The organism is Owenweeksia hongkongensis DSM 17368 (assembly GCF_000236705.1).
In the GTDB taxonomy this organism is placed as follows: Bacteria; Bacteroidota; Bacteroidia; order Flavobacteriales; family Schleiferiaceae; genus Owenweeksia; species Owenweeksia hongkongensis.
This window is the reverse complement of the sequence record NC_016599.1, coordinates 3,921,662-3,979,332: the sequence shown is the minus strand read 5'-3', so window position 1 is coordinate 3,979,332 and position 57,671 is coordinate 3,921,662. Positions and strand designations below refer to the sequence as shown.

The window sequence follows — 57,671 nt, the reverse complement described above, 5'->3', positions numbered from 1 at the left end:
TTATCATTTAACCGCAGATCTCTTCTAAACCAAAAAATACAGATTTTTTCCTCGCTCATTAAGACGTCTTAACGCCTTCTTTGGATTTGGCGTAGGTCATTTTTTTGATTTCAGTAGCTGTATAATAAGTGTCGAGTCCGTTTACAGCTACGTTTCCTATCTCTGTGTGATCCACAAATCCATCAGGATCTAACGCATCACCGTCCACCCAGCACTCTACAACTTCACCTACCACTAAGGTCGTTCCATTGGCCAAAATATCGTGTTTCTCTACAAATTTGAGTCCCATCTTTACACGACTACTCTCCACGTAAGGAGCCAAAAAGTTTGCATGATACGACTCGCGGAGACCTATTTCATGAAACTCGCTCATAGTTTCTGGAGATTTTACAGAAGCTTGATGTGCCTTTTCTACATAGCTCTTTTGAACTGAGTTTATTGTAAAAAAGCCGGTGTCGTATATATTCTCTAAAGTATGACGTGGTACAGTGGGCGATCTAAAAATAACACCAACCAGAGGAGGTGTACTTCCAATATGTGTTACCGAAAAAAACAAACCCAAATTGGCCGCACCTTTAACAGACCTAGTGCCTATAAGGTTTAAGCTTTTGAAACCACCTACAGAATTAAAAAAATTTCTACGAAAGGATTGATCCCATTTTATGAAATCTTTAGAACTGAAATACCTCAATACCATTATACTTTGATCTTAAAATTGTTGATACTTTATTTATGAAGAGCATCTCAATGAGGTTTAAAAAAAGCGAAGCAGCTATTAGCCGTTTACGAAGTATTCCTGATTGAGCCTCTACTAAATTGCCCTTTTCCCTGTTATAATCCAAGTGAATCAACGGAAAAAAACAACTATTTAATGCTAAACAAGAACTAGTCCATTCGGTTTATTCCTCTCCAGAATATTCAACAAAATTTCTTGGAGTTTCATACAAAGTAACTTTCAGGTCATGCTGAGAGTCAATTGAAGAACGGAGTCTTTTCCAAATTACCACTGCTATATTTTCAGCTGTAGGGTTTAAGCTTTTAAACTCATCAATCTGCTCATTCAGGTTTTTGTGGTCTAAATAGTCTTCCACCTTTTCGGTAATCAAATCCGCTAACCATTTCATATCTACTACAAAACCTGTTTCGTCATCAACTTTGCCAGTGACAGAAACAATCAACTCATAATTGTGACCATGATAAAATGGATTGTTACACCGCCCAAAAACTTGTTGGTTTTTCTGGTCATCCCAATCCGCTCTATGCAAACGATGGGCGGCATTGAAATGAGCTTTTCTGTTTACCGTTACCCTCATGCCTCGGCTACTTCTTCAGTAAAACGATCAAATATTATTTTAAACCACTCAGTATACTGAGTCGGGTTTTCTTCTATATCCTTTCTAACATCAGCGATGGACATCCATTTCCAGTCAGCAACCTCATCAGGATTTATATTTGGCTCGTCATCATAATGACCAACAAAAAGATGATCGAACTCGTGCTCAGTTAACCCTTGATCCAATACCGATTTATAAACAAAATCCAGCTTTTTCTCAATTGGACAGTCAAATCCCATTTCTTCCATCAATCTGCGGTGCGCCGCGGCTTCTACTTCTTCGCCCTTGCGGGGGTGGCTACAGCAGGTGTTGGTCCACAAGCCTCCTGAATGATACTTATGCAACGCTCGTTGATGGATCATTAATTCGCCTTTTGAGTTTAACACAAAAACTGAAAAAGCACGATGCAAAAGTCCTTTGCGATGTGCTTCCATTTTTTCCATCAGGCCAATTTCATTATCATTTTCATCTACTAGGATGACATTTTCTACCATCTGTAATGGGCTATTTTATAAAAGATTAAAACTATGCTTGAAATATGAACTCAGCAAAAGTCCGTATTTATTTCTGTTTGCAATCCGAACCCTTTGTTCTAAAATCGCATCAGCTGGCAAAGCTCTTATTTTTTGAAACAAACTGTAGTAATAAACGTAAGCAATGTACACACCAAACCTTGCTTTTTTTGGAAGCTTCAAAATTCCTTCATACCCAAGTTTGAAATCCTTCTCGATATCCGCTTCTATCTCTGCCTTCACAGAGTCATCAAAGGTCTTCATATCAATATTCGGAAAATAAACACGCCCTAAATCGTAATAGTCGGCATTCAAATCACGAAGGAAATTTATCTTTTGAAAGGCTGATCCAAGTTTCATGGCTTCATGACTCAAGGCTTCATACTGCTCTTGATCACCATAGCAAAATACTTTTAGGCACATCAGCCCAACAACCTCTGCACTTCCTAATATATATTCCTCATATTCCTCTCGTGAATAAGCCTCTATAGGATTTAGATCCATCTCCATACTCTTCAAAAAGGTATCAATCAAATCTCTATCTATTTGAAACTCGTTTACCGTTTTTTGAAAAGAATTAAGAATAGGATTTAAACTAATGCCACGAGAAATGGCATCATGGGTTTGATTTTTAAAATCATTTAGCAAATGTGCTTTGTCATGCTCATGAAAAGTGTCGACTATTTCATCAGCAAAACGAACAAAACCATATATCGCATATACATGCTGGCGCAGGGTTTTATCCAACAGCATAATGCCTAGGGAAAAGGAAGTACTATAGCTTTTGGTTACTATAACGCTCGATCGGTATGATACTTTGTCAAAAAGTGCTCTCATACCAATTCTTTAATATTTAAATCTTTAGCAATTTCACCAGCAACCACATGCCCCGAAATAATAGACGGAGGAACTCCTGGCCCTGGAACCGTTAATTGACCGGCATAGTATAAGTTTTCTACTTTATTACTTTTCATTGAAGGCTTCAATATAGCAGTTTGTTTTAGTGTATTTGCCAAACCATAGGCATTTCCCCTAAAGGCGTTATAATCATCTACGAAATTCGATTGCGCATAGGATTTCTTTACCACAATATTTTCTTTAATTCTTTCTCCTATGTGCTGCTCCAGACGATTTATCATGATTCCAAAATAACGTTCTCGAATTTCTTCATTATCCTCTAAACCAGGGGCAACAGGCATAAGTAAAAACATGTTTTCACAACCCTTGGGAGCTACTGAGTCATCCGTTTTGGATGGTGTACAAACGTAGAAAAGTGGCTTACTTGGCCATTGCGGATTCTCATAAATTTCAGCAGCATGTTCATCAAAGTTCTCATCAAAAAAGAGAGTATGATGTTTAATGTTTTCAACCCGCTTATTTACCCCTAAGTAAAACAACAAACTTGAAGGAGCCATTTTTCTACTTTTCCAATATTTTTCAGAATATTGACGATGCTCTTTGGGTAAAAGGTTTTGCTCTACATGATGATAATCTGCCGCTCCAACTATTACATCGGCTTCAAAATCGCCCTTATCTGTGCTTACTGAAACCGCTTTACCATTCGATACCTTTATGGATTTTACATTATGACCAAGCTTTATCTCAACGCCATTTTCTTCGGCTAAAGAAACCATTGCCTTTACAATCTGATGCATCCCTCCTATCGGGTACCAAGTGCCTAAAGCCATATCGGCATAGTTCATCAAACTGTATAATGCTGGAGTATTACTTGGAGTACCTCCCAAAAAAAGGATGGGAAACTCCATCAACTTTATAAGCTTTGAGTTGGTAAAAGACTTGGAAACATGCTTCCGCATCGACCTCAGGATGTTAAGTTGTAATAAACCTTTCAAAACCCGCGTATCTACATATTCAGTTATACTCCTACCCGGTTTATATACAAGGTCATTAATTCCCACTTGATACTTATAAGCAGCATCTTCAAGGAATTCCAGTAACTTCTTCCCACTTCCTTTCTCTATATTTTCAAATTGGCTGGCGAGCTTTGATAAATCAGCTTCCAGATCTAAAGCATCGTCTTTATCAAAATAAACTCTGTATGAAGGATCGAGCCTTACTAGGTCGTAATAGTCAGAAACCTTTTTTCCGAATTGCTCAAAATATTTTTCAAAAACATCCGGCATCCAATACCAACTGGGCCCCATATCAAAGGTATACCCATCAACAAAAAACGATCGAGCCCTACCACCGGGCTGATCGTTTTTTTCTAAAATTATTACATCAAATCCTTTTTTGGTAAGATTTGTTGCTGCAGAAAGACCAGCAAATCCTGATCCAATTACAATGGCCTTTCTCTTCATTCACATTTAATGTATTAGCGATAATCTTTTAATTTATCCTGCATCTTCTTTCTCGCCAGAAAGATTCTACTCTTTACAGTTCCCAATGGGATTGAAAGAATTTCCGAGATTTCCTCATACTTGTAACCATTGTAGTACATCATAAAGGTTTCAACGTATGTTTTTTCAATAGAGTTTATTTGCTCCATCATGTATTCTCTATCAACAATTGCATCTGTTTGAGCCACTTTCTCAGTTTGCCCTATGTTGATAAAATACTTGTTTTCCGTCTCGTCAACAAAGGTATTCTGATTTTTACTCTTTCTGTACGCATTGATGAAAGTGTTTTTCATAATGGTGTAAAGCCAACCTTTAATGTTTGTACCCTGTTGAAATTTATCACTATTACGAATGGCTTTGTAATAAGTTTCCTGAGTTAAATCGTTAGAGGCTTCAGCATCCTTAGTAAGCTTTAGAGCCAGTTGCTTCAAAAAACTTTGGTGACTTAAAATTAATGTTCCGAACTCTGACTTTGTCATTGTAGTATTGTTTAAGTGTTTTGTTTAATGAATCCTCGACAAAGTTAAACAAAAAATTCAAAAATCAAATTTTGAAAACATCTTTTTATAAGATTATTCTGATACTTTGATCGATATACAATCTTAACCAAACATCAATCCAACCAAGCAATATTCAATTTAGCAAAGCCTCCCGCAATTCCTCAACCCCTTTAAAAATAGATACCATGGGAGTTTCCACATCCGCCACCAAGTCCTGAACTTGCTTACCAGTAAGCAAAAAGCGGCTCCCCGTATTGTGGAAGTTCTCCCCGATTATCCCCATGTACTTAGATATCTCATCTATATGCGGATTAGTGGTAAATACCGAAATAAAATTCCGAATGCCAGTTTTTTCCGATACTTGCTTTAAATATTCGAATGGCACCGCTTGCCCTAAATAGATTACCCTATTTCCATTTATAATAAGATGATAATACAAATACAAAAGGCTAAGCTCATGTAGTTCATCAGCGGGTAAATACAAAATATAAGCACTGGAATTTGAATCCAATGAATGAGGAAAACTTTGATCTATTAATGCAAAAAGCTTCATTTTAAGCATATTGGATGCAAAATGCTCATGACTAACCTTCATAACCCCTATTTGCCATAATAGTCCTATCTCTTTTATGAAGGGACCTACCACTTCCATTAAAGTTTTTTCAGCGCCATAACTCACAATACACTTGGAAACCACTGCATCAAATGTATTTTCCTCATACATTAAAGTAGCCACTTTTAATGAGTTGATATAAGTTGTGAAATTGGACTCATACCTGCCACTGTTCATAACCGCCTCATTAATTTCCTCCTCGGTCATTTGCGCTATTTTACTAATCTTAACACCAGCCTTTATCAAAGCCGATGTGTTTAGTATTTTTTTAAGGTGCTCATCTACATAGTATCGGATATTGGTAGCAGTCCTGTGCGGCTCAATAAGTTTATATCTGCTTTCCCAAGCGCGTATAGTATGAGCTTTTATACCAGATAGATGCTCCAACTCTTTTATAGAATACTTACTCTGCATACCTCAAGTTAAAAATAAAATTTCATCTCGTTTAATTATTGTGCTAATATCTTAAACAAACTCAAAGAGACAAAACTATTAGTACTTTTGCCACCCAGAAATGAGTGATAGAAAGAAAGAAATAAACCGCAGGCGCACATTCGGGATTATATCTCACCCGGATGCCGGAAAAACAACCCTAACAGAAAAACTTCTGTTGTATGGTGGCGCTATTCAAGAAGCAGGAGCCGTAAAGTCAAATAAGATAAAGAAAGGTGCTACATCTGACTTTATGGAGATTGAGCGTCAGAGAGGAATCTCTGTAGCTACATCTGTTATGGGCTTTGAGTATAAAAACAAGAAAATAAACATTCTTGATACACCAGGTCACCAAGACTTTGCTGAAGACACCTATCGTACACTCACCGCTGTAGATAGTGTGATTGTGGTAATTGATGTTGCAAAGGGTGTAGAGGCCCAAACTGAGAAGCTTGTGGAAGTGTGTCGTATGAGAGACACTCCTATAATTGTGTTCATCAACAAGCTGGATCGCGAAGGTAAAGATGCTTACGACCTTCTCGATGAAGTTGAGGAAAAGCTTGGTCTAAACGTTTGCCCTCTAAGCTGGCCTATTGGTATGGGGCAAGATTTTAAGGGAGTATATAATATGTGGGAAAAAAACCTGCAGTTATATACTGAACAGAAAAAGCAAAAAATTGCAGACAGCGTAAGCATTGAAGATATAAGTACTCCAGAAATTGAAAAGTATATCGACAAAGAAGCTGCAGACACTTTGAGAGATGAAATTGAACTTATATCTGGAGTTTATCCCGATTTTGATAAACAGACCTACCTAGATGGCCAACTTTCTCCAGTTTTCTTTGGCTCTGCTCTTAACAATTTTGGAGTGCAAGAACTTCTTAATTGCTTTGTAGATATAGCTCCGGCTCCGCTTCCAAAAAAGGCCGAAGACCGCGTGGTGGACCCTATGGAAGATAAGTTTACTGGATTTGTCTTTAAGATTCATGCTAACATGGATCCGAAGCACAGAGATAGGCTGGCATTTCTAAAAATAGTTTCAGGAACGTTTGAAAGAAACACAAATTACCAGCACGTCCGTCAAGGTAAAAACCTAAAGTTCAGCAATCCTACGGCCTTTATGGCTAGTAAAAAGAGCGTGGTTGACCTAGCTTATCCAGGAGATATTGTCGGACTTCACGATAGTGGAAACTTTAGAATTGGAGATACACTTACAGAAGGAGAGAAATTAGAATTCAAAGGGATTCCAAGTTTTTCACCAGAGCATTTTCGATTTATCAACAATGCTGATCCGCTTAAAGCCAAACAACTCAACAAAGGCGTTGATCAATTGATGGACGAAGGAGTAGCTCAACTTTTTACTTTAGAGAGTAATGGGCGAAAGGTAATCGGAACCGTTGGTGCGCTGCAATATGAGGTAATTCAATACCGCCTTGAGCATGAATATAATGCTAAGTGTACTTATGAAAACTATCCTGCCCACAAAGCTTGCTGGATAGAATCATCTGATGACAAGCAGTTAGAAGAGTTTAGTAAACTAAAATATCGTTATTTGGCTAAAGATAAATTTGGCCGTTTGGTATTTCTTTCTGACTCGGCCTTTAGCCTAAATATGGCCCGCGAAAAATTTGACAAGATTAAATTTCACCTAAAATCAGAGTTCTGATAGGGCTTTGATAAGAGTTTCTGGAGAAAAGGGTTTTCTGAGCAGCTTCTGAACCATTTTAATGCTTCGAGCCCTTTTCAGGTCACTTTCATCATCGGTTGAACTTAACATATATATTACAGGCGGTTTTACCAACTTGGGATATACGCTCTTTATGCTAGTAAGAAAATCAAAGCCATTCATTTCTGGCATCAAAACATCTAGCAATATAACGTCTGGCAATTTATTGCCTTCATTTTTTGCATCATTAAGATAATCAATAGCCTCTCGAGCTCCTGAAAACTCAATCACCTCTTTCCCTATTGAGTAAATTTCGAGCAGCTTTTTATGAATAAACCGATCGGTATGGCTATCGTCAATTAGCATGACAAGGTTCACCTCTTCCAGATTCATATCTTATTCGGAATTTTGATAGAAAACAATGTTCCATCCCCTGGCTTAGAGTCTACGGCAATACTTCCTCCCATCTTATCCAAAGCCTCTTTTACAATGTATAATCCTATACCACTACCAGATCTGGTATCACTACTCTTAAAAAAGATTTGAAACACTTTATGCATGTGATCTTTTAATATTCCCACACCAAAATCTTCCACCTCTATTCTTACTTCGTCCAAGTCTGAAGTTATACCAACTCTAATTCGGGCACTTTCCTGATCTTCTTTCTTAAACTTTATTGCGTTGCTAATTAGCTGACTAAGAATAATTCTAATTCTATAAGGATCGCCTTTGAAAACATTTTGTTGGTCAATCTCGGTGTCAATTCTTGTGTCCACTGATCCAAGGTGACTTTTCACAATTTCCAAGACATCTTCCATCAAATCCTCAAAAGATAACTCCTCCATTATCTCCTTTTGCTTGGAGTTTTTGTAGTAATCTATGATATTAGAAACGAAAGTATCAAGCTCCTTTGTTGTTTGCTCTAACTTGTCAAAATAACCTATAGATAGCGGGTCAGTAACTTCATGACGCGCCACTCTAATCAATCCAAGCGCTGAGGCAACTGGAGCTCGCAAATCATGGGACGCGCTATATATAAAGCGACTAAGTTCATGATTAGATTTCTCTAGTTCTTCCACTTTTTTATCTAACGCCATGCGGGTGCTGTACAAATCATAGGCGTTGTCAATTGCTACCTTAATTTCAGGCTCACTCCAAGGTTTTGTAATATACCTGTGGATATGGCCTTTATTGATTGCATCAATGATATCGTTAACATCCGTATATCCTGTAACCAATATTCTTACAGGGTCTGGAAAAATTTGACGGATCGCATTAAAAAATTCCACACCAGTTGTAACTGGCATTCGCTGATCCGAAAAAATAACATGAGGTTTTACTGACTTTACTATTTCGAAAGCTTTCTCTGAAGTTATAGCTGTATGAACATCATACTCTCTTCTAAAGGCTGCTTTAAATGACTTGAGGTTGTTCTCCTCATCATCCAAGTAAAGAACTCGTATTTTTTGATTTGCTTCTCGTGATATCATTGAAATTCGTTTGGCTGGCGCAAGGGTAAAGTTATTATAAATTCCGTACCCTTTCCGAGCTCAGAGTTTACAGTCATTGTTCCTCCGTGTTTTTCAACAATTTTATAGACTATACTCATCCCTAAACCAGTACCTTCCCCCACATCTTTGGTGGTAAAAAATGGGTCAAATATTTTCTTTTTTGTGGCCTCATCCATCCCTATTCCATTATCAATTAGATGGACACTCACCATACTTTTGTTCATTTGAGTCTTCAAAGTAAGTGTTGGAGCCTCATCTTCCTCATAGTTTTTATGAGATACCGCATAGATTCCATTATTCAGGATATTCATAAATACTTGGTTCAACTTTCCTGGATAACAATCTATCTTGGGAAGGTTTTCATCAAAATCCTTTACCACCTTTATACCCTCTTTAATTTTACTTTGCAAGAGTACAATTGTACTGGATAAACCTTCATGTAAATCGGCTGGCTTTACCACATCTTCATCTAGTCGACTAAAGTTTTTCAAACCTCTTACAATTTCTGAAGTTCGATTGGCGCCATCAGAAATACCTTGAACTAAAGATTCGATTTCTTCTTTGATGTAATCGTAATCAATCTCTTCTTTTAGCTCATGGGCTTTTTTCAAAGCATCGGCCATTCCCTCCTCTTCTATAGCTGTGTACGCATCTACTAGCTCGTATACGTCAACCAAATCACGCTTGAGCGGCTTTATATTTGAAGTAACAAAATTTATAGGGTTATTGATCTCATGTGCAATACCAGCTGTAAGCTGACCAAGAGAAGCCATTTTCTCCGCATCTACGAGCTGAGTTTGCGTATCCTTAAGGTTTGACAAAGTAACTGTAAGCTCTTCATTAGCCTCTTGCAACTCTAGAGTTCGTTCATTTACCCGCTGCTCCAAAAGCACGTTTTGCTCTCTAATAATTTTTTCGTTCTCCCTTAATGCTCTCAAAGCTTCTGCCTGTGAAGCTTCTTTTTCTTCGCGCAACACATTTATCCTATTAGCCAAAGCTAATGACAGCAATACTATTTCAAATGATGAACCATAAATTACAGATGATTTGGTAAACTCATTGTAAGGCAGAATTCCATAATCTTTCAACACCAGAATAATAATGCTTCCCAAAAAGAAGGAGTATGCAAATAGAAAAAATTTAGCAGGCATATACCCTTTTCTACTTACCGCAATAGCTGCAATCAATGCTACAATAGCACCCACGCCAGCTATTAAATTAATGGCTTGATAAGCTTCCAGTTCATAACCCGTAAGCACCATTATGGTGATAACCCCATATAGCACAATAAAAGACACGAAAAATTTATGCAGAATCGGCACATACTCTTTCGTTTTAATAAAACTAATCACAAAAATCGCTGTGAATAATCCAGACAATATTCCAAACAAATACACGGCATTCTCCACCAGCCAATCATTATTTGGCCATAGGTAAATTGTTGTAAACCCCATCAAAGTTCCCTGCGCTAAGCCCACAGAGGCGATATACAATATGTAGTATAGAAAATTTATATCACGAACTGAGATAAACAAAAACAGGTTATAGAGAATCATGACTAGAATAATTCCAAAGTACAGACCCGTTTTAATGTGAGACTCCAGTCTTCTGCTATAAAAAGAATCCATTGAGCGTACGGTGATAGGAACTATGATTTGCTTTTTACTTTTTACCTTAAAGTAAAAATCCAGTTGAGCATTTTCTAAAGATTGAAATGGGAAACCCAAAACAGGGTTTTTTACCTCCCACTCTCTTACTGGAACCTGCTGCCCAGCCACACTGTGCGCTACTAAATCATCTCCTTGAAACAAGAAAAACTCAACCGTATCCAAAGACTGATTTTCAATTTCAAACAAAGCTTCACATTCTGTTAAACTCCTCAGTTTGCCTTTCAGCCAAATGGTAGACTCCGTTACACCAAAGTTGGGTACATCTTGAGAAATCTTTTTAAATTCAACCCGCTCTAAATCTTTAACAGCAAGGCTTTTATCCGTTTTATAATACTCAAGTTGGTTTCCAAAATATTCGTTATTTTCAGAATTACAATCGTATGTAATTTCTTGACCGAAGCCTTTTAAAGAAGTAATAATTAAAAGTAGGGCCAGTATATATTTTCTCATTCACATTATTTTATGTGGAAAGTATCTTTTGGAAGATCTGTGATTTTAAGGTCATAAGATATTTCTACCTCCGCCACCTTTGTGGTTTCTTTCACTATTGCAAAAGGATTTTTTCTCAACTCTATTACTCTATCCTTCTCAGCACTTAAAGCATCTGGCATACCAATGGCATCTTTCATCACCATAAATGTTGCAAGCAGATCTAATTTGGGGTAATAAAAAGTGCCGTTATTTCCGATTTCCTCAACCACACTGTAGCCAAATATTTTGGCTGGCCGAACTGTGTAGGGCGCACACAAGGCTAATAAATTATTCAAACCTATTTGCTCCACAAGTGCCACAGAAGCTCTTGATAAAAACACACTTCCGAATCCCATACCTGCTACCTTCATGCTGTTCCACAATCCACAGATTTCTCCAGTTCCTGTTTTGCCACATTCAGCAATGTATGGAACCACCTTTTCATCCATATATCCGGTAGCATCTTCCACAGGTAGAGGGTTTATGCCATCATGTGCATGAATGCGAGCGCCTCCCAAAACTTCACCTGTTTCAGTATCTTCTACTACCATCACAAACACACTAGCCCAGTACATCCAGTCTGCTTTGTTTGAAGTAACTTTTTTTACTCCCACACTGTGTAATACTCGGGTATGTCCGTCAATAAATTTTTCGCACGTCTCAGGATCCTCTATAGCCCTAAAAGCTCGTATTCTTATCATCTTATATCATAGAAATTCTAAATTTCAAGAATTCACATCTCATTACTAATCTGCATATGATCACTCACATCAAAATAGTATCTTTTTGAAGGAACATCCTCCCCCAAAACAATCATTCTGGCAATTTTTGCCGCATTCCCTCCTCCGGCTATTACATCAGAGGCTAACTGGGGCCAAGTTGATAAACTTTTTCCTAATTCTCCAAAAGAATATTTCATTCTTGGCGATAAATTATCAAAGTCAACCATCCCCATCATTACCTCCATTTGCTCCTTCGGGTCAAGCGCCATTAACTCTTTAATACCTGAAACTTTACATAAGCCATGTAGCAATGGTAAGTTTTCCATTTTATCAAAGCGCTCTACGTCTATCATCCCTCTATCACTTGTATCCATAATAACAGGAATCTTCATTTCGCGAGCCTTTTCGCGAGCCAATATTTTTATCGGAAGTGAATCACACTCTTCTATAAGTAATTCCAGCGGCTTGTCTTTCCCGAAAAAGTCTTCAATATTAGAATCCGTAACACCTTCATTAAAAATCTCAACGTTCAAAAAAGGATCTATCTCAGCAATCTCACGTGCTACTACAATTGTTTTGGGCAAACCCATAGAACTTACCCCTGCTCTTATTCTATTTAGATTTGTGAGTTCTAAAGTGTCAAAATCAGCAATACGAAGCGTTCCAAAACTTCTTTCCATTGCCATGGTAAGTGCCACTGATTGCCCAACAGATAGACCGATCACACCAACAGTAGCCTCTCCAAGCTTGGCTTGTTCATCTTCTGTGATTTTATGCTTATTGCGTGAAGTACGTAGCTCAATGAATTCTTCTTTTGTAACTGTATGTACTAATTTATTACTCCATGGGTAATAAACGTATAAACCATAAGAAACTGAATCAACCTCAGACATCCATTTTCTGTAGTACAATTCCTGCTCTTCAGCGGTGATTTTTTTTTGAGGATTTCTTATTTTATTCAGCTCCATAACCTGCCCTTTTAGCTGATCATGGAATTCAGGTCGTTTTTCGCTTAATAATTTTTGAAGTGCTGATTTATCCTTAAATCCAAAAACCAAAGGTTTATAGCTCGATAAATCAGGTTTATCCAGTAGCAATAAATCTTCTTCAAAGCCTTGTGACACTGAATATTTTGTCATTTTTTAGTTGTTTGAAGGCCGAAAATAAACAATGTTTAAAAATATGATTTAATTTGTCCAAGCTTTTTTAACTCACTTATCAATGGCAGACAAAATCAAAGTACTTTACGTAGATGACGAAGTACACAACCTTCAATCTTTCAAAGCAACCTTTAGAAGAACCTTCGATGTTTTTATTGCAGAGTCTGGTGCTGAAGGACTTAAGGTGTTTCAGGAAAATGAAATTGACATTATCCTAACTGACCAACGCATGCCAGGGATGACAGGTATTGAGCTTTTGGTGGAAATTAGAAAGATAAATCCTGAGCCCATGCGAATTCTGCTTACGGGCTATTCTGATATAAATGCTGTGATTGATGCCATCAACAAAGGGCAGGTATACCGTTATCTAAATAAGCCTTGGCAAGAAGAAGAACTTAAACTTACTATTGAAAGTGCTTTTGAAGTTTATCATCTAAGAAGGGAAAATAAAGAACTTATCGTAAAACTGGAAAGAGCCAACGATCAATTAGAGTTCTTACTAAGACAAAGACTATTATCATGAAACATTTGCTGTGCATCATTGCCCTTAGTTGGGTGGCTTTCATCCCCAATGTATATTCTCAAAACATTGAGGTTTCAAACATGAAGGCGCATGTACAGCCCGACATAGACTTGGCTACCCTTAAGGAAAAACTTAATGAGAATACCCAAGAGCATTTTATGGAATGCCATGCATTGAACCGTACAGTAAACGCTGATATCTCCTCAGGTTATTTTCAAAATGACTCTTATTATTGGAAGGTAGCCGGCTCTGATTTCGCATTCCGAGTTTCCCTAAAAATTGAAGATATCCCCCGATATGACACTCTATTTGTATTAAATAAAGATGGTGAAAGATTACAGTTCTTGACCGCTTCAGATCTACTTCAAGAAAAATGGACGTCAACCATTGTTAATGATGAGCTGACTTTGCAATACAAGCCATTCAATTCAGCCACAACTCCAAAAGTTAAAGTTAGAAGCTATAGTATGGAAGTGGCAAAAAGGACAGCTAACACTGATGACTTTGGGGATTCCCAACCTTGTGAGGTAAATGTAAATTGTCCTGAGGGAAACAATCACCAAGATGTAAAAAACAGCATTGTACGAATTGATGTAAAAATTGGCAGTGCCTATTTTTGGTGTACGGGGAGCTTGGTAAACACAACAGACTATAGCTATAAACCTTATATCCTAACCGCAGAACATTGTGCGTTAAATGGTGCTACTTTTGCTTCTACTCAGGATTTTTCGGACTGGGTGTTCTACTTTCAATACGAAGCTCCAACTTGCACCAACCCTTCATCCGAGGGATCATTAGCCAACAAACAGATTACAGGCGCTACGCTATTGGCACGAAGCAATGACAATGGAGGTGATAATGGTAGCGACTTTCTATTACTAGAGCTAAGCACCGGTATCCCATCTACTTTTAACCCATTCTTTGCAGGATGGTCTCGCCTCAATAACGCGCCTACGAGTGGAGTGGCAATTCATCACCCTAATGGAGATATTAAGAAAATTTCGACTAGTACCACAACAGCCGTTAGCGGTAATTACCCTGGCGCAACAGTGATAAACTCGCATTGGGAAATAAGATGGGCTGCAACTGTAACCAACCATGGAGTTACAGAAGGTGGTTCTTCGGGCGGTCCATTTTTCAATGAAAATAACTTAATAAGTGGTACACTTACTGGGGGCTACCCTAATTGCAGTCAAAATACAACTCAGGATTTTTACGGCAAATTTAGCTATCACTGGGATCAAAATGGAAATACTGCCAATCGTAGGTTAAAAGATTGGCTTGACCCTGGAAACACGGGGGTGTCAGTACTTTCAGGAGCAACTCTTGGAGACTCAGCGCCTCCTTATGCAACGAGCAAAATTATTTTAAAACCAAACCCTGTAACTGAAGGCAAGCTCTTTCTTCAAGGCCTGCCTGTAGTTGGTGATCGTTTAATTCAAATCTATAATCTTCGAGGAGATATTGTTTACCCTGGTGATGAAACTGTACCCTACACCAACATAGAGCAAGATGGATACATTCCGGTAAGTCACTTGCCAAATGGACCATATGTGCTGCGTATTCTAAACAATGGCCAAGCGCAATCGTTTAAGTTCATCATAAACAATTAAATCTATGCGCTACCTACTTTTTCTCGCCCTAAGTTTTTCTCTGTTTGCATGTGACAGTGGTAAACCCACTACTGCAAACGATGCACCATCCACAAAAAAAACAGAGCAGTTGGCCGAGTCCCCCGTTTGCTTGGACATCACCAAACTTCGAAATATAGAAGATACCAACGCTCTGGCACAGACCAATATTCTTGATTTTAAACTAAATGAGGGATGCATCTGCATAACTTATGAATATAGTGGCTGCAATGCTGGCGAACCAATAATCGTGTGGGATGGCACAGCTACTAAAAGTATGCGCCCACAAGTAAATATGCATGTATATGTAAAGGAAGCTGGGATGTGCGACCAAATGCAAAGCGCCATCACTTGTTTCAATATGGTGGAGATGCGAAGCTTGGGAACCCAGGTTTTGGTTTACTTAAATGGCACCAAGAAAAACTTCTTGGTAAACTATCAAGACGAGCAGCTTAAAACTGATTAGACCTCAACATCACTAACGTGCATGCATTTTCAGTTTCGATTCCATTTTTATTGAGTAAAGCGACCAGCTCAGGGTTTTCCGCTCCGGGATTAAAGATTATCCTTCTTGGGTTTAGCTTTAAAAAATAGTCGTAATATTCTTTTTGATTATCAGCATTAAGATAAACAGTAATAGTGTCTAAGTTTGGAATATCAGGAGTACCATCTATTATCTCCCAATCTTCCACACCTCTTGCTCTGCGGCCTAAAGCCACCACTTCGTGTTTATATTGTTTTAGCATTTTTACGGCCATGTACGAATATCTGGCAGGATTGTGGCTAGCTCCAATTACTAAGGTTTTCATAAATATGTTTCTATCGTTTGTAAAAAATTAGTTTTGCACTAATCTATAAATGTATGTCTGTACAAGTATCTGATCTTTCTTTTCAATACAACCCAAAAACCACCTTTAGGTTTCCTGACATGGATTTGGCCAAAGGTAGCCATCAGCTTATTCTTGGTAATTCCGGAAAAGGAAAAACTACCTTCCTTCACCTTTTGGCAGGTATTCTTTCTCCCTCTTCGGGGAAAATAATTATCGGTGAGCAAGATATTACTACCCTAAAAAGTAGAAAGCTCGACCACTTTCGTGGAAAAAATATCGGACTGATTTTTCAGCGCTCCTATTTTGTAAAATCCCTTACGGTAAAAGATAATTTGCTGCTTGCGCAAAAATTGGCAGGAAAACCTGAAGATTTAAATAGAATTACTGAGGTTTTGACTCACATGAACATGCAGGACAAATTGCACAAAATGCCGAGCAACCTCAGCATTGGTGAGCAACAGCGTATTTCTATAGCCCGTGCGGTAATCAACAGTCCCGAACTTATTTTGGCCGATGAGCCAACCAGCGCTCTGGATGATGAAAATGCAAAACGCGTTGCTCAACTTCTGGAAGAAACGGCCAGCGACTGCAACGCAAATCTTATTGTGGTAACACACGACCAGCGTTTGAAAGATCACTACAAAAACGTGATAGAGCTATGAGAATTGGTAAAATAAGTCTCAATAACATAAAGCACAAACCGCTTTCCAGTATTCTCAGCATTATACTTTTAGCCTTTGGGGTGGGAATTATTATAATGCTGATGGGCACTTCTGAGCAACTGGAAAAGCAGTTTACCAAAAACATTAGAGGAATAGACATGGTAGTTGGCGCCAAGGGCAGTCCACTCCAATTAATCCTCAGTAGCGTTTACCAGATTGATGCCCCTACTGGAAATATTTCTTTGGATGAGTTCAACAAACTGTCCAATAATCCAATGGTGGAAACTTCAATACCTCTTGCTTATGGCGATAATTATCAAGGCTACAGAATTGTTGGAACTAGTTTGGATTACCCAAAACACTATGATGCAGAGCTGAAAAACGGAGACTGGTGGAAAAAATCGGGAGAGGTTGTAGTGGGCTCCAGGGCTGCCGAACTTTTAGAGTTATCCATTGGCGATAAATTTTCAGGAAGTCACGGACTTTCCAATTCCATTGATGAGCACGACCATTTTGCTTATACCGTGGTAGGAATAATGGCACCTACCGGCACTGTGGTTGACAAACTTCTACTTACTGAAATATCCAGTGTGTGGGCCGTTCATGATGATCATAGCCACGAAGGTGAAGATCACGTGCATGAAGAAAAACCTAAAGAAATTACGGCAGGGCTGATAAGCTTCAAAAGCCCAATGGGTAATCTTACCATACCACGAATGGTAAACCAAAGGACTAATATGCAAGCAGCCTTGCCCGCTATTGAAGTAAACCGCCTTTTTAGTTTGATGGGTTCTGGAGTAAAAACTTTACGGGTATTAGCCATCCTAATTATTGTTCTCTCAGCTTTTAGCGTCTTTGTTTCACTTTGGCAATCACTCAAAGAAAGACGTTATGAGTTGGCACTTATGCGCAGTATAGGCGGATCTGGCCGCCAACTTTTGTGGATAGTTTTGGCCGAAGGTCTATTGATTTCCTTTTTAGGGTACATCCTAGGAGTTATACTAGGCAAGCTTTCGCTAATGGCCATTTCACAGCTTACTGAGCAAACCTATCAGTACGAAATGAGCATGCAATGGATAACTCTTGTGGAATTAATCTTGCTACCCGCCACATTACTTATTGGCACTATTGCTGCCTTGATTCCCGCTATTCAGGCTTACAAAACCAATATTTCTAAAGTACTTTCTGATGCGTAAAATACTTTTCTCACTACTTGTAATTTGCTTTGCTCAGGGCGCTTTCGCGCAAAAGCAGCTCGTGTGGCAACTTTTGGGAATGACCACCTATCAAACTGACCCGGGTGATTCTGGCGAATTGAATTATTCACCACAGTTTCCAGCCGTTTTAGAAACCCAGTTTGAAGGTGAGGAAGTAGTAATTTCAGGCTACCTAATCCCAATTGATTTAGAAGCGGGAAAATATGCCCTATCAAAAAATCCGTTTACGTCTTGTTTCTTTTGCGGAAATGCAGGGCCCGAAACGGTAATGGAACTACACTTCAGTGAAAACCCTGGCCGCTTTGCCACCGATGAATATCTTATGATAAAAGGAACATTGCAGCTCAACCGCAATGGAAGCGGTCTGTTTTTTGTTTTAAGAAATGCTGAAATCCACGGATAATAAAACTTTGAAAGAATTACTCTTTATGAGAAAACTAGCTCTCATTTTATTTTTACTTAGTGCCTCAATCACATCAATGAGCGCACAAAACTCTCCAAAAGAAATTGATTGGAAATTTCTCTCCAAAGTAGATTTTGTAGATAAATATTTTGAGGAGTATGAGGCTTGGTATCTGTTCCCCGAGTTCTCAGAACCCATCAAAAAATTGGATGGTAAAAAAGTAAAAATCAAGGGTTATGTAATTCCATTGGATGTGGAAGACAATCTTTACGCCCTTTCCGCATATCCATTCAGTTCATGCTTCTTTTGTGGTGGCGCTGGCCCCGAAAGTGTAATGAGTTTAAAATTCAAAGCTAAACCTCGCCATTTTGACACCGATGATGTGGCTACTTTTGAGGGAACTTTGCACCTAAATACCACAGATTTGGATACCTTTAACTATGTGCTTCAAAATGCACAAGAAGTTGAATGATAAAAAAACTACTACTCCCCGCTATCCTACTCATATTAGTTGTTGGATATTTTTTAGGCCCAAAACCCGAAACACCAAATTACAAAGGCTCGCTACCTGAGTTGAACGTTTCTATTTCAGAAATAACCCAATATGTGGATAGCACCGAAAACAGCCAAGAGTTAAGAGTGGACAACAATGCCAAAATCGTTTGGGAACTTGGCATCGGAAAACCTACTGAATATGTAATCTTATACCTTCCGGGATTTTCAGCTACTCGCATGGAGGGAAACCCTGTTCATATTGACATGGCCGATAAATATGCCTGCAACCTTTATCTAGCCCGATTAGATTATCATGGTTATAAAGAAAGTCAGCTGGCTGATTTTACCGCTGAAGGCATTTGGGAGTCAGCTCTGGAGCAATTTGCTATAGCTGAAAAATTAGGGCAAAAGGTGATTATTATGGGTACTTCCACGGGCGCCACTTTGGGAATTATGCTGGCGGCTAAATTTCCCGATAAGGTGCATGGCTTAATCAACATGTCCCCCAATATTAGAGTAAATAACTCTGCGGCATTTTTGTTAAATGACCCATGGGGTCTTCAAATTTGCAACATTGCATTTGGTGGTGAGGCCGAAAGAATATATCACGACCAAGAGGCAGCCAATCTCTACTGGGATACACTCTACCCCGCGACAGCTGTGGTACAACTTCAGGAGCTATTGGAAACCTCTATGGTGGATTCTACTTTTCAGAAAGTAAAATGCCCAACCATCACCTTGTATTATTATAAAAATGAAGCCAATCAGGATGAAGTGGTAGACGTTTCTTACATCCCAAAAATGCAGGATAAGCTGGGCACTCCAGCAAATTTGAAAAGAATAAAAGCTATACCCACAGCAGGCAACCATGTGATAGGCTCATTCATCAAATCAAAAGACTACCAAGCTGTAGAAGCTGAAATATCAAGTTTTATTGAAGATATATACGGTTTAAAACCGTGGCCAACACATGAGTGATTTACTCTTTTAATAAATGTTTGCCACAAACCCATAGCCATGCCATGCCTTTGTATATCTTTGCTTTTTAATGAAATTTCTATACCCACAATTTCTTTGGGCACTTGGTGTGCTGGCCATCCCGCTCCTCATCCACCTTTTCAATTTCAGGAGATATACCACTGTTTATTTCAGTAATACCCGCTTTTTGCAAAATGTAATCAAGCAATCTAAGGCCATCAATCGCCTTAAGCAACTGCTGATTATGACGGCTCGCATGCTTGCCTTTGCCATGCTGGTACTCGCTTTTACCAATCCTTATCTCCCGGCTACCAATGATGCCGAAACACAATCCGGTTGGGCTAGTGTCTATGTAGATAATTCGCCAAGTATGCTGAGTGGAAATGGACAAAACTCAGCACTAAATATTGCTCGCACAAAAGCTGTAGATATCATCAAAGCACTTCCCGAAAACTATAAGGTTCAGGTTTTGACCAATGATTTTAGCGGCAAGCAACAGCGCTTTTACAGCAAAGGAGAAGCTATCGCGCTGATTGATGAAATCGAAGTTTCCTATGCAGGACGAAAAGCCACAGATATTGTAGACCGTATTTCGGAAGCTCAAAAAAATGTAAGTGCAGAAGGACTGGATTTATTTTGGATTTCAGATTTTCAGAAATCCGGTTTTGAAAACATCCCCAATTGGCCACAAGGTTGGACTCGCTCTGTGTTGCCCCTCACTCCTACCGTAGGTTTTGGCAATGTTTCTATTGATAGCGCCTGGTTTGAGCAACCTGTTTTACAACCCAATTTTGATCAGGAACTTTTTGTGCTTTTGCAAAATAGCGGCAGTCAAAACGCTCAAAAATTGCCCATCAGCATAAGCCTGGATGGCCAATTGCAAGGAACCAAAGAAGTGGAAGTTCCGGCCAATGGAAAGGCACAAACCTCTTTTGTTCTGCGCCCTGCGCAAGCCAAAGCTTATAGTGGCGAAGTAAAAATTGAGAATCAGGATCCAAAATTTGACAACAGTTTTTTCTTTGCCTACAACGTTGATCAACCTTTCAAAATCCTATTGACAGGCGACAAATCGAGAATTGAAAAATTCAAACGTCTTTTTCAGGACAGCATTTACAATCTGACCTATATGCCGACCGATGCGATTGATTATGCACAAGTTTCGGCATTTGATGTATTCATAATTGACGCCCCTTCTTCCCTGCCCAGCGGACTTATTCAAGCTATTGAAGCGCAATTGAAGAGTGGTAAAAACTTAGTGATTTTCCCTTCCGGGGAAGATGCCACGGCTACCAACAATATGCTTTCCAACCTGCGCCTACCGGCTTTGGGAAATAAGCAAGGTGCTTCCACTGTGCTCGACATCAACTGGAATGACCCACATTATAAAGGTGTTTTTTCCTCTCAGCCCAATAATCCTTCTTTGCCAAAAAGCACCGAAAATTACAGCTACCCTTCCACTGTGGGATATCCACTTCTTAAGCTTGCAAACGGTTCGCCACTTATCACCCGAATTCCTGTAGGGCAAGGGAGTGTACTTTTGGCTACAGCCAATTTGGAAAATACCAACTTGATATCACAGGCTATTTTTGTACCCACCATGCTCAATGCCGCGCTGTACAGTCGCAGCCTTAGCGAGCTTTATACCTTATCGGGAAAACCAAACGGACCTTCTTATGAATCAGAAACCAAGGAGGATATCCCGCTAAGCATTAAAACAGAAGACAACGCCATCATTCCGCGACAGCGTGTGCGCAATGGAAAAGTGGAGATTTATGACATTCCTGTTTCGTTAAAACCCGCCTTGTACAATTTGGAACAAGAAGAAAAAAAGGTTGGCTACTTAGCTCTAAATACTAATCCTGAAGAAAGCCAATGGAGCTTTCTTGAAGAAAATACTATTCGCGATATTTTTGGCCTGCAAAGCTCCGATGTGCTGGAAGCAAGTGCCGGAAGTATTGACTACTCCATAAAGCAGCGCTATCAGGGCACGCCTTTGTGGAAGTGGTTTTTGGCAGCAGCCCTATTCTTTTTATTTGTTGAAATTATCTTAATCAAACTTTGGAAATAACCTTATGGACTCCGGGAAGATACTTATAAAGCAAGCTAAAATTGTTGATCCAAACTCCTCGCATCACCTGCAGGTAAAGGACATTTTGATAGAAAATGATGTGGTAATTGAAATCGCTGATAGCATCGATGCTAAAGATGCTCAGGTGGTGGAACATGACAATTTGCACATTAGTCCGGGTTGGTTTGACTTACGCGCCAACTTTTGCGACCCTGGCCACGAGGAACGTGAAGATATTGAAAGCGGAATCCATGCTGCCATTTTTGGCGGATTTACAGGAGTTGCCGTGAGTCCCGAAACTTCTCCGGCTATTGATAGTAAAGCAGCGATAGAATATGTGTATCAGCGTGCCGAAGAATTTCCGGTAAACGTATTACCCTACGGAAGCTTGAGCAAAGGCCTGCAAGGCAAAGAGCTTAGCGAAATGTATGATATGTATCAATCGGGTGCTGTAGGTTTTAGCCATGGTAAAAAACCTGTGGCTAATGCTGCTTTAATAAAATTAGCCCTCCTGTACGGGAAGGAGTTTGCGCCCCCCATCCACGTGTTTTCAACGGATGAATCATTGGCTTACAAAGGGCAAATGCACGAAGGCGAAGTGAGCACCTATTTAGGCTTGAAGGGCATCCCCGCTTTGGCGGAAGAAGTTACCCTGCTTCGTGATTTACACCTTTCGGAATATGCTGAGAATGCTATTCACTTTATGGCTATCTCTTCAGAAAGCGGAGTGTCACTTTTGAGAAATGCGCACAGTCTGGGCAAGCCCTTTACCGCTGATGTAGCTTTGGCCAATTTGATTTTCACTGATGAAGCTTTGGATACGTATGATTCCAATCTAAAAGTGAGCCCACCTATTAGAGCTAAAAAGGATAGGGAAGCTTTAATTAAAGCTTTGAATGAAGAAATAATTCAGGTGATAACCAGCGATCACACACCAGTAGATGTGGAGTATAAAAAATGTGAGTTTGACCAAGCCGATTTTGGAATGATCACCTTGGAAAGCTTCTTTGGAGCCTTGGGAAATCTTAGAGAAGATGGACTAAACTTAGAGCAAATAATAAAATGTATTGCCATAAACCCACGTAAGGTTTTGGGTATGGAAACGCCATCAGTTGAAGTAAACAGTTGGGGTGAGTTCACACTTTTTGACCCAGACCACAAATGGACTTTTGGTAAAGAACATATTCAGAGTAAATCGAGAAATACGCCTTTTATTGGTAAAGAACTTACCGGAAAACCTTTGGGCATCATAAACAATAACATCCTGGTGTGGATGGCTGAAAAATAAACGTGATGAAAATTGGCTTTGAGGCAAAACGAATATTTCACAATGCCAGTGGATTGGGCAATTTTGGGCGGAATCTGCTCAGAGCACTTTCCACCCATTTGCCAAATAATGAATACCATCTTTACAACCCAAAAGAAGCCAGCATTCCCTTCGCTGAATTTTTACCTAACGTAAAAGAAACCCGTCCTTCTATTGGCGGTGCGCTGTATAGAAACTTGTGGAGGCAGCGTTTTATAAGCGACAGAGCCAAAAAAGATGGAGTAGAAATTTTTCATGGCCTATCACAGGAATTGCCCATGGGGCTTGCCAAACGTGGTATTAAAAGCGTGGTGAGCGTGCATGATGCTATCTTCATTCGCTATCCACATTTGTACAAATCAATCGACCGAAAGATTTACACTCGCAAGCTACGTGCAGCCTGTATAAGAGCTGATAAAATTGTAGCGATAAGCGAGCAAACCAAAAGCGACTTGGTAGAGTTTTTTCACATTCCTGCCAAAGAAATACAAGTGATTTATCAAGGGGTAAACCCTATTTACTGGAAAGAATTTTTGGACGAAGAGCCACAAGATGTTCGCGAGCGCTACGGTTTCCCTGAAAAGTTTGCCCTTTTTGTTGGAACGCTGGAAGTCCGAAAAGGCGTTGACAAAATTTTGGAAGCTCAGCTTCAAACGGGCATTCCTGTTGTGTATGTAGGACGCCCAACTACATTTTGGGAAAACCTGAAAAATTCTGAGAAATACAAAGGTATTCAACACCTCATTTACACGCCAGAAATAAGACTGGATGAGGATTTGGCTAAAGTTTACCGCATAGCCGAATTATTTATTTACCCATCCATATTTGAAGGATTTGGTATTCCTGTGCTGGAAGCCTTGATTTCTAAAACACCTGTTATCACTTCAAACATAAGCAGCTTACCAGAAGCAGCAGGACCAGGGAGCAAATTAGTAAACCCTGAAAATCAAGAAGAAATTACCGCTGCATTACGGGAAGTGTGGGACAATGATGCTCTCAAAAATGAAATGATCAAAACGGGCTATACCTTTGCTCAGGATTTTAAAGATGAGGCCATCGCCAAAAAGTGGAAACTTGTTTACCAATCCTTAATCAGCTGACATATGGCAAAACTTACGGCAATAATCCCCACCGGAAACGAAGAGCATAACATTGAAGCTGTATTACAGTCGGTTTCGTTTGCTGATGAAGTTATGGTGGTCGATTCCTTTTCCACCGACAAAACCGTAGAGCTTGCCAGAAAGCACACGGACTTCATCATTCAGCGTGAATATGGAAATTCGGCATCTCAAAAAAACTGGGCTATTCCCCAAGCAAATAATGAGTGGATTTTGCTGGTTGATGCCGATGAGCGTATTAGCGATGCCCTAAGGGATGAGATACAAGGCATTTTAAAAAATGGTACCGATAAAGATGCTTTTTGGATAAAACGCCAAAACTACTTTATGGATCAAAAAGTGAACTACAGCGGCTGGCAAGGCGATAAAGTAATTCGACTTTTTAAAAAAAGTAAATGTCGCTACGAGGATAAGCAGGTACATGCCGAAGTTCTGGTAGATGGAAAAACGGGTGTTTTAAAAAATAAGCTTGACCACTTTACCTATAAAAATCTGGAGCACTTTTTAGCAAAATCATACCGCTACTCCACTTGGAGCGCTTATGATAGGCTCCCAAAAACAAAACCTGTTGGCCTTTGGCATTTAGTGGTAAAGCCAGCATTTGGCTTTTTCAAAAACTACATATTGCGTTTGGGTATCCTGGATGGTAAAGCCGGCCTCATAGTCTCTCTGGAAAATGCAAACTATCTCTTTATACGGGCATTAAAAATCCTAAGTCTTCAGCGGAACGAGAAAGTTAAGAAGGAATAATATTCTTTGGCTAACACTGCTATTAAGTTATTTTTGCAGCCTCAAATCACGATATGCTTTTTCAGATAATCTTTGTTTTTCTGGTTCTCGCCCTTCTCCTATTGATTTTACTGCTATTTACTATCAAGGCTGGATTTCAGCTTCAGTACTTACGTTTAAAATCTAAAAAGAAGGAAGGCAAAGTGTGGGATATTTTAAAGTTTAGTGGAGCAACAGCGCCCGACAAAAAGCTACGTTACGAAGCTTTTATGCTTTTCCCTATGCTCTACCCCATAGTTTTGGATGAAAAAAGAGAAGAGCTAAACAACATCAAACGTAGAATAAAACGAATCCACATAGGCATTTATGTCATTTTGATAGCTTTGATTATCCTGGCTATTTATTCTGAGAAACTATTTCCTACCACCGCCTAAATCAATATGGATTGAAAGAAATCATTGACCATACAATATTTAAGGTAATAGCCGAAGCAGCTGATGAGTTGCAAATGGATACCTATGTGGTAGGCGGCTATGTTCGCGACAAAATTCTTGGTCGTAAAAACTCCAAGGATATTGACTTTGTATCGGTAGGAAGCGGAATTACACTGGCCAAGCTCGTTGCCAAAAAGTTGGGGCGAAGCAAAATTGCTGTCTTTAAAAACTTTGGAACCGCACAGGTAAAATACAAAGACCTTGAACTAGAATTTGTTGGCGCCCGAAAGGAGTCTTACAACCGCGATAGCCGCAAACCTATTGTGGAAGATGGCACTCTAGATGATGATCAAAAGCGCAGAGACTTTACCATAAATGCCATGGCTGTAAGCCTGAATGCCAAAAACTATGGTGAGCTATTAGATCCTTTTGGTGGTGTTTCTGATCTTGAAAATAAAATCATCCGCACACCTTTAGATCCGCACATTACCTACTCTGACGATCCACTAAGGATGATGCGAGCCATCCGCTTTGCTTCACAATTAAATTTTAAAATTGAGGAAAAAAGCTTTCAAGCTATCCTTGAAACCAAGGAGCGCATTGATATTATAAGCAAAGAGCGTGTGAGTGATGAACTCAACAAAATCATGCTTTCGCCAAAACCTTCCGTTGGTCTTCGGTTGTTTTATGAGTCAGGCCTAATGGAATATTTCCTTCCGGAAATTATAGCCTTAAAAGGTGTAGAAGAAGTGGACGGCCAATTGCACAAAGACAACTTTTACCACACGCTTCAGGTGGTAGATAATATTTCAGAAACTACCGATAATCTTTGGTTGCGATATGCTGCTTTATTTCATGACATCGGTAAACCTGTTACCAAAAAATTCATCAAAGGCACTGGCTGGACTTTTCACAATCATGAATTTGTGGGAAGTAAAATGGTTTTTAAGATTTTCAAAAGACTGAAACTTCCTTTGAGCGACAAGCTAAAATACGTGCAAAAGATAGTGCGCATGAGCAGCCGCCCTATTGCGGTAACTGACGACCAGGCGACTGACAGTGCAGCACGCAGGTTGCTTTTTGATGCTGGTGATGATGTGAATGACTTGATGCTTTTGTGCGAAGCTGACATTACAACACAAAACAAAAAGAAGAAAGCTGGTTTCTTAGAAAACTTCAAAACTGTTCGTGCCAGATTGAAGGAAGTTGAAGAATCCGATCAGATTCGTAATTTTCAACCACCAGTAGATGGTGCTGAAATAATGGAGATTTTTAACATTCCTCCTGGGCGTGAAATCGGTATTATAAAAGAATTCATAAAAGAAGCTATCTTAGAAGGTAGTATTAAGAATAACCACGAAGAAGCGCTGGCTCTCGCTGTAGAAAAAGGCAAGGAACTAGGGCTTGACACCAAACAATAAGAGATGACTGAAGTATTTACAATCCGTGCTATACTTGACGCTGACGAAGATGTGATTCGCGACATCGCGATTCATGGTAATGCTAATTTGTACGATCTACACAAAATTTTGGTTCAAGCTTTTGATTTGGAACCTGGTGAAATGTCTTCCTTCTTTAAAAGCAATGATGACTGGGAGCAAGGTGAGGAAATCAGCATGATGGCCTTTGATGCTGAAAGCGGAAAAAATCAGCTGGAAGCACATAGCATTGAAGAAAGCTTTGTGAAGGAAGAAGAGAAAATGCTCTTTGTATATGATTATATGAACTTGTGGACATTTTATCTGGAAGCCACCGCTATCAAAATCATCGATGAAACCAGCTTCGAATCTCAAGTTTTAGGTAAAATTGGAGAACGCCCTAACACTCCTCCTGAAAAAGAAATGAAGGCCGACACCGGAGATGACGACCTTTTTTCTGAATGGGATCATGACAATGAAGATTCTGATGATTATCAGGGAGATGATTGGTATTAAATAATTACCACTCCGTGAATTCGGTTTATCGGAATTGACTTTCCATTTTTTAGTAAGATTCGCTTATCTGTAATCGCCCAAATGGTGGTGTTCACCCTCTTTACACCATCTGCATCCTCAAAGTAAATATTCACTTTGTGATGATCTAAATTGCCTAAACTAGTTGCATGATGCAGAGCGGCAGTCCGTTCGGAAATTGCCAATTTATCTAAAAGTACTTCTGCTTGTGGAAATTTAAGTTCCCCTATAATTTCCTTTTCCACCAAAGGAGTGGCGTCAAATGTGTTATCCATAATGTAAAATATATTTCGGTTGGAAAATGAGGTATGGTCCCCATTATTTTTATAAAATTTACCCTTAGCTTGTCAAACTAAATATAAGCATTTTGGATAAAATTCTAAACATTCGAAATTTAAGTAAACGCTATGGCCCCGTGCAAGCCGTTGATAGCCTAAGTCTGGAGGTTCCGAAGGGAAGTGTATTTGGAATACTTGGCCCGAATGGAAGTGGAAAAACAACCACCTTGGGAATGCTACTTGGAGTTACAAAACCAGACAGTGGCGATTTCTCCTGGTTTGGAAAACCTCTGAATTTTGAAACAAAACAAAAGCTGGGCGCTATACTCGAGACTCCTAATTTCTACCCCTATATGTCTGCGGTAGATAATCTAAAAGTAGTGGCTCAAATAAAGGAAATTGGTAATGCCAATATTGATGGAGTACTCAAAACTGTAAACCTGAATACACGTGCTGATAGCAAATTCAAAACGTACAGCCTTGGGATGAAACAACGCTTGGCCATTGCCTCTGCCCTGCTCAGCAATCCTGAAGTTTTGGTTTTGGATGAACCAACAAACGGATTGGATCCGCAAGGAATTGCTGAAATACGGGCTTTAATAAAAGACATCGCCTCACAAGGAATTACAGTAATTATTGCCAGTCATCTTTTGGATGAAATAGAAAAAGTGTGTACCCATGCGGCCGTTATCCGTTTTGGGAAATTACTGTTTTGTGGCACCGTTGAAGAATTGACCGGCCACGAAGGTGTGGTAGAAATAGGTAGCGAAGATTTAAATCTCACCCGAATGCTACTGGAGAAACTGGATGGTGTGGACAGTGTAAAAATTGAAGGCGATATGCTCCTTGTGGTTTTGGACAAAAAAATATCCCCGTCTGAAATCAACAAACATTTGGTGGCTCAAGGCATATTTGCCCACCACCTGGTATTCCGCAAAAACAGCCTTGAAAAGCAATTCCTAAACCTAATCTCAAACTCATGAAACTATTTAAACTAGAGTGGCTAAAGCTGCGCTTACATATTTTCTTTTGGATAGGAATGGGGCTTTACATCCTTTGCATGATTCTTCTTATTTCAGGCTTTGGGAGCTTTAAGTTGTTTAATAATGATGGAGCAGAAAACCAAGGCATGATTGCCATGAAAACCTTTGGCGAGGCAGGGTTTTACATACTCCCTCACCTTTGGCATAACATTACTTACCTAGCTGGATTTTTTAAGTTCATCCCTGCCTTCCTTCTCATATTCTTTATTTCCAACGAATATCAATACAAGACTTTTCGTCAAAATGTGATTGACGGACTTAGCATTCAAGGCTTTTATATTTCTAAGCTTTTTAGCGCCTTAATCTTTAGCATCATAAGTCTTGGCGTTATATTCTTTACAGGGCTTGTAATTGCTATTATGTATAATCCCGATGCAAGTTTTACAGAATACGTTGACGGAGCCGATTACCTGTTTGCATTCTTTACTGAAGTAATGTTCATGATGGTTTTCGCACTATTCCTCACTTTCCTTTTCAGAAGAAGTACCGTGAGCATCATTGTAATTTTGGCCTACTATTTTATTGTAGAACCCATTCTTGGCTTTGCCATTGGTGAGCCTATAAAGTACTATTTGCCGGCAGCCCCTTCGCGGGAATTGATTTTACAACCTTTCACCCGATTGATGGAGGCCGACATGATTTTGGGCACAACCTCTACGGATAGTGTGCCCACCAAATTTTTGTTGACCACTTGGCTTTATACCCTCATCTTTGCGGCTGGAGGTTTAGTAATTCTTAAAAAACGAGATCTGTGACCAACCGTCCGGAAAATATGACTGGGTGGCGAGCCCGCTGGTATGAAATTATTTTTGAAGCGGATACGCCCAAAGGAAAACTCTTTGATGTAGTTCTGCTTATTGCCATTTTGGGTAGCTTACTTGCCATTGTACTTGAATCTGTAGAGAGTATTTATAATAAGTATGGAACCATTTTTCAAATGGTCGAATGGATTTTCACAGTAATTTTTACTCTTGAATATATCCTTCGAGTAGCCGTAGTCCGCAATCCTCGATACTACATTTTTAGTTTTTACGGTATTATTGACTTACTCTCCATACTACCTACCTACCTCGCCATAGTACTTTCGGGAGCCCATTATTTTATGGCCATCCGCAGTATTCGTCTTATCCGTGTTTTCCGGATTTTAAAGATGGTACGCTTTCTCGGTGAAGCCAATATGCTCAGCAATGCACTAAAAGCTAGCCGTATAAAAATCACCGTGTTTATAGTGGTGGTAATGTGTGCCGTGTTTATAATGGGTACCGTGATGTACTTGGTAGAAGGCCGCGAAAATGGTTTCACGAGTATTCCTGTGAGTATCTATTGGTGCATTGTAACGCTTACCACGGTTGGTTATGGCGACATTGCTCCGCAAACTACCTTGGGCCAAATGATTGCCTCGGTAATTATGATTTTGGGATATGGAATTATTGCTGTGCCTACTGGTATTGTAACTTCTGAAATTGCCCGTGCTAATCAGACAAAGGCTGACGAAAATAAAAAGCTACACCATCACAGATGCCCGGCTTGCAACAAAGGTATAATCGACCCAGAAGCTAATTTTTGTCCAAATTGTGGTAACCAGCTGTGAACAAAACTGCCATATTTATAGCCGGCCCCACTGCCGTGGGAAAAACAGACGTAGCCATCAAAATTGCAGAATGGCTGCAAACTGAGATTATCTCTTTTGATTCAAGACAGTTTTACAAAGAATTGAAAATCGGAGCAGCACCACCTTCTCCTGAAGAACTTGCTCGTGTGCCACATCACTTGGTGGGTCACCTTTCGGTAAATGATGATTATAGCGCGGGAGATTTTGAAAAAGAAGCTTTGGCCAAGCTAGAAGAAATTTTCAAAACACATGAAACAGCCGTGCTCGTTGGTGGAAGCGGGCTTTATATGCGTATCCTCACGGATGGTTTTGATGAGATGCCCGGCATTCCACAAGAAATACGAAAGCAGCTAAATGCTGAATTGGAAGAAAATGGACTAGACAGTTTAGCTAAAGAATTAAGCGAAAAAGACCCCGCCTACTTTGCGCAAGTAGACCAGCAGAACCCGCAGCGAATAATCAGAGCTTTGGAAGTAATCCGCACCACAGGAAAAACGTACACTTCATTTCGCCAAGGTGAAAAAACCAAGCGTCCATTTAATATTATAAAAATAGGATTGGACCTGCCCCGCCCTGAATTATACGAACGTATAAACCTCCGTGTGGACCAAATGCTGGAAGCAGGATTAGAAGAAGAAGTGAAACAACTCCTTCCCTTTCGGGAGAAAAACTCCATGCAAACCGTGGGCTACAAAGAGCTAATTCGATATTTCGATGGAGAAATAGATTTAGATTTCGCCATAGAAGAAATAAAGAAAAACAGCCGCAGGTACGCCAAGCGCCAGCTTACCTGGTTTAGAAGAGAGAAGGATATTGAGTGGTTTTCGCCTTTTGAGGTGGTAGAGATTAAAAGTACTCTAAGTCCTAAATTGAAAAATCAACAATGAAACCTATTCTATCAGCCATCATTTTTATAATTGCCTTTTATCTTTCCACCGCTCAAGATAAAAGCATTCCTTTCAATGTTTCCAGTCCAAGCTTTGACTCAACCTATATGTTTGTGTCTAAGCATTCCTACTCAAGTCAACAAATTGACATTTTAGAATTTGATAACGGGTATAAAACATATCGTACGATAGAAGTAAAACGTTATAGACCTGACACTACGGTAAAAACAGACATATCAGTTTACAATTTACAAGCTGACACTTTTCGTTCCACCTTAACATATCCAGTGTATCCTGAAAAGCTAAAAAAAATAAGAAACACAATCATTGATACCACATGGAGTGCTGAAGATCCTTCTATATTCTGGACAGAAAAGACCGATTCAATTGAAATAGATTATGCTCTATCCTACCCTTTGAACCCTGAGACTTTTTTCAAAACTATAAGAAGGATTGAGGAAATGGCAGATTTTCAAGGATTAACTATTGCTACAATCTATATAAGATTTTATCCAATTAAAGGGCATGGCCATCCTTTAGAAACTATAAAGCCCGATGATTTCAATGATGTAGATTTTATATCTACCATCTTCCTTTTTGAAAAAAATGGCTTATCAATGGATTACCCAATTATTTTTGAATAGTTGAATTTATTTGCAAACTGATTCTTGAGATGAACCTCCGCAAACTCCTATACCCATTTTCCTTCCCTTACGGAGCCATAACTGCGCTACGCAATTGGGCTTTTAATAAAGACATTTTGCCTTCGCAGGAGTTTAAGGTACCGGTGATTTCTGTGGGAAACCTGAGTGCTGGAGGTACTGGAAAAACGCCCATGGTGGAGTTTCTAATCCGCAGGTTTTCAGATTATAAAGTTGGTTTGGTAAGTCGCGGCTATGGCCGAAAAACCAAGGGACTTATTTTGGCAAAACCTCAACACACGTTTAGCGAAATTGGGGATGAACCCTTTCAGATTTTCAACAAGTTTCCAGAGATATGTTTGGCCTTAGCCGAAAAGCGACCTGAAGGCGTGCAAGCCCTAATTGAAAATTGTTCGCCCGATTTAATTTTATTAGATGATGCCTACCAGCATCGCTATGTAAAGCCGGGGTTTCAAATTTTGCTTACTACTTTCCAGGAGCCCTTTTATCACGATTTGCTTTTGCCCGCAGGAAACCTTCGGGAATACACAAGTGGAAAGAAAAGAGCAAATGTAATTGTGGTCACCAAATGCCCTGCAAACCTCACTCCTGCCAAGGCCAAGGAAATGATGCAAAAGATAAAGCCAGGCGACAAGTCTGTGTACTTCACCACCATTAGCTACAGTGAACCTCAAAATGTGAAAGGTGAAAAACTAGGAACAAAAAAAGTAATAGCCCTTACCGGCATTGCGAAACCTCAACCATTTTTAAACCAAATTGGAAAAAGCCTTTCGATACAGAAACATCTGAAATTTGCCGACCATCACAGTTTTTCCGCCAAGGAAATAGCAGATATAGAAAAAATGGTGACCGCCAGTGGAACCCCAATTATCACCACCGAAAAGGATTGGGTACGCTTAAAAAGTTTGCTTAATGCAGAAACGCTGGAGCATGTTTTTTATCTCCCCATGCAAGTCCAATTTCTATTTGACCAAGAACAGGATTTCACCAAAAAGATAAGCGGCTATTTACAAGGAGTTTAGCTCCCTTAAAATAACCCTTCCAAGCTTTATATCTCCCCTTTGAGACACTATCATAATTTCGTTTCTTTGCGCCACTTATTATGAAAGATATTTTAGAAAAATACGAACCGATTATCGGTTTGGAGATACACGTTCAGCTGAACACCCACAGCAAGGCCTATAGTTCGGACTCTACCACTTACGGTGGAATGCCCAACACACAGACCAATGCTATTTCACTGGGACACCCCGGTACTTTACCGATGGTAAACAGCAGCGTGATTGAATTTGCCGTAAGGCTGGGTATTGCTACCAATTGTGATATTCGTGAGCGAAATGAGTATGCCCGCAAAAACTATTTTTATGCGGATTTGCCAAAAGGCTATCAGGTAACTCAGGACACTACGCCAATTTGCACCAATGGATATGTGGAGATAAAAGATGCGGATGATAATCCAAAGCGTATTGGCCTTACCCGTATTCACATGGAGGAAGATAGTGGTAAGAGTATTCACGACATAGACCCTTTTAACACACTGATTGACCTCAACCGTGCCGGAGTTGCACTTTTGGAAATTGTGAGTGAGCCAGATTTCAGAAACGGACAAGAGGCTTATAATTACCTTCAGGAGATGCGCCAGTTAGTACGTTACCTCGATATTTCTGACGGTAATATGGAAGAAGGAAGTTTGCGTTGTGACGTAAACGTTTCTATCCGCCCAAGAGGAAGAGAGAAGTTTGGAACCAAGGTAGAGGTGAAAAACATGAACTCCTTCCGTAATGTGCAAAAGGCTATTGATTTTGAAATAAAGCGTCAGTACGAAGTGTATGAAAGTGGTGGCGAAGTGCTACAGCAAACCATGACTTTTGATGCCGGAAGCGGAGAAACGCGCTTGCTAAGAGCTAAGGAAGATGCACACGATTATCGCTATTTTCCTGAGCCGGATTTGCAGCCAATTCTTGTAAAAGAAGATTATGTAAGCCAGGTAAAAAGTGAACTCCCACCCTTGCCGAAAGAGCTTTTGGCAAAATATCAGGAAATGGGATTGAGCGCTTATGATGCCGCTCTGCTTACTGAAACCAAGGAGATCGCCCTATATTTTGAAGAAGTGATAAAGCACACCAAAAACCACAAGGCTGCGGCCAACTGGATGATGGGAAGTGTGAAATCATACATGAATGATAGAGCCATCACAATTGAAGAATTTCCAGTAAAGCCTAATACCATTGCTGAGCTTATTGGTATGGTAGAAAATGGTGTGGTGAGCAACTCTGCTGCCAACGGTGATTTGTTTAAAGGTTTGATTGAAAGTCCTGAAAAAGCACCTGAAGCATTGGCTAAGGAACTAAACCTTATACAGGAGAGTGACAGCGATGCTTTGCTTGAATTAGTAAAAGAAGCTTTGGCTAAATATCCCGCCAAGGTGGAAGAATATAAAGCCGGTAAAAAAGGCTTGATGGGCTTATTTATGGGAGAAGTGATGAAGCTATCTCACGGTAAGGCCGACCCCAAAGTGACCAGTAAATTAGTACAACAAGAATTAGAAAAGTAAAACCCCAAAAACCCAATATGAGAATATTAAAAATGATGGCTCTTGCAGCCACCGCCACTTTTGCCTTTAGCGCTTGCGAAAGCAACTCAGGAACATCAATAGAAGGAAATCTAAAAGGTGATGAGTTTACACAAGTAATACTTTACAACATTACGCCACAGAGCATAAATCCTTTTGACACCGTTGCCGTAGTTGACAACAAGTTTAAAGTAGATGTAACAGTAGACACTGCTGACTTTATGTTGGTACAGCTTTCTGAAAGATTCAGAATTCCACTTTTTGTGCAGCCAGGAGAGCATGTAACCATTGAAATTGATGATATGGAGGATATGAGTTACAACATTTCGGGTAGCCCGGAATCTGAGCGTATAGAAAAAATCAACGAAATCCTTTTGGAGGCCAACAAAGCTGTTCAAGCTTTGAATGATGAAGGACAGGCTGCGATGCAGGACTCGGCTCAGTTTGAAATGATAAAGCCAAGACTGGACAGCACTTTTAAGCAAATTGTGGCTGACACCAGAAAGCAATACACAGATATGATTGATGAAAACCCAGGTAGCCTGGCTAACATTTTCATCTTTTCACAGTCTATTGGCCAAATGCCTTTGGTAACTCCACAAGAAAACTTTGAATACTTTGAAAAAGTAGGAGAAGGTATTAGCGAAAGCTATCCAAACTCAATACACACCAAGAGCTATAATGAGCGTATGGTAGAAATGCGTAAAAATCTTGCTATGCAGCAGGAGATGGATGCTGTAAAACAAAACTTAGCTCCTGGTGCTGAAGTTCCGGAGATTGCTCTTGAAAACCTTCAAGGACAAGTAATGAAGCTTTCTGACCTTCGTGGTAAGGTTGTCTTGGTAGATTTTTGGGCAGCATGGTGTCGTCCATGTCGTGCCGAAAACCCTAACCTGGTACGTATGTACAATCTGTATAAAGACAAAGGTTTTGAGGTGTATAGCGTATCACTTGATGGTTTGCCAAGCCAGCAAGACCCAAAAGAAGCTTGGGCAAAAGCAATTACTGTAGATCAATTGGCATGGAATAACCACGTAAGCGATCTTAAAGGATGGCAAACTTCCGTAATCAAAGATTTTGGTTTCCAAGGAATACCTTACACCGTATTGGTAGACCGTGAAGGAAAAATCATTGCAACAGAACTTAGAGGCCCAGCTCTAGAAGCTAAGCTGAAAGAAGTATTGTAGAGATTTCTTTTTCGATATGAAATGAAGAAGGCCTTCCAGAAATGGAGGGCCTTTTGTTTTCTTCTCGACTCCGCTCGAAGTGACTCCACTTAGGTCATATTGAGCATTCCAACTGGACTCAATACGAGCTCGTACGAAATGCTTTCTTTATCCAAAAAGGAACTACCCCATCTTCATTATCAAATCAGCCAGCCTGTGGCTATATCCCATTTCATTATCATACCAGCCTACTACTTTTACCATGTTGCCAAGTACGGATGTTAAGCCTTCATCAAACCACACAGAGTATGGGCTGCCAATTACATCACGCGACACGATAGGATCGGCAGTATAACCGAGGTATCCTTTGAACGGGCCTTCTTCCGAAGCTTTTTTGAAAGCTGTATTGATTTCTTCTACGGTGGTGTTTTTCTTTACAGTAATGGTGATATCCGTAAGGCTACCATCCGGTACTGGCACTCGTATTCCGGCACCACCAATGCGGCCTTCCAGTTCTGGAAAAATACGGGTGATTGCCTTTGCTGCCCCAGTGCTGGTAGGTACTATGCTTTCGGCAGCTGCACGCCCTCTACGAAAATCTTTATGCGGGCCATCCTGCAATTGTTGGTCTGTGGTGTAGCTATGCACGGTGGTAATATATGCATGGTCTACCCCGCATACTTCGTCCACTATTTTTAATAATGGCGCTACCGAGTTTGTAGTACAAGAAGCATTTGAAACTATGATGTCATCTGAACTGAGTTCATCACCATTTGCGCCAAGTACAATGGTCTTGGTATCATCAGTAGCCGGAGCAGAAATTATTACTTTTTTGGCACCAGCCTTAATGTGACCAATGGCTAAGTCAGTTGTTTTAAATCTACCAGTGGCTTCGATAACAAGATCTACCCCTACTGATGCCCAAGGAATATTGGCTGGTTCTTTTTCACTAAAAACGGAAATCTCTCTACCGTTAATTACAAGCTTGCCTGCCTGCTCCTTTACCTCATCAGGAAAGTGCCCATGCACGGTGTCATACTTTAGCAAGTGGGCCAAATTCTTCACATCAGCCAAATCATTAATCGCTACCAATTCTATGTTTGGATACTTGCGAATAACCCTTGTGAGGGAGCGTCCTATTCGGCCAAAGCCGTTGATTCCTATTCTTAGCGTTTTCATATGGCTAAATTATAAAGCTTGATAGATTTTAATCATTAGTTCAACCTATAATCACATTGACATTTCCCCTTTGGCGTAAGCCTAACATTTCAACTGAACCTGTATTGAGCCCTGTCGAAATGCTCAATGTGGCTAAAACAAATCGACTCCGCTCAATGCGACTAACCACTTAGGGCTGTCGCTTCGAGCGGAGTCGATATTTATATGCAAAATGTTATGCAGGTTTTAGCCTACTATCTGTGCGGCTTCCACTTCTTCTTCAAATTCCTGAAGATAGCGTTCAGCTTCCAAAGCTCCCATACAACCCGAACCAGCAGCTGTCACTGCCTGACGGTAAATTCTATCTTGAGCATCGCCAGTGGCAAATACTCCCGGCAAATTGGTGGTAGCGGTTCCTGGCTTGGTAATCAAGTACCCGGTGCTATCCATATCCAACTGTCCTTTGAAGATATCAGTGTTTGGTTTGTGACCAATGGCCACGAAGAAACCTTCGGCAGGAATAGTTTGCTCCTCTCCCGTTTGATTGTTTTTCACCTTCACACCTGTAACGGTTTTTTCACCCACTACCTCAACGGTATCGGTATTGAAAAGAACTTCGATGTTTGGTGTTTTCATCACGCGCTCTTCCATAATTTTGGAAGCTTTCCAGTGATCTTTACGGATAAGCACAGTTACTTTTGGGCAAAGCTTGGCAAGGTAAGTAGCCTCTTCAGCAGCAGAATCTCCACCCCCTACAACTACTACATTTAGTCCTTTAAAGAAGAAGCCATCGCAAATAGCACAAGCGGAAACGCCATGTCCCATAAAGGCTTTCTCAGACTCTAAACCAAGGTATTGAGCAGAAGCACCGGTAGCAATAATTACAGTTCTTGCTAAAATGGTAGTTGTCTCATCAATAGTAAGTTTGTGATATTCACCAGGAATTTCACTTAGCTCAGTTTTGGTAACCATTCCAAAGCGAACATCTGTTCCAAAACGCTCTGCTTGCTTCTTTAGGTCTTCCATCATTTCAGGCCCCATAATTCCTTCAGGGTATCCCGGGAAATTTTCTACATCAGTAGTGGTGGTAAGTTGTCCACCAGGCTCAAGACCAGTATATACAACTGGTTTCAGGTTTGCTCTTGCAGCATAAATTGCAGCGGTATATCCCGCAGGTCCAGTACCGATAATTACGCACTTATGTTTTTCCATCGTTTCTTCAATTTTGAACAAAAGTAAGGTAATCTATAAATTTATTGGTCTTCTATAAGACAAGAAAATGAGCTTATAAATGATCGGCATCGTTTCAAGAATATTTTTACATTTGCCGCCCTTTATGGGGTGTAGATCTATATTATGACGCACTTCGGAAGACCATGCACCTTACATGGAGGTTCTGGTCCAAAGCCTAAAGTGAATTATCGGGATGTAGCTCAGTTGGTAGAGTGCACGTCTGGGGGGCGTGAGGCCGCAGGTTCAAGTCCTGTCATCCCGACTCAGTGACAGAAAGGCTTAGAAGATCTTCTAAGCCTTTTTTGTTTTCACGCGGTTGCAGTCCTCCTTGCCCATAACCTCTTTCTTCTTACGTCTACCTTATAATTTACCTGTCTAAAGAAATCTAGCTCAGCTACTTCATGAAATTTAGAGTATTTACCTTAGTTCCTATCTTAAATAGTTAATCTACATTTGTACTTCTATTGAATAACCAAAGCGGTGAAACAACAAAATCCATATAACAGCGAATGCTCTCCAAATTTTTGGAGAAATAGCTCTATGGATTCCACTCTCCGCCTTCGCAGGTCACGAAGACGCCTTAGGGCGTAATATCATCCTTTGCGGGCTTACGTAGCCTCGCCACAGTACAATCGTACTTATTTCATTTCATTTTTTTTCTAAAGTTTAATCCTCTTTTCAATGTCATATATTGTTAAGGTGGCTGATGAGAGTCATTCTCAATACGCGGAATCTATTTGCCAAATGATGGCGGATGCCGCTAAAATTCGCGGGACAGGAATTGCCAAACGTGAGCCCGCATACATACAAGCCAAAATGGCCGAAGGCAAGGCTGTGATCGCATTTGATGTGAACACAGTTGTTGGTTTTTGTTACATAGAAACCTGGGAAGGCAAAAAATATGTGGCCAACTCCGGGCTTATTGTTCATCCTGAATATCGCAATACAGGACTGGCAAGAGCCATTAAGCAAGCCACGTTCGACCTTTCAAAACAAAAGTTTCCTACGTCACTATTATTCGGAATTACCACCAGCCAGGCGGTAATGCGAATAAACTCTGACCTGGGCTACAAGCCCGTTCCATTTTCGGAGCTTACTCAGGATAATGCCTTTTGGAAAGGCTGCGAAAGCTGCCCTAATCACGACATTCTGCTACGCACTAATCGCGGCATGTGCTTATGCACAGGTATGATGTACGATTTGAGTAAAACTCTGCCTAAGCCTCTGGATAAGAAAAAATCATGGGAAAATTTCAGAAGCTTTATGACAGAGCGCAAAGAGCGCATTCAAAAGAAACTTCAAAAATTCCCTTTCCTAAAACCAGCATTAAAAAATCTAAAATCCAATGATGAATAATAAAGTTGTTCTCGCCTTTAGTGGCGGTTTAGATACTTCCTACTGCGTAAAGTATTTAAAGCATGACAAAAACCTGGAAGTACATTCAGCAATTGTAAATACAGGAGGTTTTTCGCCAGAGGAGCTTCAGGAAATTGAAACCAAAGCATTTAACCTTGGAGTCAGTTCGCATATCGCTCTGGAGGAAACGGATAATTATTACCAAAAAATTATCAAATATTTGATTTTTGGCAACGTATTAAAAAACAACACCTACCCTCTTTCGGTAAGTGCTGAGCGAATTTATCAGGCCATTGCCTTAGCGGAATATGCCCAAGAAGTTGGCGCATCTTACATTGCTCATGGCAGCACTGGTGCGGGAAATGATCAGGTGCGTTTTGATTTGGTTTTCCAACTTATCGCTCCCGAAATTAAAATCATAACGCCTATACGTGATCAACAACTTTCGCGTCAAGCGGAAATTGAATACCTGGCAAAACATGGAGTAAACATCGATTGGAAAAAAGCTCAATATTCTATCAATAAAGGCCTTTGGGGAACCAGCATTGGCGGTGCAGAAACACTTACATCTCACGCTCCACTCCCAGAAGAAGCCTACCCCAGCCCTCTGGTTGAAACTACGCCCAAGCAAATTGCTTTGACTTTTGAAAATGGCGAACTAGTTGGCTTGGATGATGATAATCTAGCTCCGGTTGAAGCCATTCAAAAACTTGAATCTATTGCCAGCAAATATGCTATTGGTAGAGATATGCATATTGGTGATACAATTATTGGAATAAAAGGACGTGTAGGTTTTGAAGCAGCAGCGGCAAGTATCATCATCAAAGCACATCACACTTTAGAAAAACATACACTCTCTAAATGGCAGCAACATTGGAAACAACAGCTGGGCGATTGGTACGGCATGTTCATCCATGAATCGCAATATTTTGAACCTGTAATGCGCAATATTGAAGGCTTTCTTCAAGATTCACAAAAAACCGTGTCGGGTAAAGTTTTCGTAGAACTTCTACCCTATCGTTTTATCGTCCAAGGAATTGACTCTCCTTATGATTTGATGAAATCAGGTTTTGCAGATTATGGAGAAATCAACAAACAATGGACGGGCGATGATGTGAAAGGCTTCACTAAAATATTGGCCAATCCCATGAAAATTTTCAAACATGTGAATGACAAGGTAAATAGTGAACTTCAAAACTCGGATACCTATGATTAAAGCAGGAATAATTGGCGGCACAGGTTACGTGGCGGGAGAATTGATTCGTCTATTGGTAAATCACCCTAACGTAAAGATTGACTTTATATACAGTCACTCTCAGCCGGGACAGAGTGTTGCATCCGTTCATGAAGATTTATTTGGCTTTGAAAGTTTACAATTTACCGATCAGGTAAACCTCAATGTGGATGTGCTTTTCCTTTGTTTAGGTCATGGAAATTCTAAGAAGTTTCTGGAAAACCACACCTTCTCGCCAAGTACCAAAGTAATTGACCTTAGCAATGATTTTAGGCTTGAAGCTGATGCTAATTTTTTGGGTAAAGAGTACGTTTATGGGCTCCCTGAACTGAACAAGGAAAAGATTGCAAATGCTGGATATATTGCCAACCCAGGCTGTTTTGCCACAGCGATTCAATTGGCTTTGTTGCCACTGGCAAAAGGTGGTTTTCTTAAAAATGAAGTTCACATAAACGCCATAACAGGGTCTACTGGTGCAGGTCAATCACCATCAGCTACCACACATTTTAGTTGGCGAAATAACAACCTGTCCATCTACAAAGCTTTTAGCCATCAGCATTTAGGTGAAATTGGCGAAAGCTTGGTTTCCCTTCAACCCGATTTTGATAAAGCTTTAAACTTCCTTCCCTTACGGGGAGATTTTACAAGAGGAATTTTTGCCTGCGTCTACACCAATTGTGAACTCTCAGAAGAAGAATTAAGCGCGCTTTACAAATCTTATTATGAGGATGCTCCATTCACCAAAATCAGTGCAAATGGTATCAACCTTAAGCAAGTAGTTAACACCAACTTCTGCTTGCTTCAGGTGCAAAAAATAGATGGCAAAGTGCTAATCATCTCCGTGATTGACAACCTTTTAAAAGGAGCCTCCGGGCAAGCTATCCAAAATATGAACCTAATGTTTGGTCTTAATGAAAGTACCGGACTAAACCTTAAAGCCAGTTACTTCTGATGAAATTATTTGACGTTTATCCCCTATATAACATTACTCCTGTAAATGCTAAGGGCATTCATGTGTATGATGAAAAAGGCACGGAATACCTTGATCTGTATGGAGGCCATGCGGTTATTTCAATCGGGCATTCTCATCCCTACTATGTGAAATCTATTCAGGATCAGGTAGCAAAACTTGGCTTTTATTCCAATGCCATTCAAAACCCGCTGCAGGAAGAACTTGCTCAAAAGCTGGGCGAACTTTCAGGATGTGTCGATTACAACCTTTTCTTGTGTAATTCTGGCGCTGAAGCCAATGAGAATGCTTTGAAAGTTGCCTCTTTTGTTACTAATAAATCGAGAGTCATTGCTTTCAAAAACTCCTTTCATGGAAGGACTTCTGCCGCGGTTGCTGCTACAGACAACCCCAAAATAAATGCCCCGCTAAACCAACAGCAAGAAGTTACCTTCATTGAGCTTGGCGATTTGGAAACCGTAAAATCGGAGCTTCAAAAAGGAGGTGTGTGTACGGTTATTATTGAGTTTATTCAGGGCGTTGGTGGCCTTGATGAAAGCACTCAAGAATTCTATGAGCAGCTAAGTAATCTGTGCAAAAAACATGATGCATTTCTGATAGCCGATGAAGTACAATCTGGCTATGGGCGTACGGGAGACTTCTTCGCCTTTCAAAAATATAATGTTACCCCAGACATCATTTCTATAGCCAAAGGCATGGGAAATGGATTTCCGATTGGGGGCATTTTACTTCACCCAAATATTGAAGCAAAGCACGGAATGCTAGGAACAACATTTGGCGGAAATCATCTTGCTTGCTCTGCAGGTATTGCCGTGCTCAATGTTTTGAAAGATGAGTCACTTATACAAAATGCAAAGAAAACCGGGGCCTTACTTTCGGAGGAGTTGAAAGCAATTCCTCAGGTAAAAAAACTTAAAGGCAGAGGCCTAATGTTAGGATTGGAATTCGATTTTCCGATAAAGGAGTTACGTTCCAAACTGCTTTTTGAAGATCAAATTTTTACTGGATCAACATCCAACCCAAATCTCTTGCGAATCCTGCCTCCACTTTGTATCACTATCGATGATTTCAAACCATTTGTGGAAGCACTAAAAAAACATTTGTCATGATGAATTTCACCTCTGTAAAAGATTTAACCAATATAAATGCTTGGTTGAAAAAAGCGCTGGAAATAAAAGCAAACCCTTTTGGTTTCCAGGAATTTGGTAAAAACAAAACCCTTGGGCTTATTTTTTTAAACCCAAGTTTACGGACAAGGTTGAGCACGCAAAAAGCGGCTTTGAATCTCGGCATGAACGTAATGGTGATGAATTTGGGAACCGAAGGTTGGTCTATAGAAATGACAGACGGAACAGTGATGGATCAAGGAAGTCAGGAACACATCAAGGAAGCCGCTGGTGTTATTTCCCAATACTGTGACATCATCGGCATTAGAACTTTTGCTGAGTTAAAAAACCGTGACGAAGATTATTCGGAAAAGGTGCTCACCAAGTTTATCCAAAGTGCTAAAGTTCCGGTGGTTTCATTAGAAAGTGCTACCCTTCACCCATTGCAGTCCTTCGCGGATTTGATCACCATAGAAGAGCAAAAAAAAATAACTCGTCCCAAAGTGGTACTGAGCTGGGCGCCACACCCTCGTGCTCTACCTCAGGCTGTGGCCAATTCATTTGTAGAGTGGATGAAGCAAGCTGATGTAGAATTGGTAATTACAAATCCTGTAGGGTTTGATTTGTCTCCAGAATTTACCGATGGTGTTACAGTTCTTCACAATCAGAATGAAGCTTTGGCTGGAGCCAACTTTGTATACGCCAAAAATTGGTCATCATACGAGAACTATGGACAAACTGCTCCAAATCTTACCGACTGGACTATCTCCAAACCAAAAATGGATTTGACCAATAATGGAAAGTTTATGCATTGCCTGCCTGTCCGCAGAAACGTGGTGGTAACAGATGAAGTGATAGACTCCGGAAATTCATTGGTTTTGGAACAGGCCAACAACAGGACCTATGCCGCGCAAACGGTTTTACTAAAAATGCTTCAGAATGTCGGATAAACTAAGAATCATAAAAGTTGGAGGAAACGTTATTGACGACCCTGCGGCACTTTCTGAAGTTTTGCACTCCTTTTCCAAAATGGAAGGTCATAAAATTCTGGTGCATGGTGGTGGAAAAAAGGCATCTATATTTAGCAGAAAACTTGGTATCGAACCTCAAATGATCAATGGTCGAAGAATTACATCTGCCGAAGACATAGACATTGTAACCATGATCTACGCAGGGCTGATCAATAAAAACATAGTGGCCCAATTGCAGGCTTTTACTTGTAATGCTGCTGGCTTTACCGGTGCAGATGGAAATAGCATTCTTTCTATCAAACGTCCGGTTGAGCCAATTGATTTCGGTTTTGTGGGTGATGTAAAAACTGTAAATCACCCTGTGATTTCTCAATGGCTACAGGATGGAATTTGTCCTGTATTTTGTGCTATCACCCATGACGGAAATGGGCAATTGCTAAACACTAATGCCGACACCATTGCTTCGGAATTGGCAATAGCACTGGTAAAAGAATATGAAACAGAATTAATTTACTGCTTCGAAAAACAAGGCGTGTTGGCAGATTTGGCTGATGATAATTCAGTGATTGAAAATATCGACAGCATTAAATATGAAGCGCTAAAAAACGCCAATAGCATTCATGATGGGATGCTGCCTAAAATGGAGAATTGCTTTCATGCCTTGAAAAATAAAGTATCAAAAGTGTGTATAGGCAACATCAATTTTCTAAAGGATGAAACCTCCGTTCATAGCACTTTAATCCTCTAAATTTTTCAAGAATGGAACTACAGCAAAAAGCCATTGAACTACTAAAAAAGTTAATTGTGACACCTTCCTTTTCGGGTGAAGAAGATGAAACCGCAAAGCATATTTGCAACTGGTTTGATGATCATAAAATTCCCTTTAATCGAAATGACAATAACATTTGGGCAACCAACAAACACTTTGACAAAAATAAACCAACCATACTTCTCAACTCACATCACGACACGGTAAAGCCAAACTCAGGTTATACCAATGATCCATTTGAAGCCAAGGTGGAAGATGGAAAGTTATATGGCCTTGGCAGCAATGATGCTGGTGGTTGTCTGGTTTCGCTCATCGCTCTCTTTACCCATTTTTACGCAAGTGAAAACCTTAGGTACAACCTGCTAATGGCCGCTACTGCGGAAGAAGAAAGTTCTGGACCGAATGGCCTGAATAGTTTGTTGAAAATAACACCACCGATAGAATTTGCAGTGGTGGGCGAGCCTACACAAATGAACCTGGCCATAGCCGAAAAAGGCCTGTTGGTAATTGACGCTTACGCACCTGGTGTTTCAGGCCACGCAGCACACACCAATACCGACAATGCCATTTATAATGCTATGGATGATATTCAGTGGATACGCAACTATAGCTTCTCAACAGCTTCGGAGGTGCTGGGTCCGGTAAAAATGAGCGTCACACAAATAAATGCCGGCAGCCAGCACAATGTTGTTCCCGCCAGTTGCCACTTTGTGATAGACGTTCGCGTGAATGAGCATTACAGCAATCAGGAGGTTTTTGAAATTATTAACGAACACACTAAGAGTGAGTTAAAGGCCCGCTCCTTCCGATTGAATTCGTCTTCTATACCAGAAAATCATCCCATCGTTCAGGCGGGTATTGCTTTGGGAAGAACTACCTATGGCTCGCCTACTCTTTCCGATCAGGCTTCGCTATCATGTCCTTCTTTAAAATTAGGACCCGGAGATTCCACGCGATCGCATCAGGCCAATGAATTTATTTATTTAAATGAGATTGAAGAAGGCATCGACATTTACATTAAACTTTTTGAAACCATATTATAAAAAACATACCCTATGAAACTCTGGGATAAAGGATACACCACCGAAAATATTGTAGACCGATATACTGTAGGCAATGATCGTCAGCTCGACTTGAAGCTTGCCAAGCATGATGTGCGTGGAAATATTGCTCATGCTGTTATGCTCCACAAAATCGGCATTCTTGATACACAAGAACTTGATGATATTTTAAAAGCACTGCAAACCATTGATACCCAAATTGAAAATGGAGATTTTATTATTGAGGAGCAATTTGAGGATGTGCATAGTAAAATTGAATTTGAGCTGGTTCAGCAAATTGGCGAAGCCGGAAAAAAAATTCACACCGCACGTTCGCGCAACGATCAGGTTTTAGTGGATCTGCACTTGTATGTCAAAGAGGAGATACATAATATAAAATCATTGATCCAAAATCTATTTGACACTTTACTGAAGCTAGCCGAACAGCACAAAAATGTACTCATGCCCGGCTACACGCACATGCAGGTGGCCATGCCTTCTTCCTTTGGCCTTTGGTTTAGCGCTTACGCAGAAAGCTTAATCGATGATATGATCATGCTAAATGCTGCACTAAAAGTTGCCGATCAAAATCCACTTGGGTCAGCTGCAGGCTATGGTACTTCTTTCCCTATCAACCGCTCTATGACCACCGAACTGCTTGGTTTTGAAACCATGAAGTACAATGTAGTGGCTGCCCAAATGAGCCGTGGAAAACTAGAGAAAACCATAGGCTACGCTTTGGCTTCTGTAGCAGGAACTTTGTCCAAGCTTTCCGCTGACATTTGTCTTTTTATGAGTCAGAATTTCAACTTTGTAGGTTTCCCTAAAGAGCTTACAACCGGATCGAGTATAATGCCGCACAAACAAAACCCAGATGTGTTTGAATTGATGCGCGCCCATAGCAACAAGATTCAAAACTTACCAGTAGAACTGAGTTTTATAACCAATAACCTCACAACCGGTTATCATCGCGATTTTCAGCTTTTAAAGGAAAGCCTGATGAACGGAATTGATCAAACCAAGGACAATTTGGAGGTTTGTGACTTTATGCTGCAGCATATTTCCATCAATGATAAATTACTGGAAAATCCAATATATGACTACCTCTACAGCGTAGAAGAAGTAAATAAACTTGTGATGAACGGAATGACATTTAGAGATGCCTATCAAAAGTTGGGGAAAGAAATTATGGATGGAAAGTTCAGCCCTTCAAAAGAAGTGAATCATGTACATGAAGGAAGTATTGGAAATCTTTGTTTGGAGGAAATCAAACTTAAAATGAAGTCAGAAAACTAAACCTATGCAATCAAATAGCCTTCACACATATTTTTGCCTGTTGCAACTAGAGTATGGACAGTAAAAATGATTTAAAACTAAGCTTCCTTTTTTGACTTAAAAAAGACTATCCATAACAGGTTTTAGAGTCCGCAGCCCTCTTCTAATATCTATTAATTCAGAATATCCTAAACCCGAAAATTGCATAGCTGACATTTTTGTCTACATTTGGCCCCATGATAACGAATCAACAACTACATCATCATTTTCATTCTGGTCATCAGGCGAGGAGGAAATGATATGTGTATACTATAAATTTTCAAAAACCCGTCTGAGCATCTCAGGCGGGTTTTTTCGTTTTTAACCACTCCCCTTTTTTGCTCAGACATTAACCAAAAAATGTAATGAGTAAATTAAAACTGGCGATTCAAAAAAGTGGACGCCTAAGTGAAAAGTCACTAAAGCTGCTGGAAGAAAGCGGAATCAAGGTGAGCAATGGCAATCGAAAATTAAAATCCGAAGCCAGCAATTTTCCAATTGAAGTTCTCTTTTTAAGGGACGATGACATTCCCCAATATGTAGCAGAAGGTGTTGCTCATATTGGAATTGTTGGCCAAAATGAGGTTTTTGAGCAAAACCTAAATCTAACCGAAGCTATGCCGCTTGGCTTTGCAAAATGCCGCCTTTCATTAGCAGTACCTCGAGAAGATAAGTATACTGACCTGAGCTACTTTCAAGGCAAGCGCGTGGCTACCAGCTATCCCAATATTCTTTCCAATTACTTTAAAGAAAATGACATTACAGCCGAAATTGAAAAAATTAGCGGTAGCGTAGAAATTGCTCCAAGCATAGGTTTGGCTGATGGTATTTGCGACCTGGTAAGTACCGGAAGTACATTGGTAATGAATGGTCTTAAAGAAGTAGAAGTAGTACTAAAAAGTGAAGCTTCCCTTATTGTAAACGACAATTTAAGTCCTGAAAACCAAAGGCTATTAAATCAACTTCTTTTCAGGTTTAAGGCCGTAAACGAAGCCAAAAACAACAAATACATTTTACTAAATGCTCCGCAGCAATCGGTTGAAAAAATCACGAAAATCTTACCTGGAATGAAAAGTCCTACAGTGCTCCCTCTTGCAGAAAGTGGTTGGGTGAGTATCCACTCCGTAGTAAGAGAAGATGATTTTTGGAACATCATTGATCAGTTGCAAAACCTTGGTGCTGAAGGAATTCTTGTTTCACCGATTGAAAAAATGATTGTGTGATGGAGCTAATTAATTATCCCGAAAAGCAAGATTGGTACAATTTGGTGTCTCGACCATCGCTGGGTACTGCTGACCTTGATGAAGTAGTAAATTCAATTCTCGCCAAAGTAAAAACCTTTGGCGATCAGGCTCTTTTCGAGCTTTTAGAAAAATATGATCAGGTTTCCCTTGATTCCCTTTCGGTTAGTTCAAGTGAATTTTCTGATGCCGAGGGTGAAGTAGATGAGGAACTCAAAAATGCCATTCAGATAGCAAAAAGCAACATTGAGAAATTTCATGCCGCGCAGCGATTGTCATTGCAAAAAATTGAAACCAGTCCTGGAGTAGTTTGCTGGCAAAAACAAGTTCCCATTCAAAAAGTAGGCTTGTATATCCCTGGTGGCTCTGCCCCTTTATTCTCCACCTTATTGATGCTTGGCATACCAGCAAAATTAGCCGGATGCCCGGAAATTGTGGTGTGCACACCTCCTAACAAAAATGGCAAAATTCACCCAGCAACCTTATACACCGCTTCCTTATTAGGAATCAAAAATGTGTTTAAAATCGGTGGTGCGCAGGCTATTGCGGCTATGGCTTACGGAACATCTTCTATTCCCAAAGTGAATAAAATATTTGGCCCTGGAAATCAATTTGTAACTAAAGCTAAAGAGCTGGTTCAAACAAAAGGTGTGGCCATAGACATGCCTGCAGGACCAAGCGAGGTATTGGTAATTGCTGATGAAAGTGCACGTCCTGATTTTGTGGCGGCAGATTTACTTTCTCAAGCAGAGCATGGCCCTGATAGTCAGGTGATATTATTATCCACCTGCAAAGATGTGGTGGCTAATGTTTTGAACGAAATTGAGAAACAACTACGTGCGCTTCCGCGAATGGAAGTAACTCAAAAAGCATTGCAAAACAGCAAAGCCATTCTACTGAAAAACCTGAGTGACTGCATAGCCTTCAGTAATTTATATGCACCTGAGCACCTGATATTGGCTTGTGAGAATCCCTCGGATTTGGCGGGAGCTGTAACCAATGCAGGATCTGTATTTATAGGAAACTATAGTTGCGAGAGTGCGGGCGATTATGCCAGTGGCACCAACCACACCTTGCCCACTAATGGGTTTGCCGAAAGTTACAGCGGAGTGTCACTTTCCAGCTTTACCAAGTACATCAGCTTTCAGGAAATATCTAAGGAAGGGTTGGATGGAATTGGCAATGCCATAGAAATAATGGCGGAAGCCGAAGGCCTTCAGGCGCATAAAAATGCGGTAACTATTAGAACCTCAAAATCATAAGCTATGGAACTTGAAAAATTGGCGAGACCCAACATTTTAAAAATGATGCCTTACAGTTCTTCGCGCGATGAGTTTAAGGGAGAAGCTCAAGTATTTTTGGATGCGAACGAAAGCCCTTTTGGAAAGCTCAACCGTTATCCTGACCCACATCAGATCACTTTAAAATCTAAAATTGCTAACCAATGGAATGTAAAGGCGAATGAGATTTTTATCGGAAATGGTAGCGATGAAATAATCGACTTACTATTCCGCATCTTCTGTACACCCGGTGTAGACAAAGCTTTGTCCTTTGTTCCAACCTATGGAATGTATAAAGTATCGGCACAGCTCAACGATGTAGAAATGGTCGAAATTCCGTTAAACAAAGATTTCGATCTTGATGAAAGCATTATTAAAAAAGCCCTGCAAGAAAGGGATGTGAAAATTATTTTTCTGTGCTCGCCCAACAATCCTACAGGCAATATTTTGAGTGAGGAATGCATAACTCGATTGCTAAAATATTTTGACGGCCTTGTGATAATGGACGAAGCCTACGCACAGTTTAGCAATCAAAAATCATGGTCAGAAAAGCTATCAGATTTTCCAAATCTATTGGTGAGCCAAACCTTTAGCAAAGCCTGGAGTTTGGCAGCAGCACGGGTGGGAATTGCTTTCGGAAATCCTGAAATCATAGAGCTTCTTACTAAAGTAAAGCCGCCTTACAATGTGAGCGAATTAAACCAGAAAGCTGCTTTAGACATTCTATTAAAGAGTGCCCGCATCTATCAAAATACTTTGGTTCTAAAGTCGGAGCGTAAGAAAATGATAGTTGCATTAAATGCCTACTCCTTTGTAAAACGTGTATTTCCAACACAGGCTAATTTCATTCTGATTAGTGTAGCCAAGCCGCAAAAATTGTATCAATTTCTTTTACAAAACGGCATTATCGTTCGGAATAGAAGCTCTCAAATAGAAGGCTGCCTGAGGATTTCTATAGGAACCAAAAAGGAAAACCAAACTTTAATAAAAGCGCTGGATCGCTTTAAAAAACTAGAAAAATGAAGAAAGTTCTATTCATAGATCGAGACGGCACCTTAATCATTGAGCCGGAAGATCAACAAATTGACAGCCTCGAAAAACTGGAGTTTTACCCTGAAGTATTTCAATGGCTGGGTAAAATATCGCGCGAGCTGGATTATGAATTGGTGATGGTGACCAATCAGGATGGGCTGGGTACAAGCTCTTTCCCCGAAGAGGATTTTTGGCCCGCCCAAAACAAAATGCTGAATACTCTAAAAAACGAGGGAATTACCTTCAGTGAAATTTTGATTGACAAGAGTTTTCCGGAAGAAAAAAAGGATACCCGAAAACCAGGAACCGGCCTGCTTCAGAAATACATTTATGGTTCTTATGACTTGGCCAATTCAGTGGTAATTGGTGACCGACTGACGGATGTGGAGTTAGCTAAAAACTTGGGTGCAAAATCTATTCTTCTCGCTTCCGCGAAAGAAGAAAACGCAAATCTATCAACTACTCGTTGGGAAGATATTTATCACTTTTTGCGAAATACCGACCGTAAAGCTTCGGTAAAAAGAACTACCAAAGAAACCGCGATTGAGGTAATCCTCAATTTGGATGGTTCAGGGAAATCGCAAATCTCTACGGGTTTGCCATTTTTTGATCACATGCTCGATCAGCTGGCGCGCCATGGCAATGTGGATTTGACTATTTCAGCAAATGGTGATTTGGAGATAGACGAACACCACACTATTGAAGATGTGGCGCTCACCCTTGGAGAAGCTTTTCGCAAGGCTTTGGGAAGCAAAAAAGGTGTTCAGCGCTATGGCTTTCTTCTGCCCATGGATGATTGCGTTTCACAAGTAGCTATTGATTTTGGTGGCCGTCCTTGGCTGGTTTGGGATGCCATGTTTACCCGCGAAAAGGTTGGAGATATGCCCACGGAAATGTTTTTGCACTTCTTTAAATCCTTTAGTGATGCGGCCCAATGTAACCTCAATATAAAAGCAGAAGGTCAAAACGAACATCACAAGATTGAATCAATTTTTAAGGCTTTTGCGCAAGCCATAAAAATGGCCATAACGCAAAGCGATAGCGGCAAAATCCCCAGTACAAAAGGAGTATTATGAAACAACGGATAGCGATATTAAAATACAATGCGGGCAATAGCACCTCGCTTAATTACGCCTTGGCGCGATTGGGTATTGAAGCCATTTTGACGGATGACCCGCAAGAATTACTAAAAGCCGACAAAGTAATTTTCCCGGGTGTTGGTGAGGCTAGCTCAGCCATGAAATATTTGAAAATACAAAACCTGGACTCATTGATTCCACAGCTCACCCAACCTGTTTTAGGTATTTGCTTAGGCATGCAACTTATGTGTAATTTTTCGGAAGAAGGAAACACTACAGGACTGAAAATATTTGATACGGAAGTAAAAAGATTCCCTGCGAAAGGTATTATTCCACACACCGGCTGGAATAATTTATCAAAAGCCAAAAGTCCTCTAATGGATAGCGTAGAAACTGGCGATGATTTCTATTTTGTACATAGTTTTTACGCGGCTACTTGTACGCAAACTATTGCTGAATGCGACTACCTCCTACCCTTTAGTGCCGCACTTCAAAAAGATAATTTCTTCGGAGCTCAGTTCCACCCTGAAAAATCAGGTAAAACCGGTGAGCGAATCCTTCAAAACTTTATTGACTTATGAGAATAATACCAGCTATAGATATAATTGACGGGCAATGTGTGCGCCTTTCACAAGGTAGCTTCACTTCCAAAACAACTTACCCTGACAAGCCATTGGAGGTTGCCAAATCTTTTGAAGATGCGGGTTTAAAATACTTACACCTCGTGGATTTGGATGGGGCCCGAAGTGGAAAAGTAGTGAATGAAAAAACGCTTTTAGAAATTACCTCAAACACCAACTTGGTGGTGGATTTTGGAGGTGGATTAAAAACCATGGAGGATGTGAAAAAAGCATTTGATTGCGGAGCACAACAGCTCAACTTTGGTAGCATTGCTGTAAAAAATCCTGAGTTTTTCTTGTCCTGCCTATCCAAATATGGGGCAAAAAAAATTATCCTCAGCGCAGACTCCTTAAATGGAATGGTGGCCATAAGCGGATGGGAAGAACAAAGCTCACAATCTATTTTGCCATTTGTCCAAAACTACTGTGAGCAAGGCGTTCAGAACATCACAGCAACCGACATCAGCAAAGATGGAATGCTTGCCGGCCCAGCCTTTGAATTATACTCATCCCTCATTCAGAATTCATCTGCAAAAATTGTGGCCAGTGGCGGCATTAGCAAGCTTGACGATTTGAAAAAACTACGCGAAATAGGTTGCGAAGGTACTATTGTTGGAAAGGCCATTTATGAAGGTAAAATTCCCTTGGATGAGCTGGTGACTTTTGAACGAAATGATAACTCTAACAACGACTGATCATGCTCAAAAAAAGAATAATTCCGTGCTTGGATATAGATCAGGGACGCACGGTAAAAGGTGTGAGTTTTAAAAACCTTCGAGATGCAGGAGACCCTCTGGAACTTGCCCAGCGCTACGTAGATGAAGGTGCGGATGAATTGGTGTTTCTGGATATTTCAGCTACTCATGAAAAGCGCAAAACCCTTTTACCATTGGTAGAGAAAATTGCTCAAATCATAAACATCCCTTTCACGGTGGGTGGAGGTATTGATTCTGTGGGACTAGGTAAAGAAGTAATTGCAGCCGGAGCTGATAAGTTGAGCATTAATTCATCTGCCGTAAGGCGCCCCGAACTAATACAAGAACTGGCTAGTGAAGTTGGGAGCCAGGCAGTGGTAGTGGCTATTGATACTCATAAGGAGAAAGGCCAATGGCACGTATATACTCAGGGAGGAAGAAAAAAAACAGAATGGCTTACCGAAAAATGGGCTTACACGGCCGAACAATTTGGTGCTGGTGAATTGCTACTTACGAGTATGAACCATGACGGCCAGAAAAAAGGCTTTGCCATTGAGTTACTTCAGCTTATTGGCAACGTGGTTAATTTGCCCATCATAGCTTCCGGAGGCGCAGGTGAGATTAATCATTTTGTAGATGTATTCAGTAAAACCAATGCCACGGGCGCTTTGGCAGCCAGCATTTTTCACTTTGGGGAAATTCCTATTCCTGATCTAAAAAACTATTTAAAAACTCAAAACATTGCCATCCGATGAAAGTAGATTTTAACAAATTTTCAGACGGTCTTGCTCCTGCAATTATTCAGGATGCTGTGGACCAGCAAGTGTTGATGCTTGGCTATATGAACGAAGAAGCTTTGAAAAAAACCTTAACAGAAAGTCGAGTGACCTTTTATAGTAGAAGTAAAAAACGACCCTGGACCAAGGGCGAAACCTCGGGTAATTACTTAGGGCTTGACTCTATAAAAGTGGATTGTGATGAAGACGCCATTTTGATAAAAGTAAAACCCACCGGGCTTGTTTGCCACAAGGGCACACAAACTTGCTTTGGAAATAAAACCAGTCTAGGGTTTTTATATCAATTGGAAGAAACTATTGCTAAGCGAATAGATGGTGATGACCCGAATTCATACACCAATACACTCTACAAAAGAGGTATTAATAAAGTAGCCCAAAAGGTAGGCGAAGAGGCCGTGGAACTTGTGATTGAGGCTAAAGATGATAATGCAGAACTCTTTAAAAATGAAGCTGCAGATTTGCTCTATCACTTTTTAATTTTGCTAAAAGCTAAAGGTTTTAAACTTCAAGAAATTGAGGCAATACTGAAAGAGCGAGATTCAAAAAAGTAATAAGTTTCGAACTGCACTAAATGAAAAAGGCCGCTCAAATGAGCGGCCTTCATAATTGGAAATAACCCTATTCCCTATTTACAAAATTGTAACTCTTACGGTAGTTGATTTTCCGTTGGCAATTACACGCAGGTAATAAACTCCAGGTGCAAGGTTTTCAATGTCCATATCGGTTTCTACATGGCCACCTACATTACCCAAGTCCTTTGTGTATATTATTTGACCAACAGTATTTACCAGTGCAAGCTGCACATCCTGTCCACCAATCAAATCAAGGTTTATGTTAAACTTACCGTTGTTTGGGTTTGGATATACTTCTACACTTCCTGCAAACTCAAGTTCATTTAAGCTCACATCGGTAAATATGGTTTGAGTAATAGTATCAGTAGTACCACAAACAGTATCGGTTACTGTAAGAGTAACAGTGTAAGTTCCGCCCGCTGTGTATGTATTTGAAGGCATTTCTCCAGTTCCAGTGGTTCCATTGCCAAAGTCCCAATCGTATACATGTCCTGAAGAAGCTGAAGCGTCAAAGTCAACAACTCCACTAGCATTTACTACAGAACTAAAGCTAGCCACGGCTGTGTCATTATTTACCCCCATGGTAAGTGCAATACGGTTGTTGCCACACACATCCAGGCTTTCCCAGTGAAGGGTTTTAGCGATAGAACTTGCGCTTGTGGCTCCCACCATGTTAGATCCAAAATATGCACCTCCAACACCAGCTATATACTCAAAGTCATTGGTGGTTTTAAATACTGAATCAACGGTTGCTCCAGCCAATCCCTCTGCTTCATACTTACCGGTTTTACTGGCCAGGTATATTGAAATAGTATCTCCTGCTGTAAAGATTACCGGATTTCTAAAATTAAATCTGTAAGCAGCTAAACTTGATGAACTTGTTTGCTCCAAGGAGTCAATCAATGTCCAGCTGGAACGGGTAGTTTCATGTCCTTTATAATCTCCCATTTTATAGAACGCCTTCAATGATTTAGCACCAGTTTGATGAGATACCCACGTATATCCAGAGAAAATAAAGTCCCTTTTCACATAAACTTTAAACATAGTACCGAAAAGAGATCCTGCAGTTCCGGTTTGAACAACCAATGAACTTGACTGTCCTCTGTCCAGATACAAAGTTTGACCAGGTTGCACGCTTACGGTATCGCCTGTGGCAACCGGGGTTACATCATTAGCATTAGCATACCAGTTATGACTGATACCCGTTTGAGGAAGAGCTACAAATATTCCGCTTGTATCATTAGCACAAATGGAATCAACCGGCATGTGCAATGGCACTGCTGAAATCAACTCAAGACCAGCTTCTGATAAAGTATCATTAGTCATATTCTGATCTCCTGACAATCCGGTGTAGGCATCAATGTTAATCACACCACCTGTATAAGCGTTAATTGTGCCCACTGTAATAGTAGCCGATGCACCCGGAGCTATGTTTCCAGTATATGTAATGGTAACACTTGAAGTGATAGCACCTGAAATATTTGCCCCTACAGGCAAGGTCGTAATGGCATTGATTCCATTGTTTTTCACTTTAACCTCTATCACAAGGCTTGAATCCCCGCATACTAAATCAAAAGGAGAAACAATACTTTCCAGCTCTGCATCATTTTGAATGATAGTGGTAAAAGTGATTGGGCCTACCCAGTCAGTAGAATCACACATATCCGAAAGGTAAATATCATACGTCATACCAGGCGTAAGACCTGATACTCTTGTAGGACTTGAACCAGCATACACATTAGTACCTGTAGCTGTAGCCTGACGGAAGCCTGTTGGGCCATACTCCATTACGAATGAAGTACCGTTACTTATTGACGTCCAGCTGAAGTCAGCGAAATTGGTGTAAACACTATCAAGTGAAAACGCTGTTGGAATAAGGCAGGTAGGTAGTTCATCAATACCTACATTATCAAGTGCTATATCACCATAGGTTCCTCCTCTTTTAGCTACAAAGCTGATAGTAGCCGGCTGAGTCATATAAGCACTAATATCTACATAAGCAGTAATCCAGTCAGAAGTATCAGCTACTTGCTGTTGTCCGCTGATGCTCCAGATAGTATCGGTTTGTGTACCATCGTCTATCAATACATACAACTCACCAATTTGTGATCCATGCATATGATAAGAGAAACTTAGCGTAGGCGTAGTTAAGGTTGAAAAATCAACCTTTGGCATTTGCAAATATGCCAGTGAATTATTTACACCTCTAGAGGCTTCTGTGAAAACATATTTTCCAGAACCACCCCCACCTGTGGAAGGACCAGTACTAGAGCTTGTTGTACTTCCAAAGTTAGTTTCCCACCTAAATGAAGTGAAACTTTCTGGTGTTCGTATCCAACAACCATCCACGGCATTAGTAGCTGCTGTTCCCCTAACCCAACCCGAACTTTCAAAATCCTCTACAAACGGAGCTACTTTCGTAACACACTTCGTACATAATGAAATAGGTCCATACCATGGGCTATTACTGGAAGTGCAATTTCCACGGATATAAACATCATAGCATGTAAAAGGTGTTAGGCCTGTAAGGGTATCTGTAGTGCTGGTTAAGCCAGAAATAGTTGTTCCCAATCCTTGAGTAAATCCAGCCGCACCATATTCGATATCAAAGGTACTTCCATCTCCAGCAGTCCAGTTAAGAACTACACTTGTGTCTCGAACATCGCTAAATACACCAAAACTTGGTGCAACACATGCAGGCTGTACTTCAATATACAGGTCATCAATGGCCATATATACGTTGTTGGCATTATGAGCATGTCTTATCACCACGTATTTGTGATTAGCTGGTACACCTGTTAATGGTACAGCAAATTCAGTCCATACATCTGTAATAGTGGTTACTGTGTCAAGTGGTGTGAAGGATGCAGTATCATTAGCTGAAAGCATAGTTCCTATATAAAACTCAGGAGTACCTGAAGTGCCCGTATAGCTATCACTTGCCTGAAATCTTACTTGCAAGGTATTTGTAGCCAAGTCGGTTATTTCTGGACTTACTAAAAAGGTTGCCGTAGCTGTAGAGTTATAATACCTGTAATAAATATTACCTGAAAAAGGTTGCAGTGCAAGACCTGCACTAGGATCATAAGCCCTTGCGTAAGATATGTTAGAACCAAAGGTTAAAAATGACCAGCAAATATCAGACTCTGAATTAGACAGGTAATCCCAATCAGTAAAATAACTGTTGGTAAAAGAACATTCGGTACGAACGGTAAATGGTCCTACCCACGCTGAAAAGCCATTAGAAGAATCTGTGCAATTATTATTTAAATAAAAATCATAAGAAGTATTTGGAGTAAGCCCTGTTATAGTATCCCCCGATCCATTGATGGTGGTAGTGGTGCCCGTTCCCTGAGTAAAACCAGTAGGACCAAATTCAACCTCAAACGCATGGCCTGGAGAGCTGAAAACTAGATTTACAGAAGTGGCGGTAACATTATCAAAAGCAACCACGCCAGGCTTAGGACAAGGCGGAGCTTCTTCTATCACTATAGAATCAATAGCTATATCTGAGTAAAGGCTAATACCGTGTATTGCATGAAAAACTAAATGTGTAGTGTCATTCTTGTAAGGAGATAAATCAATGATGGCTTCTCTCCAGGTATTACCCTGATCACCTGATATGGATGTAAGTGTATCATAAGCCGTTCCATTCCAGGCCCAAACTTCTAACGTTCCCATATGGAT

General features: G+C 40.3%; 58 protein-coding genes and 1 tRNA gene (2 of these 59 running past the window's edge). 41 read left to right on the top strand and 18 right to left on the bottom strand.

The annotated features are described in order from the left end of the window. The 8 genes from OWEHO_RS17515 to OWEHO_RS17480 form a co-directional block, all read right to left on the bottom strand. On the bottom strand, positions 1-59 hold the beginning of the coding sequence (locus OWEHO_RS17515; RefSeq protein ID WP_014203841.1) for a cryptochrome/photolyase family protein. The gene continues 1,249 nt to the left of window position 1, outside the view; 59 of the gene's 1,308 nt are visible here — the first part of the coding sequence; the start codon lies at positions 57-59; its stop codon lies off the left edge, out of view. Further along, positions 59-697, bottom strand: coding sequence for a flavin reductase family protein (locus OWEHO_RS17510; RefSeq protein WP_014203840.1), 639 nt, complete (start codon positions 695-697; stop codon positions 59-61). The genes OWEHO_RS17515 and OWEHO_RS17510 overlap by 1 nt, the downstream gene beginning before the upstream one ends. Before the next feature lie 202 nt (positions 698-899). Beyond that, the gene (locus tag OWEHO_RS17505) at positions 900-1,313 is read right to left on the bottom strand and encodes a 6-pyruvoyl trahydropterin synthase family protein (RefSeq protein WP_014203839.1); all 414 of its coding nucleotides are present in this window, start codon (positions 1,311-1,313) and stop codon (positions 900-902) included. After that, complete coding sequence (gene idi, locus OWEHO_RS17500; RefSeq protein WP_014203838.1) at positions 1,310-1,828, bottom strand: isopentenyl-diphosphate Delta-isomerase; 519 nt, start codon at positions 1,826-1,828, stop codon at positions 1,310-1,312. The genes OWEHO_RS17505 and idi overlap by 4 nt, the downstream gene beginning before the upstream one ends. A 15-nt stretch (positions 1,829-1,843) precedes the next feature. Continuing rightward, a complete protein-coding gene (locus tag OWEHO_RS17495) occupies positions 1,844-2,683 on the bottom strand; it encodes a phytoene/squalene synthase family protein (RefSeq protein WP_014203837.1) in 840 nt (279 codons plus the stop codon). Continuing rightward, the gene (locus tag OWEHO_RS17490) at positions 2,680-4,167 is read right to left on the bottom strand and encodes a phytoene desaturase family protein (RefSeq protein ID WP_014203836.1); all 1,488 of its coding nucleotides are present in this window, start codon (positions 4,165-4,167) and stop codon (positions 2,680-2,682) included. Before OWEHO_RS17490 ends, OWEHO_RS17495 begins: the two co-directional genes overlap by 4 nt. 14 nt (positions 4,168-4,181) lie before the next feature. Continuing rightward, entirely contained in the window at positions 4,182-4,685 is a 504-nt protein-coding gene (locus OWEHO_RS17485; protein WP_014203835.1) for a sigma-70 family RNA polymerase sigma factor, read from the bottom strand. Between the two features lie 154 nt (positions 4,686-4,839). Further along, positions 4,840-5,733, bottom strand: coding sequence for a MerR family transcriptional regulator (locus tag OWEHO_RS17480; RefSeq protein ID WP_014203834.1), 894 nt, complete (start codon positions 5,731-5,733; stop codon positions 4,840-4,842). Positions 5,734-5,833: 100 nt separating this feature from the next. Between OWEHO_RS17480 and OWEHO_RS17475 the strand changes: the two genes are divergently transcribed. After that, positions 5,834-7,417 (top strand): peptide chain release factor 3, encoded by a 1,584-nt coding sequence (locus OWEHO_RS17475; RefSeq protein ID WP_014203833.1) that lies wholly within the window; start codon positions 5,834-5,836, stop codon positions 7,415-7,417. Here OWEHO_RS17475 and OWEHO_RS17470 read toward each other — a convergent pair. From OWEHO_RS17470 to OWEHO_RS17450, 5 genes are read right to left on the bottom strand one after another with little or no spacing between them, the layout of a single operon-like run. After that, positions 7,406-7,810, bottom strand: a complete 405-nt coding sequence (locus OWEHO_RS17470; protein WP_014203832.1) for a response regulator — start codon at positions 7,808-7,810, stop codon at positions 7,406-7,408. The two genes, OWEHO_RS17475 and OWEHO_RS17470, sit on opposite strands and share 12 nt — an antisense overlap. After that, positions 7,807-8,907 (bottom strand): hybrid sensor histidine kinase/response regulator, encoded by a 1,101-nt coding sequence (locus tag OWEHO_RS17465; RefSeq protein ID WP_014203831.1) that lies wholly within the window; start codon positions 8,905-8,907, stop codon positions 7,807-7,809. Before OWEHO_RS17465 ends, OWEHO_RS17470 begins: the two co-directional genes overlap by 4 nt. Beyond that, positions 8,904-11,048, bottom strand: a complete 2,145-nt coding sequence (locus OWEHO_RS17460; RefSeq protein ID WP_014203830.1) for a sensor histidine kinase — start codon at positions 11,046-11,048, stop codon at positions 8,904-8,906. Before OWEHO_RS17460 ends, OWEHO_RS17465 begins: the two co-directional genes overlap by 4 nt. 5 nt (positions 11,049-11,053) lie before the next feature. Next, entirely contained in the window at positions 11,054-11,770 is a 717-nt protein-coding gene (locus OWEHO_RS17455) for a hypothetical protein (RefSeq protein WP_014203829.1), read from the bottom strand. Between the two features lie 32 nt (positions 11,771-11,802). Beyond that, the gene (locus OWEHO_RS17450) at positions 11,803-12,930 is read right to left on the bottom strand and encodes a ThiF family adenylyltransferase (RefSeq protein WP_014203828.1); all 1,128 of its coding nucleotides are present in this window, start codon (positions 12,928-12,930) and stop codon (positions 11,803-11,805) included. An 82-nt stretch (positions 12,931-13,012) separates the two neighbouring features. Here OWEHO_RS17450 and OWEHO_RS17445 point away from each other — a divergent pair, with 82 nt between their 5' ends. Genes OWEHO_RS17445 through OWEHO_RS17435 form a run of 3 tightly spaced genes read left to right on the top strand, consistent with a single transcriptional unit; the run spans position 13,013 to position 15,571 of the window. Next, positions 13,013-13,474 carry a response regulator gene (locus tag OWEHO_RS17445; protein WP_014203827.1) on the top strand — a complete coding sequence of 154 codons (462 nt, stop codon included), beginning with the start codon at positions 13,013-13,015 and terminating at the stop codon, positions 13,472-13,474. Beyond that, positions 13,471-15,087: a trypsin-like serine protease gene (locus tag OWEHO_RS18120; protein WP_014203826.1), complete on the top strand. Its 1,617-nt coding sequence runs from the start codon at positions 13,471-13,473 to the stop codon at positions 15,085-15,087. The genes OWEHO_RS17445 and OWEHO_RS18120 overlap by 4 nt, the downstream gene beginning before the upstream one ends. A 4-nt stretch (positions 15,088-15,091) precedes the next feature. After that, positions 15,092-15,571 (top strand): hypothetical protein, encoded by a 480-nt coding sequence (locus OWEHO_RS17435; protein WP_014203825.1) that lies wholly within the window; start codon positions 15,092-15,094, stop codon positions 15,569-15,571. On the opposite strand, the gene OWEHO_RS17430 is transcribed toward OWEHO_RS17435, so the two are convergent. Beyond that, positions 15,558-15,914, bottom strand: a complete 357-nt coding sequence (locus OWEHO_RS17430; protein WP_014203824.1) for a CoA-binding protein — start codon at positions 15,912-15,914, stop codon at positions 15,558-15,560. The genes OWEHO_RS17435 and OWEHO_RS17430 overlap by 14 nt on opposite strands. 53 nt (positions 15,915-15,967) lie before the next feature. On the opposite strand from OWEHO_RS17430, the gene OWEHO_RS17425 reads away from it, so the two are divergent. The 12 genes from OWEHO_RS17425 to OWEHO_RS17370 all read left to right on the top strand — a co-directional run bounded on the left by OWEHO_RS17425 (position 15,968) and on the right by OWEHO_RS17370 (position 27,279). Beyond that, positions 15,968-16,597 (top strand): ABC transporter ATP-binding protein, encoded by a 630-nt coding sequence (locus tag OWEHO_RS17425; RefSeq protein WP_014203823.1) that lies wholly within the window; start codon positions 15,968-15,970, stop codon positions 16,595-16,597. After that, entirely contained in the window at positions 16,594-17,793 is a 1,200-nt protein-coding gene (locus OWEHO_RS17420) for an ABC transporter permease (protein ID WP_014203822.1), read from the top strand. Before OWEHO_RS17425 ends, OWEHO_RS17420 begins: the two co-directional genes overlap by 4 nt. Further along, positions 17,786-18,217 (top strand): hypothetical protein, encoded by a 432-nt coding sequence (locus OWEHO_RS17415; protein WP_014203821.1) that lies wholly within the window; start codon positions 17,786-17,788, stop codon positions 18,215-18,217. The genes OWEHO_RS17420 and OWEHO_RS17415 overlap by 8 nt, the downstream gene beginning before the upstream one ends. A 76-nt stretch (positions 18,218-18,293) precedes the next feature. Next, positions 18,294-18,689 (top strand): DUF3299 domain-containing protein, encoded by a 396-nt coding sequence (locus OWEHO_RS17410; RefSeq protein WP_143764657.1) that lies wholly within the window; start codon positions 18,294-18,296, stop codon positions 18,687-18,689. Then, complete coding sequence (locus OWEHO_RS17405; RefSeq protein WP_014203819.1) at positions 18,686-19,690, top strand: alpha/beta hydrolase; 1,005 nt, start codon at positions 18,686-18,688, stop codon at positions 19,688-19,690. Before OWEHO_RS17410 ends, OWEHO_RS17405 begins: the two co-directional genes overlap by 4 nt. Positions 19,691-19,760: 70 nt before the next feature. Then, a complete protein-coding gene (locus OWEHO_RS17400) occupies positions 19,761-21,758 on the top strand; it encodes a BatA domain-containing protein (RefSeq protein WP_014203818.1) in 1,998 nt (665 codons plus the stop codon). Between the two features lie 4 nt (positions 21,759-21,762). Beyond that, positions 21,763-23,046 (top strand): dihydroorotase, encoded by a 1,284-nt coding sequence (locus OWEHO_RS17395; RefSeq protein WP_014203817.1) that lies wholly within the window; start codon positions 21,763-21,765, stop codon positions 23,044-23,046. A gap of 5 nt (positions 23,047-23,051) precedes the next feature. Next, entirely contained in the window at positions 23,052-24,164 is a 1,113-nt protein-coding gene (locus OWEHO_RS17390) for a glycosyltransferase family 4 protein (RefSeq protein WP_014203816.1), read from the top strand. A 3-nt stretch (positions 24,165-24,167) separates the two neighbouring features. Next, a complete protein-coding gene (locus OWEHO_RS17385) occupies positions 24,168-24,932 on the top strand; it encodes a glycosyltransferase family 2 protein (protein WP_014203815.1) in 765 nt (254 codons plus the stop codon). A gap of 53 nt (positions 24,933-24,985) precedes the next feature. Next, positions 24,986-25,345: a hypothetical protein gene (locus OWEHO_RS17380; RefSeq protein ID WP_014203814.1), complete on the top strand. Its 360-nt coding sequence runs from the start codon at positions 24,986-24,988 to the stop codon at positions 25,343-25,345. 11 nt (positions 25,346-25,356) lie between these two features. Beyond that, positions 25,357-26,766: a CCA tRNA nucleotidyltransferase gene (locus OWEHO_RS17375; protein ID WP_014203813.1), complete on the top strand. Its 1,410-nt coding sequence runs from the start codon at positions 25,357-25,359 to the stop codon at positions 26,764-26,766. A 3-nt stretch (positions 26,767-26,769) separates the two neighbouring features. After that, a complete protein-coding gene (locus tag OWEHO_RS17370) occupies positions 26,770-27,279 on the top strand; it encodes an IS1096 element passenger TnpR family protein (RefSeq protein ID WP_014203812.1) in 510 nt (169 codons plus the stop codon). Here OWEHO_RS17370 and OWEHO_RS17365 read toward each other — a convergent pair. Further along, positions 27,276-27,572, bottom strand: coding sequence for a hypothetical protein (locus OWEHO_RS17365; protein WP_014203811.1), 297 nt, complete (start codon positions 27,570-27,572; stop codon positions 27,276-27,278). The genes OWEHO_RS17370 and OWEHO_RS17365 overlap by 4 nt on opposite strands. Positions 27,573-27,664: 92 nt before the next feature. Here OWEHO_RS17365 and OWEHO_RS17360 point away from each other — a divergent pair, with 92 nt between their 5' ends. The 8 genes from OWEHO_RS17360 (at position 27,665) to OWEHO_RS18115 (ending at position 35,538) form a co-directional block, all read left to right on the top strand. Continuing rightward, entirely contained in the window at positions 27,665-28,558 is an 894-nt protein-coding gene (locus tag OWEHO_RS17360; RefSeq protein WP_014203810.1) for an ABC transporter ATP-binding protein, read from the top strand. Further along, complete coding sequence (locus tag OWEHO_RS17355) at positions 28,555-29,373, top strand: ABC transporter permease (protein ID WP_014203809.1); 819 nt, start codon at positions 28,555-28,557, stop codon at positions 29,371-29,373. The genes OWEHO_RS17360 and OWEHO_RS17355 overlap by 4 nt, the downstream gene beginning before the upstream one ends. A gap of 17 nt (positions 29,374-29,390) precedes the next feature. Then, positions 29,391-30,209, top strand: a complete 819-nt coding sequence (locus tag OWEHO_RS17350; protein ID WP_041628354.1) for an ion transporter — start codon at positions 29,391-29,393, stop codon at positions 30,207-30,209. Next, positions 30,206-31,117, top strand: coding sequence for a tRNA (adenosine(37)-N6)-dimethylallyltransferase MiaA (miaA, locus tag OWEHO_RS17345; protein WP_014203807.1), 912 nt, complete (start codon positions 30,206-30,208; stop codon positions 31,115-31,117). The genes OWEHO_RS17350 and miaA overlap by 4 nt, the downstream gene beginning before the upstream one ends. Beyond that, positions 31,114-31,761 carry a hypothetical protein gene (locus tag OWEHO_RS17340; protein WP_014203806.1) on the top strand — a complete coding sequence of 216 codons (648 nt, stop codon included), beginning with the start codon at positions 31,114-31,116 and terminating at the stop codon, positions 31,759-31,761. Before miaA ends, OWEHO_RS17340 begins: the two co-directional genes overlap by 4 nt. A 29-nt stretch (positions 31,762-31,790) precedes the next feature. Continuing rightward, positions 31,791-32,801 (top strand): tetraacyldisaccharide 4'-kinase, encoded by a 1,011-nt coding sequence (gene lpxK, locus OWEHO_RS17335; RefSeq protein WP_014203805.1) that lies wholly within the window; start codon positions 31,791-31,793, stop codon positions 32,799-32,801. An 80-nt stretch (positions 32,802-32,881) separates the two neighbouring features. After that, positions 32,882-34,333, top strand: coding sequence for an Asp-tRNA(Asn)/Glu-tRNA(Gln) amidotransferase subunit GatB (gatB, locus tag OWEHO_RS17330; RefSeq protein ID WP_014203804.1), 1,452 nt, complete (start codon positions 32,882-32,884; stop codon positions 34,331-34,333). 17 nt (positions 34,334-34,350) lie between these two features. Then, entirely contained in the window at positions 34,351-35,538 is a 1,188-nt protein-coding gene (locus tag OWEHO_RS18115; protein WP_014203803.1) for a TlpA disulfide reductase family protein, read from the top strand. A gap of 162 nt (positions 35,539-35,700) precedes the next feature. Here OWEHO_RS18115 and gap read toward each other — a convergent pair whose 3' ends face one another. Continuing rightward, entirely contained in the window at positions 35,701-36,696 is a 996-nt protein-coding gene (gene gap / locus OWEHO_RS17320) for a type I glyceraldehyde-3-phosphate dehydrogenase (protein ID WP_014203802.1), read from the bottom strand. A 225-nt stretch (positions 36,697-36,921) separates the two neighbouring features. Continuing rightward, a complete protein-coding gene (trxB, locus tag OWEHO_RS17315; RefSeq protein ID WP_014203801.1) occupies positions 36,922-37,887 on the bottom strand; it encodes a thioredoxin-disulfide reductase in 966 nt (321 codons plus the stop codon). 210 nt (positions 37,888-38,097) lie between these two features. Here trxB and OWEHO_RS17310 point away from each other — a divergent pair. The 17 genes from OWEHO_RS17310 to hisIE all read left to right on the top strand — a co-directional run bounded on the left by OWEHO_RS17310 (position 38,098) and on the right by hisIE (position 53,963). After that, positions 38,098-38,170 (top strand) — tRNA-Pro (locus OWEHO_RS17310). A 419-nt stretch (positions 38,171-38,589) separates the two neighbouring features. Then, positions 38,590-39,264, top strand: a complete 675-nt coding sequence (locus tag OWEHO_RS17305) for a GNAT family N-acetyltransferase (protein ID WP_014203800.1) — start codon at positions 38,590-38,592, stop codon at positions 39,262-39,264. Continuing rightward, entirely contained in the window at positions 39,254-40,480 is a 1,227-nt protein-coding gene (locus tag OWEHO_RS17300; protein WP_014203799.1) for an argininosuccinate synthase, read from the top strand. The genes OWEHO_RS17305 and OWEHO_RS17300 overlap by 11 nt, the downstream gene beginning before the upstream one ends. Next, complete coding sequence (argC, locus tag OWEHO_RS17295) at positions 40,473-41,450, top strand: N-acetyl-gamma-glutamyl-phosphate reductase (RefSeq protein ID WP_014203798.1); 978 nt, start codon at positions 40,473-40,475, stop codon at positions 41,448-41,450. Before OWEHO_RS17300 ends, argC begins: the two co-directional genes overlap by 8 nt. Continuing rightward, the gene (locus tag OWEHO_RS17290; RefSeq protein WP_014203797.1) at positions 41,450-42,577 is read left to right on the top strand and encodes an aspartate aminotransferase family protein; all 1,128 of its coding nucleotides are present in this window, start codon (positions 41,450-41,452) and stop codon (positions 42,575-42,577) included. The genes argC and OWEHO_RS17290 overlap by 1 nt, the downstream gene beginning before the upstream one ends. After that, the gene (locus tag OWEHO_RS17285; protein ID WP_014203796.1) at positions 42,574-43,524 is read left to right on the top strand and encodes a Rossmann-fold NAD(P)-binding domain-containing protein; all 951 of its coding nucleotides are present in this window, start codon (positions 42,574-42,576) and stop codon (positions 43,522-43,524) included. Before OWEHO_RS17290 ends, OWEHO_RS17285 begins: the two co-directional genes overlap by 4 nt. Then, complete coding sequence (argB, locus tag OWEHO_RS17280) at positions 43,514-44,293, top strand: acetylglutamate kinase (RefSeq protein ID WP_014203795.1); 780 nt, start codon at positions 43,514-43,516, stop codon at positions 44,291-44,293. The genes OWEHO_RS17285 and argB overlap by 11 nt, the downstream gene beginning before the upstream one ends. Positions 44,294-44,304: 11 nt before the next feature. After that, positions 44,305-45,357 (top strand): M20 family metallo-hydrolase, encoded by a 1,053-nt coding sequence (locus tag OWEHO_RS17275; protein ID WP_014203794.1) that lies wholly within the window; start codon positions 44,305-44,307, stop codon positions 45,355-45,357. Positions 45,358-45,369: 12 nt separating this feature from the next. Beyond that, the gene (argH, locus tag OWEHO_RS17270; RefSeq protein ID WP_014203793.1) at positions 45,370-46,650 is read left to right on the top strand and encodes an argininosuccinate lyase; all 1,281 of its coding nucleotides are present in this window, start codon (positions 45,370-45,372) and stop codon (positions 46,648-46,650) included. A gap of 383 nt (positions 46,651-47,033) precedes the next feature. Further along, a complete protein-coding gene (hisG, locus tag OWEHO_RS17265; protein WP_014203792.1) occupies positions 47,034-47,891 on the top strand; it encodes an ATP phosphoribosyltransferase in 858 nt (285 codons plus the stop codon). After that, positions 47,891-49,171, top strand: coding sequence for a histidinol dehydrogenase (gene hisD, locus OWEHO_RS17260; RefSeq protein WP_014203791.1), 1,281 nt, complete (start codon positions 47,891-47,893; stop codon positions 49,169-49,171). Before hisG ends, hisD begins: the two co-directional genes overlap by 1 nt. Positions 49,172-49,174: 3 nt before the next feature. Then, entirely contained in the window at positions 49,175-50,212 is a 1,038-nt protein-coding gene (hisC, locus tag OWEHO_RS17255; protein WP_014203790.1) for a histidinol-phosphate transaminase, read from the top strand. Beyond that, positions 50,209-51,297 (top strand): bifunctional histidinol-phosphatase/imidazoleglycerol-phosphate dehydratase HisB, encoded by a 1,089-nt coding sequence (gene hisB / locus OWEHO_RS17250; RefSeq protein WP_014203789.1) that lies wholly within the window; start codon positions 50,209-50,211, stop codon positions 51,295-51,297. Before hisC ends, hisB begins: the two co-directional genes overlap by 4 nt. Next, positions 51,294-51,881 (top strand): imidazole glycerol phosphate synthase subunit HisH, encoded by a 588-nt coding sequence (hisH, locus tag OWEHO_RS17245; RefSeq protein ID WP_014203788.1) that lies wholly within the window; start codon positions 51,294-51,296, stop codon positions 51,879-51,881. The genes hisB and hisH overlap by 4 nt, the downstream gene beginning before the upstream one ends. Beyond that, positions 51,878-52,615 carry a 1-(5-phosphoribosyl)-5-[(5-phosphoribosylamino)methylideneamino]imidazole-4-carboxamide isomerase gene (gene hisA / locus OWEHO_RS17240; protein WP_014203787.1) on the top strand — a complete coding sequence of 246 codons (738 nt, stop codon included), beginning with the start codon at positions 51,878-51,880 and terminating at the stop codon, positions 52,613-52,615. Before hisH ends, hisA begins: the two co-directional genes overlap by 4 nt. Before the next feature lie 2 nt (positions 52,616-52,617). After that, positions 52,618-53,370: an imidazole glycerol phosphate synthase subunit HisF gene (gene hisF, locus OWEHO_RS17235; RefSeq protein WP_014203786.1), complete on the top strand. Its 753-nt coding sequence runs from the start codon at positions 52,618-52,620 to the stop codon at positions 53,368-53,370. Further along, positions 53,367-53,963: a bifunctional phosphoribosyl-AMP cyclohydrolase/phosphoribosyl-ATP diphosphatase HisIE gene (hisIE, locus tag OWEHO_RS17230; RefSeq protein WP_014203785.1), complete on the top strand. Its 597-nt coding sequence runs from the start codon at positions 53,367-53,369 to the stop codon at positions 53,961-53,963. The genes hisF and hisIE overlap by 4 nt, the downstream gene beginning before the upstream one ends. Positions 53,964-54,041: 78 nt before the next feature. Here the strand turns inward: hisIE and OWEHO_RS17225 are convergent, their stop codons facing one another. Continuing rightward, on the bottom strand, positions 54,042-57,671 hold the 3' portion of the coding sequence (locus tag OWEHO_RS17225) for a T9SS-dependent choice-of-anchor J family protein (RefSeq protein WP_014203784.1). 2,082 nt of this gene lie beyond the right edge of the window; only the last 3,630 of its 5,712 coding nucleotides appear in the window; the start codon falls outside the window, past its right edge; the stop codon is at positions 54,042-54,044.

What these genes read in the sequence shown, in the direction of transcription:
- hisG (WP_014203792.1), top strand. Translation starts at nt 47,034, where the DNA reads ATGAGTAAATTAAAACTGGCGATTCAAAAAAGTGGACGCCTAAGTGAA.
- OWEHO_RS17400 (WP_014203818.1), top strand. Translation starts at nt 19,761, where the DNA reads ATGAAATTTCTATACCCACAATTTCTTTGGGCACTTGGTGTGCTGGCC.
- OWEHO_RS17300 (WP_014203799.1), top strand. Translation starts at nt 39,254, where the DNA reads ATGATGAATAATAAAGTTGTTCTCGCCTTTAGTGGCGGTTTAGATACT.
- OWEHO_RS17445 (WP_014203827.1), top strand. Translation starts at nt 13,013, where the DNA reads ATGGCAGACAAAATCAAAGTACTTTACGTAGATGACGAAGTACACAAC.
- OWEHO_RS17485 (WP_014203835.1), bottom strand. Translation starts at nt 4,685, where the DNA reads ATGACAAAGTCAGAGTTCGGAACATTAATTTTAAGTCACCAAAGTTTT.
- OWEHO_RS17430 (WP_014203824.1), bottom strand. Translation starts at nt 15,914, where the DNA reads ATGAAAACCTTAGTAATTGGAGCTAGCCACAATCCTGCCAGATATTCG.
- OWEHO_RS17405 (WP_014203819.1), top strand. Translation starts at nt 18,686, where the DNA reads ATGATAAAAAAACTACTACTCCCCGCTATCCTACTCATATTAGTTGTT.
- OWEHO_RS17490 (WP_014203836.1), bottom strand. Translation starts at nt 4,167, where the DNA reads ATGAAGAGAAAGGCCATTGTAATTGGATCAGGATTTGCTGGTCTTTCT.
- hisC (WP_014203790.1), top strand. Translation starts at nt 49,175, where the DNA reads ATGGAACTTGAAAAATTGGCGAGACCCAACATTTTAAAAATGATGCCT.
- hisB (WP_014203789.1), top strand. Translation starts at nt 50,209, where the DNA reads ATGAAGAAAGTTCTATTCATAGATCGAGACGGCACCTTAATCATTGAG.
- OWEHO_RS17420 (WP_014203822.1), top strand. Translation starts at nt 16,594, where the DNA reads ATGAGAATTGGTAAAATAAGTCTCAATAACATAAAGCACAAACCGCTT.
- OWEHO_RS18115 (WP_014203803.1), top strand. Translation starts at nt 34,351, where the DNA reads ATGAGAATATTAAAAATGATGGCTCTTGCAGCCACCGCCACTTTTGCC.
- OWEHO_RS17460 (WP_014203830.1), bottom strand. Translation starts at nt 11,048, where the DNA reads ATGAGAAAATATATACTGGCCCTACTTTTAATTATTACTTCTTTAAAA.
- gap (WP_014203802.1), bottom strand. Translation starts at nt 36,696, where the DNA reads ATGAAAACGCTAAGAATAGGAATCAACGGCTTTGGCCGAATAGGACGC.
- OWEHO_RS17275 (WP_014203794.1), top strand. Translation starts at nt 44,305, where the DNA reads ATGGAACTACAGCAAAAAGCCATTGAACTACTAAAAAAGTTAATTGTG.
- OWEHO_RS17415 (WP_014203821.1), top strand. Translation starts at nt 17,786, where the DNA reads ATGCGTAAAATACTTTTCTCACTACTTGTAATTTGCTTTGCTCAGGGC.
- OWEHO_RS17475 (WP_014203833.1), top strand. Translation starts at nt 5,834, where the DNA reads ATGAGTGATAGAAAGAAAGAAATAAACCGCAGGCGCACATTCGGGATT.
- lpxK (WP_014203805.1), top strand. Translation starts at nt 31,791, where the DNA reads ATGAACCTCCGCAAACTCCTATACCCATTTTCCTTCCCTTACGGAGCC.
- hisA (WP_014203787.1), top strand. Translation starts at nt 51,878, where the DNA reads ATGAGAATAATACCAGCTATAGATATAATTGACGGGCAATGTGTGCGC.
- OWEHO_RS17510 (WP_014203840.1), bottom strand. Translation starts at nt 697, where the DNA reads ATGGTATTGAGGTATTTCAGTTCTAAAGATTTCATAAAATGGGATCAA.
- OWEHO_RS17340 (WP_014203806.1), top strand. Translation starts at nt 31,114, where the DNA reads ATGAAACCTATTCTATCAGCCATCATTTTTATAATTGCCTTTTATCTT.
- OWEHO_RS17290 (WP_014203797.1), top strand. Translation starts at nt 41,450, where the DNA reads ATGAAATTATTTGACGTTTATCCCCTATATAACATTACTCCTGTAAAT.
- hisH (WP_014203788.1), top strand. Translation starts at nt 51,294, where the DNA reads ATGAAACAACGGATAGCGATATTAAAATACAATGCGGGCAATAGCACC.
- OWEHO_RS17355 (WP_014203809.1), top strand. Translation starts at nt 28,555, where the DNA reads ATGAAACTATTTAAACTAGAGTGGCTAAAGCTGCGCTTACATATTTTC.
- OWEHO_RS17480 (WP_014203834.1), bottom strand. Translation starts at nt 5,733, where the DNA reads ATGCAGAGTAAGTATTCTATAAAAGAGTTGGAGCATCTATCTGGTATA.
- OWEHO_RS17435 (WP_014203825.1), top strand. Translation starts at nt 15,092, where the DNA reads ATGCGCTACCTACTTTTTCTCGCCCTAAGTTTTTCTCTGTTTGCATGT.
- idi (WP_014203838.1), bottom strand. Translation starts at nt 1,828, where the DNA reads ATGGTAGAAAATGTCATCCTAGTAGATGAAAATGATAATGAAATTGGC.
- OWEHO_RS18120 (WP_014203826.1), top strand. Translation starts at nt 13,471, where the DNA reads ATGAAACATTTGCTGTGCATCATTGCCCTTAGTTGGGTGGCTTTCATC.
- trxB (WP_014203801.1), bottom strand. Translation starts at nt 37,887, where the DNA reads ATGGAAAAACATAAGTGCGTAATTATCGGTACTGGACCTGCGGGATAT.
- hisF (WP_014203786.1), top strand. Translation starts at nt 52,618, where the DNA reads ATGCTCAAAAAAAGAATAATTCCGTGCTTGGATATAGATCAGGGACGC.
- argC (WP_014203798.1), top strand. Translation starts at nt 40,473, where the DNA reads ATGATTAAAGCAGGAATAATTGGCGGCACAGGTTACGTGGCGGGAGAA.
- OWEHO_RS17450 (WP_014203828.1), bottom strand. Translation starts at nt 12,930, where the DNA reads ATGACAAAATATTCAGTGTCACAAGGCTTTGAAGAAGATTTATTGCTA.
- OWEHO_RS17350 (WP_041628354.1), top strand. Translation starts at nt 29,391, where the DNA reads ATGACTGGGTGGCGAGCCCGCTGGTATGAAATTATTTTTGAAGCGGAT.
- hisD (WP_014203791.1), top strand. Translation starts at nt 47,891, where the DNA reads ATGGAGCTAATTAATTATCCCGAAAAGCAAGATTGGTACAATTTGGTG.
- hisIE (WP_014203785.1), top strand. Translation starts at nt 53,367, where the DNA reads ATGAAAGTAGATTTTAACAAATTTTCAGACGGTCTTGCTCCTGCAATT.
- OWEHO_RS17390 (WP_014203816.1), top strand. Translation starts at nt 23,052, where the DNA reads ATGAAAATTGGCTTTGAGGCAAAACGAATATTTCACAATGCCAGTGGA.
- gatB (WP_014203804.1), top strand. Translation starts at nt 32,882, where the DNA reads ATGAAAGATATTTTAGAAAAATACGAACCGATTATCGGTTTGGAGATA.
- OWEHO_RS17285 (WP_014203796.1), top strand. Translation starts at nt 42,574, where the DNA reads ATGATGAATTTCACCTCTGTAAAAGATTTAACCAATATAAATGCTTGG.
- OWEHO_RS17395 (WP_014203817.1), top strand. Translation starts at nt 21,763, where the DNA reads ATGGACTCCGGGAAGATACTTATAAAGCAAGCTAAAATTGTTGATCCA.
- OWEHO_RS17410 (WP_143764657.1), top strand. Translation starts at nt 18,294, where the DNA reads ATGAGCGCACAAAACTCTCCAAAAGAAATTGATTGGAAATTTCTCTCC.
- OWEHO_RS17380 (WP_014203814.1), top strand. Translation starts at nt 24,986, where the DNA reads ATGCTTTTTCAGATAATCTTTGTTTTTCTGGTTCTCGCCCTTCTCCTA.
- OWEHO_RS17470 (WP_014203832.1), bottom strand. Translation starts at nt 7,810, where the DNA reads ATGAATCTGGAAGAGGTGAACCTTGTCATGCTAATTGACGATAGCCAT.
- argB (WP_014203795.1), top strand. Translation starts at nt 43,514, where the DNA reads ATGTCGGATAAACTAAGAATCATAAAAGTTGGAGGAAACGTTATTGAC.
- OWEHO_RS17365 (WP_014203811.1), bottom strand. Translation starts at nt 27,572, where the DNA reads ATGGATAACACATTTGACGCCACTCCTTTGGTGGAAAAGGAAATTATA.
- OWEHO_RS17455 (WP_014203829.1), bottom strand. Translation starts at nt 11,770, where the DNA reads ATGATAAGAATACGAGCTTTTAGGGCTATAGAGGATCCTGAGACGTGC.
- OWEHO_RS17305 (WP_014203800.1), top strand. Translation starts at nt 38,590, where the DNA reads ATGTCATATATTGTTAAGGTGGCTGATGAGAGTCATTCTCAATACGCG.
- argH (WP_014203793.1), top strand. Translation starts at nt 45,370, where the DNA reads ATGAAACTCTGGGATAAAGGATACACCACCGAAAATATTGTAGACCGA.
- OWEHO_RS17465 (WP_014203831.1), bottom strand. Translation starts at nt 8,907, where the DNA reads ATGATATCACGAGAAGCAAATCAAAAAATACGAGTTCTTTACTTGGAT.
- OWEHO_RS17505 (WP_014203839.1), bottom strand. Translation starts at nt 1,313, where the DNA reads ATGAGGGTAACGGTAAACAGAAAAGCTCATTTCAATGCCGCCCATCGT.
- OWEHO_RS17385 (WP_014203815.1), top strand. Translation starts at nt 24,168, where the DNA reads ATGGCAAAACTTACGGCAATAATCCCCACCGGAAACGAAGAGCATAAC.
- OWEHO_RS17425 (WP_014203823.1), top strand. Translation starts at nt 15,968, where the DNA reads ATGTCTGTACAAGTATCTGATCTTTCTTTTCAATACAACCCAAAAACC.
- OWEHO_RS17495 (WP_014203837.1), bottom strand. Translation starts at nt 2,683, where the DNA reads ATGAGAGCACTTTTTGACAAAGTATCATACCGATCGAGCGTTATAGTA.
- OWEHO_RS17370 (WP_014203812.1), top strand. Translation starts at nt 26,770, where the DNA reads ATGACTGAAGTATTTACAATCCGTGCTATACTTGACGCTGACGAAGAT.